Annotated in this window: 54 protein-coding genes and 1 pseudogene (2 of these 55 only partly in view); 34 read left to right on the top strand and 21 right to left on the bottom strand. The window is 72.8% G+C overall.

Annotation, left to right across the window (positions count from 1 at the left end):
* A protein-coding gene (locus ABFJ78_RS43550) for a DUF7617 domain-containing protein (protein ID WP_436393316.1) crosses the window boundary here: on the top strand, nt 1–3 show its 3' end. 2388 nt of this gene lie to the left of the window's left edge; only the last 3 of its 2391 coding nucleotides appear in the window; its start codon lies off the left edge, out of view; the stop codon is at nt 1–3.
* Between the two features lie 67 nt (nt 4–70).
* Nucleotides 71–457, top strand: a complete 387-nt coding sequence (locus ABFJ78_RS43555) for an ester cyclase (RefSeq protein WP_436393317.1) — start codon at nt 71–73, stop codon at nt 455–457.
* Here ABFJ78_RS43555 and ABFJ78_RS43560 read toward each other — a convergent pair.
* From ABFJ78_RS43560 to ABFJ78_RS43575, 4 genes are read right to left on the bottom strand one after another with little or no spacing between them, the layout of a single operon-like run.
* Nucleotides 447–1202 carry an MHYT domain-containing protein gene (locus ABFJ78_RS43560; RefSeq protein ID WP_436393318.1) on the bottom strand — a complete coding sequence of 252 codons (756 nt, stop codon included), beginning with the start codon at nt 1200–1202 and terminating at the stop codon, nt 447–449. The genes ABFJ78_RS43555 and ABFJ78_RS43560 overlap by 11 nt on opposite strands.
* A 17-nt stretch (nt 1203–1219) precedes the next feature.
* Complete coding sequence (locus tag ABFJ78_RS43565) at nt 1220–1612, bottom strand: DUF742 domain-containing protein (RefSeq protein WP_372661808.1); 393 nt, start codon at nt 1610–1612, stop codon at nt 1220–1222.
* On the bottom strand, nt 1609–2109 hold the full coding sequence (locus ABFJ78_RS43570; RefSeq protein WP_436393319.1) for a roadblock/LC7 domain-containing protein: 501 nt from the start codon (nt 2107–2109) through the stop codon (nt 1609–1611). Before ABFJ78_RS43570 ends, ABFJ78_RS43565 begins: the two co-directional genes overlap by 4 nt.
* Nucleotides 2106–5009 (bottom strand): ATP-binding protein, encoded by a 2904-nt coding sequence (locus ABFJ78_RS43575; RefSeq protein ID WP_436393320.1) that lies wholly within the window; start codon nt 5007–5009, stop codon nt 2106–2108. The genes ABFJ78_RS43570 and ABFJ78_RS43575 overlap by 4 nt, the downstream gene beginning before the upstream one ends.
* A 463-nt stretch (nt 5010–5472) precedes the next feature.
* Between ABFJ78_RS43575 and ABFJ78_RS43580 the strand changes: the two genes are divergently transcribed.
* Entirely contained in the window at nt 5473–6720 is a 1248-nt protein-coding gene (locus tag ABFJ78_RS43580; RefSeq protein ID WP_436393321.1) for a low temperature requirement protein A, read from the top strand.
* A 323-nt stretch (nt 6721–7043) separates the two neighbouring features.
* Here the strand turns inward: ABFJ78_RS43580 and ABFJ78_RS43585 are convergent, their stop codons facing one another.
* From ABFJ78_RS43585 to ABFJ78_RS43600, 4 genes and pseudogenes are all read right to left on the bottom strand, one after another.
* Entirely contained in the window at nt 7044–7496 is a 453-nt protein-coding gene (locus tag ABFJ78_RS43585) for a DUF6098 family protein (protein ID WP_436393322.1), read from the bottom strand.
* A gap of 27 nt (nt 7497–7523) precedes the next feature.
* Nucleotides 7524–8003 (bottom strand): hypothetical protein, encoded by a 480-nt coding sequence (locus ABFJ78_RS43590; protein ID WP_436393323.1) that lies wholly within the window; start codon nt 8001–8003, stop codon nt 7524–7526.
* Nucleotides 8000–10383, bottom strand: a pseudogene (locus ABFJ78_RS43595) (molybdopterin oxidoreductase family protein). Before ABFJ78_RS43595 ends, ABFJ78_RS43590 begins: the two are co-directional and overlap by 4 nt.
* A 75-nt stretch (nt 10384–10458) precedes the next feature.
* Complete coding sequence (locus ABFJ78_RS43600) at nt 10459–10926, bottom strand: MarR family winged helix-turn-helix transcriptional regulator (protein ID WP_436393371.1); 468 nt, start codon at nt 10924–10926, stop codon at nt 10459–10461.
* 103 nt (nt 10927–11029) lie between these two features.
* On the opposite strand from ABFJ78_RS43600, the gene ABFJ78_RS43605 reads away from it, so the two are divergent.
* Genes ABFJ78_RS43605 through ABFJ78_RS43635 form a run of 7 tightly spaced genes read left to right on the top strand, consistent with a single transcriptional unit; the run spans nt 11030 to nt 21021 of the window.
* Entirely contained in the window at nt 11030–12823 is a 1794-nt protein-coding gene (locus ABFJ78_RS43605; protein ID WP_436393324.1) for a thiamine pyrophosphate-requiring protein, read from the top strand.
* Nucleotides 12820–14133, top strand: a complete 1314-nt coding sequence (locus tag ABFJ78_RS43610) for an enolase C-terminal domain-like protein (RefSeq protein ID WP_436393325.1) — start codon at nt 12820–12822, stop codon at nt 14131–14133. The genes ABFJ78_RS43605 and ABFJ78_RS43610 overlap by 4 nt, the downstream gene beginning before the upstream one ends.
* Nucleotides 14028–16988: an FAD-binding and (Fe-S)-binding domain-containing protein gene (locus tag ABFJ78_RS43615; RefSeq protein ID WP_436393372.1), complete on the top strand. Its 2961-nt coding sequence runs from the start codon at nt 14028–14030 to the stop codon at nt 16986–16988. The genes ABFJ78_RS43610 and ABFJ78_RS43615 overlap by 106 nt, the downstream gene beginning before the upstream one ends.
* The gene (locus ABFJ78_RS43620) at nt 16985–17296 is read left to right on the top strand and encodes a hypothetical protein (RefSeq protein WP_436393326.1); all 312 of its coding nucleotides are present in this window, start codon (nt 16985–16987) and stop codon (nt 17294–17296) included. The genes ABFJ78_RS43615 and ABFJ78_RS43620 overlap by 4 nt, the downstream gene beginning before the upstream one ends.
* 2 nt (nt 17297–17298) lie before the next feature.
* On the top strand, nt 17299–18306 hold the full coding sequence (locus tag ABFJ78_RS43625; protein ID WP_436393327.1) for an SDR family oxidoreductase: 1008 nt from the start codon (nt 17299–17301) through the stop codon (nt 18304–18306).
* The gene (locus tag ABFJ78_RS43630) at nt 18303–20024 is read left to right on the top strand and encodes a glycoside hydrolase family 15 protein (protein WP_436393328.1); all 1722 of its coding nucleotides are present in this window, start codon (nt 18303–18305) and stop codon (nt 20022–20024) included. Before ABFJ78_RS43625 ends, ABFJ78_RS43630 begins: the two co-directional genes overlap by 4 nt.
* 55 nt (nt 20025–20079) lie before the next feature.
* A complete protein-coding gene (locus ABFJ78_RS43635) occupies nt 20080–21021 on the top strand; it encodes an anti-sigma factor RsbA family regulatory protein (RefSeq protein ID WP_436393329.1) in 942 nt (313 codons plus the stop codon).
* Nucleotides 21022–21023: 2 nt separating this feature from the next.
* On the opposite strand, the gene ABFJ78_RS43640 is transcribed toward ABFJ78_RS43635, so the two are convergent.
* Nucleotides 21024–21698 carry a TetR/AcrR family transcriptional regulator gene (locus ABFJ78_RS43640; protein WP_436393330.1) on the bottom strand — a complete coding sequence of 225 codons (675 nt, stop codon included), beginning with the start codon at nt 21696–21698 and terminating at the stop codon, nt 21024–21026.
* 104 nt (nt 21699–21802) lie between these two features.
* Between ABFJ78_RS43640 and ABFJ78_RS43645 the strand changes: the two genes are divergently transcribed.
* Complete coding sequence (locus tag ABFJ78_RS43645) at nt 21803–22759, top strand: NAD-dependent epimerase/dehydratase family protein (RefSeq protein WP_436393331.1); 957 nt, start codon at nt 21803–21805, stop codon at nt 22757–22759.
* Here the strand turns inward: ABFJ78_RS43645 and ABFJ78_RS43650 are convergent.
* Complete coding sequence (locus tag ABFJ78_RS43650) at nt 22713–22940, bottom strand: hypothetical protein (RefSeq protein WP_436393332.1); 228 nt, start codon at nt 22938–22940, stop codon at nt 22713–22715. The two genes, ABFJ78_RS43645 and ABFJ78_RS43650, sit on opposite strands and share 47 nt — an antisense overlap.
* A 150-nt stretch (nt 22941–23090) precedes the next feature.
* Here ABFJ78_RS43650 and ABFJ78_RS43655 point away from each other — a divergent pair, with 150 nt between their 5' ends.
* Entirely contained in the window at nt 23091–23894 is an 804-nt protein-coding gene (locus ABFJ78_RS43655) for a siderophore-interacting protein (RefSeq protein ID WP_436393333.1), read from the top strand.
* On the opposite strand, the gene ABFJ78_RS43660 is transcribed toward ABFJ78_RS43655, so the two are convergent.
* The gene (locus tag ABFJ78_RS43660) at nt 23891–24256 is read right to left on the bottom strand and encodes an STAS domain-containing protein (protein WP_400891873.1); all 366 of its coding nucleotides are present in this window, start codon (nt 24254–24256) and stop codon (nt 23891–23893) included. The two genes, ABFJ78_RS43655 and ABFJ78_RS43660, sit on opposite strands and share 4 nt — an antisense overlap.
* A 353-nt stretch (nt 24257–24609) precedes the next feature.
* On the opposite strand from ABFJ78_RS43660, the gene ABFJ78_RS43665 reads away from it, so the two are divergent.
* From ABFJ78_RS43665 to ABFJ78_RS43690, 6 genes are all read left to right on the top strand, one after another.
* Entirely contained in the window at nt 24610–26175 is a 1566-nt protein-coding gene (locus ABFJ78_RS43665; protein ID WP_436393334.1) for an acyl-CoA synthetase, read from the top strand.
* A complete protein-coding gene (locus tag ABFJ78_RS43670) occupies nt 26172–26948 on the top strand; it encodes a crotonase/enoyl-CoA hydratase family protein (protein ID WP_436393335.1) in 777 nt (258 codons plus the stop codon). The genes ABFJ78_RS43665 and ABFJ78_RS43670 overlap by 4 nt, the downstream gene beginning before the upstream one ends.
* On the top strand, nt 26945–28861 hold the full coding sequence (locus tag ABFJ78_RS43675; protein WP_436393336.1) for an acetoacetate--CoA ligase: 1917 nt from the start codon (nt 26945–26947) through the stop codon (nt 28859–28861). Before ABFJ78_RS43670 ends, ABFJ78_RS43675 begins: the two co-directional genes overlap by 4 nt.
* Nucleotides 28858–29745, top strand: coding sequence for a 3-hydroxyacyl-CoA dehydrogenase NAD-binding domain-containing protein (locus ABFJ78_RS43680; RefSeq protein ID WP_436393337.1), 888 nt, complete (start codon nt 28858–28860; stop codon nt 29743–29745). Before ABFJ78_RS43675 ends, ABFJ78_RS43680 begins: the two co-directional genes overlap by 4 nt.
* A gap of 15 nt (nt 29746–29760) precedes the next feature.
* Entirely contained in the window at nt 29761–30627 is an 867-nt protein-coding gene (couO, locus tag ABFJ78_RS43685) for a 4-hydroxyphenyl-beta-ketoacyl-CoA hydrolase (protein WP_436393338.1), read from the top strand.
* 167 nt (nt 30628–30794) lie between these two features.
* Complete coding sequence (locus ABFJ78_RS43690) at nt 30795–31016, top strand: DUF2188 domain-containing protein (RefSeq protein ID WP_400891859.1); 222 nt, start codon at nt 30795–30797, stop codon at nt 31014–31016.
* A gap of 114 nt (nt 31017–31130) precedes the next feature.
* On the opposite strand, the gene ABFJ78_RS43695 is transcribed toward ABFJ78_RS43690, so the two are convergent.
* Complete coding sequence (locus ABFJ78_RS43695) at nt 31131–31856, bottom strand: ATP-binding protein (RefSeq protein WP_436393339.1); 726 nt, start codon at nt 31854–31856, stop codon at nt 31131–31133.
* Nucleotides 31857–31978: 122 nt separating this feature from the next.
* Between ABFJ78_RS43695 and ABFJ78_RS43700 the strand changes: the two genes are divergently transcribed.
* On the top strand, nt 31979–32995 hold the full coding sequence (locus ABFJ78_RS43700) for a manganese catalase family protein (RefSeq protein ID WP_436393340.1): 1017 nt from the start codon (nt 31979–31981) through the stop codon (nt 32993–32995).
* A gap of 239 nt (nt 32996–33234) precedes the next feature.
* Here the strand turns inward: ABFJ78_RS43700 and ABFJ78_RS43705 are convergent, their stop codons facing one another.
* Entirely contained in the window at nt 33235–33393 is a 159-nt protein-coding gene (locus ABFJ78_RS43705) for a hypothetical protein (protein WP_436393341.1), read from the bottom strand.
* Nucleotides 33394–33534: 141 nt separating this feature from the next.
* Between ABFJ78_RS43705 and ABFJ78_RS43710 the strand changes: the two genes are divergently transcribed.
* Nucleotides 33535–33990, top strand: a complete 456-nt coding sequence (locus tag ABFJ78_RS43710; protein WP_436393342.1) for a DUF4383 domain-containing protein — start codon at nt 33535–33537, stop codon at nt 33988–33990.
* Nucleotides 33991–34120: 130 nt separating this feature from the next.
* Here ABFJ78_RS43710 and ABFJ78_RS43715 read toward each other — a convergent pair whose 3' ends face one another.
* The gene (locus tag ABFJ78_RS43715; protein WP_436393343.1) at nt 34121–34762 is read right to left on the bottom strand and encodes a hypothetical protein; all 642 of its coding nucleotides are present in this window, start codon (nt 34760–34762) and stop codon (nt 34121–34123) included.
* Complete coding sequence (locus ABFJ78_RS43720) at nt 34759–34881, bottom strand: hypothetical protein (protein ID WP_372662976.1); 123 nt, start codon at nt 34879–34881, stop codon at nt 34759–34761. The genes ABFJ78_RS43715 and ABFJ78_RS43720 overlap by 4 nt, the downstream gene beginning before the upstream one ends.
* Here ABFJ78_RS43720 and ABFJ78_RS43725 point away from each other — a divergent pair.
* A complete protein-coding gene (locus tag ABFJ78_RS43725; protein ID WP_436393344.1) occupies nt 34872–35621 on the top strand; it encodes an HAD family hydrolase in 750 nt (249 codons plus the stop codon). The genes ABFJ78_RS43720 and ABFJ78_RS43725 overlap by 10 nt on opposite strands.
* On the opposite strand, the gene ABFJ78_RS43730 is transcribed toward ABFJ78_RS43725, so the two are convergent.
* Both ABFJ78_RS43730 and ABFJ78_RS43735 read right to left on the bottom strand, forming a co-directional pair.
* Nucleotides 35614–36231, bottom strand: a complete 618-nt coding sequence (locus tag ABFJ78_RS43730; RefSeq protein WP_436393345.1) for a class I SAM-dependent methyltransferase — start codon at nt 36229–36231, stop codon at nt 35614–35616. The genes ABFJ78_RS43725 and ABFJ78_RS43730 overlap by 8 nt on opposite strands.
* A 57-nt stretch (nt 36232–36288) precedes the next feature.
* Nucleotides 36289–36762 carry a carboxymuconolactone decarboxylase family protein gene (locus ABFJ78_RS43735; protein ID WP_436393346.1) on the bottom strand — a complete coding sequence of 158 codons (474 nt, stop codon included), beginning with the start codon at nt 36760–36762 and terminating at the stop codon, nt 36289–36291.
* Between the two features lie 152 nt (nt 36763–36914).
* On the opposite strand from ABFJ78_RS43735, the gene ABFJ78_RS43740 reads away from it, so the two are divergent.
* Nucleotides 36915–37793, top strand: coding sequence for an RNA polymerase sigma-70 factor (locus ABFJ78_RS43740; RefSeq protein ID WP_436393347.1), 879 nt, complete (start codon nt 36915–36917; stop codon nt 37791–37793).
* A 328-nt stretch (nt 37794–38121) separates the two neighbouring features.
* Nucleotides 38122–38958: a hypothetical protein gene (locus tag ABFJ78_RS43745; RefSeq protein WP_436393348.1), complete on the top strand. Its 837-nt coding sequence runs from the start codon at nt 38122–38124 to the stop codon at nt 38956–38958.
* Here ABFJ78_RS43745 and ABFJ78_RS43750 read toward each other — a convergent pair.
* Nucleotides 38955–40289 carry an MFS transporter gene (locus ABFJ78_RS43750; RefSeq protein ID WP_436393349.1) on the bottom strand — a complete coding sequence of 445 codons (1335 nt, stop codon included), beginning with the start codon at nt 40287–40289 and terminating at the stop codon, nt 38955–38957. The two genes, ABFJ78_RS43745 and ABFJ78_RS43750, sit on opposite strands and share 4 nt — an antisense overlap.
* A 100-nt stretch (nt 40290–40389) precedes the next feature.
* Between ABFJ78_RS43750 and ABFJ78_RS43755 the strand changes: the two genes are divergently transcribed.
* Genes ABFJ78_RS43755 through ABFJ78_RS43785 form a run of 7 tightly spaced genes read left to right on the top strand, consistent with a single transcriptional unit; the run spans nt 40390 to nt 47045 of the window.
* Entirely contained in the window at nt 40390–40881 is a 492-nt protein-coding gene (locus tag ABFJ78_RS43755; protein ID WP_436393350.1) for a MarR family winged helix-turn-helix transcriptional regulator, read from the top strand.
* 52 nt (nt 40882–40933) lie between these two features.
* On the top strand, nt 40934–41863 hold the full coding sequence (locus tag ABFJ78_RS43760; RefSeq protein WP_436393351.1) for a hydroxymethylglutaryl-CoA lyase: 930 nt from the start codon (nt 40934–40936) through the stop codon (nt 41861–41863).
* On the top strand, nt 41860–42579 hold the full coding sequence (locus ABFJ78_RS43765) for an enoyl-CoA hydratase/isomerase family protein (protein ID WP_436393352.1): 720 nt from the start codon (nt 41860–41862) through the stop codon (nt 42577–42579). Before ABFJ78_RS43760 ends, ABFJ78_RS43765 begins: the two co-directional genes overlap by 4 nt.
* Entirely contained in the window at nt 42576–43766 is a 1191-nt protein-coding gene (locus ABFJ78_RS43770) for a CaiB/BaiF CoA transferase family protein (RefSeq protein ID WP_436393353.1), read from the top strand. Before ABFJ78_RS43765 ends, ABFJ78_RS43770 begins: the two co-directional genes overlap by 4 nt.
* Nucleotides 43763–44515, top strand: coding sequence for an enoyl-CoA hydratase/isomerase family protein (locus tag ABFJ78_RS43775; protein ID WP_436393354.1), 753 nt, complete (start codon nt 43763–43765; stop codon nt 44513–44515). Before ABFJ78_RS43770 ends, ABFJ78_RS43775 begins: the two co-directional genes overlap by 4 nt.
* On the top strand, nt 44512–46092 hold the full coding sequence (locus tag ABFJ78_RS43780) for an AMP-binding protein (protein WP_436393355.1): 1581 nt from the start codon (nt 44512–44514) through the stop codon (nt 46090–46092). Before ABFJ78_RS43775 ends, ABFJ78_RS43780 begins: the two co-directional genes overlap by 4 nt.
* Complete coding sequence (locus tag ABFJ78_RS43785; protein WP_436393356.1) at nt 46089–47045, top strand: NAD(P)H-dependent flavin oxidoreductase; 957 nt, start codon at nt 46089–46091, stop codon at nt 47043–47045. Before ABFJ78_RS43780 ends, ABFJ78_RS43785 begins: the two co-directional genes overlap by 4 nt.
* A 3-nt stretch (nt 47046–47048) precedes the next feature.
* Here the strand turns inward: ABFJ78_RS43785 and ABFJ78_RS43790 are convergent, their stop codons facing one another.
* Nucleotides 47049–47747 carry an alpha/beta fold hydrolase gene (locus tag ABFJ78_RS43790; RefSeq protein WP_372661720.1) on the bottom strand — a complete coding sequence of 233 codons (699 nt, stop codon included), beginning with the start codon at nt 47745–47747 and terminating at the stop codon, nt 47049–47051.
* 122 nt (nt 47748–47869) lie between these two features.
* Here ABFJ78_RS43790 and ABFJ78_RS43795 point away from each other — a divergent pair, with 122 nt between their 5' ends.
* The 3 genes from ABFJ78_RS43795 (at nt 47870) to ligD (ending at nt 52479) form a co-directional block, all read left to right on the top strand.
* Nucleotides 47870–48427 (top strand): TetR/AcrR family transcriptional regulator, encoded by a 558-nt coding sequence (locus ABFJ78_RS43795; RefSeq protein WP_436393357.1) that lies wholly within the window; start codon nt 47870–47872, stop codon nt 48425–48427.
* A 464-nt stretch (nt 48428–48891) separates the two neighbouring features.
* Nucleotides 48892–50427, top strand: a complete 1536-nt coding sequence (locus ABFJ78_RS43800) for an FUSC family protein (RefSeq protein WP_436393358.1) — start codon at nt 48892–48894, stop codon at nt 50425–50427.
* A gap of 72 nt (nt 50428–50499) precedes the next feature.
* Nucleotides 50500–52479, top strand: a complete 1980-nt coding sequence (gene ligD, locus ABFJ78_RS43805; protein WP_436393359.1) for a DNA ligase D — start codon at nt 50500–50502, stop codon at nt 52477–52479.
* On the opposite strand, the gene ABFJ78_RS43810 is transcribed toward ligD, so the two are convergent.
* Both ABFJ78_RS43810 and ABFJ78_RS43815 read right to left on the bottom strand, forming a co-directional pair.
* A complete protein-coding gene (locus ABFJ78_RS43810; protein WP_436393360.1) occupies nt 52476–53570 on the bottom strand; it encodes a hypothetical protein in 1095 nt (364 codons plus the stop codon). The genes ligD and ABFJ78_RS43810 overlap by 4 nt on opposite strands.
* 83 nt (nt 53571–53653) lie before the next feature.
* The gene (locus ABFJ78_RS43815; RefSeq protein WP_436393361.1) at nt 53654–54595 is read right to left on the bottom strand and encodes a glycoside hydrolase family 43 protein; all 942 of its coding nucleotides are present in this window, start codon (nt 54593–54595) and stop codon (nt 53654–53656) included.
* A gap of 128 nt (nt 54596–54723) precedes the next feature.
* On the opposite strand from ABFJ78_RS43815, the gene ABFJ78_RS43820 reads away from it, so the two are divergent.
* A protein-coding gene (locus tag ABFJ78_RS43820) for an AI-2E family transporter (protein WP_436393362.1) crosses the window boundary here: on the top strand, nt 54724–55056 show its beginning. Its footprint extends 765 nt past the window's final position; 333 of the gene's 1098 nt are visible here — the first part of the coding sequence; its start codon is at nt 54724–54726; the stop codon falls past the right edge of the window.

Below are 55056 nucleotides of genomic sequence, written 5' to 3' on the forward strand. Positions count from 1 at the left end.
TAGGGGGTTGAGGTGACGGCCCGCGGGGGAAGTCCCCCCTCGCGGGCCGTCCACACCACCGAGGAGCACCATGGCGGACATCGAAGAGCGCTACCGCGCCTACCTCACCTGCCTGAACGAGCGGCGCTTCGCCGACCTCGGCGCGTTCGCGCACGACCCGGTCGTCCACAACGACCGCACCCTCGGCGTCGCCGAGTTCCAGGACCTCCTGAAGCGCGACGCCACCGAGATCCCCGATCTCCACTACGCCGTCGAACGCCTCGTCGTCCAAGGCGACCAGGTCGCGTGCCGCATCCGGTTCGACTGCACCCCGGCCGGGACCTTCCGCGGCATTCCGCCGACCGGGAAGCGCGTCTCCTTCGTCGAGCACGTCTTCTACCGCTACGAAGACGGCAAGATCGCCGAAATCTGGTCCCTCGTCGACACCGACGCCATCCGCGAGCAGCTCACACCGTGACCGGCTCCGGCTCCGCGGCCTTCGGGGACACCGCCGGCGCCATCAGCACCGCGCACAGCGGCACCGCCATCGCGATCGCCGCCAGGACGAACACCGGGAACAGGAAGGAGAACACCTCGACCCCGGCCGGGTCCGGGGCGTTCATGTCCATCCTCATCCGGACCGCCGCCATGCCCGTGTAGTGCATGCCCGTGACCGCCGCGCCCATCACGAACCCCGCCAGCAACCGCAGCGACAGCCGGTCCAGGAACACCGCGAACCACAGCGCCGCCGTCGCCGCCACCACCGCGATCACCACCGACAGCGCCACCAGACCGCCGTCGTAGCCGAAGTCGCCCTTCACCCGCAGGGCCGACATTCCCGTGTAGTGCATGACGTTCACCGCCAGGCCCGTGATCACGCCGCCGAGCGCGAGGCGCCACCAGCCGAACTTCGCGCGGCCGCCCACCACCAGCAGGCCGGCGAACACCGCCGCCACCGACAGGATCGCCGACAGCACCGTGCGGAAGATGTCGTAGCGGACCGGCATCCCCGGGGTGCTGAAGCCGAGCATCGCCACGAAGTGCATCAGCCAGATGCCGACGCCGCCGATCGAGACCGCCGCCAGCACCAGCCACCGCATGCGGTGCCGGGGGTTCGCCGCGTGGCGGGCCTGCACCGCGCACGCCAGCCCGAGCGCGCAGCCCACCACCGACGTCAGGTACGCGAGCACGAGCAGCCAGTGCCCGAGCGCGAAGTGCTCCATGATCAGTCCTTCCGGTGCTAGAGGTCGCGCAGCCCGTACAGCACGCGTTCCATCAGGTCGTGGCGCTCGTCCCAGGTGGAGGTGTCCGACAGCGTGTCGCGGACGATCACCAGGTTGTCCTGCATCAGGTCCGACACGAGCACGCGGACCACGCCGAGCGGCAGCGACAGCAGCGCGGCGATCTCCATCAGCGACCGCGGCCGCAGGCACAGCTCGGTGACCTCCGCCAGCGCGCTCGACCCGAGGTAGCCGGCTTCGGCGCGGCCCGCCGCGGTGGTCTCGACCAGCGCTTCGACGGCGATCTCGACCGCCGGCGCCGTCCGGCCTTCCGTCCAGGCGTACGGGCGGGCCAGCGACGCGCTGCGGCGCGGCTCCTCCCCGTACGGCCCGGGCGGCGGGTCGTCGATCACCGGTGGTCCTGGGCCACCGGTATCTCGCGCGCGGGCACGTCGACCTTCTGCCCCACCCGCTCGACCAGCATCGTCATCTCGTAGCCGACCAGGCCGATGTCGCAGCCGGTCGAGGCGAGCACGACGAGGTTCGAGCCGTCGCCGACGCTCATCAGCAGCAGGAACCCCTGCTCCATCTCGATGACCGACTGCACCACCCGCCCGGCGGTGAACAGCTCGGCGGTGCCCAGCGACAGGCTGGACAGGCCGGCCGCGATCGCCGCCAGCTGGTCGGCGCGCTCGCGGGGCAACGACTCGTCGGCGGCCACGAGCAGGCCGTCGGCCGAGACCAGCACAGCGTGCGCGACCCCCGACACGTCCTGCACGAACCCGTTGACCAGCCAGTTCAGCGTCGCCGTCCGTTCGGGCGGCGCGGCGGAACCGGGGAAGGCCAGTGTCCCGCTGAGGGACCGGGCTTCGGTGCCGGCGCGGCGCGGCACGTCGGGAAGTTCCGTCATCGCGGATCCACTTCGTCCTTTCCGGATTCTTCGGCGCGCGCCGCGGTCTCCCGCCGGGCCGCGCGCATCCCCTGGTAGTGGCGGGAGAGGCTGGTGCGGACGGCGGCGGCGTCGCGGAACGACCCGCCGCTCTGCTCGCGCACGCGCGGGACGGCCGCGCCGGGCGCGAGCTGGGCCCCGGGCCGCCGCGTGGGCAGGCCGGCATCGGTGAGCCGTTGCGCGGCGACGGGCTTGAGAGCGCTTTCGGCGGCTTGCCGCGCACGGTCGGCCGGGGTGTCCCACTCGCCGACGACGGGCTTTTCGGGCCGCGCGACGGGCTTTTCGACCGAGGTGGGCCAGTCCGCGCCCGGGATGGCCGGAGCCGGTTCGACCCGGCTCACCGCTTCGCCGCGGCCCGCCGAGTCCGCCGGTTCGGCGGCGGAATTCCCTTGCACCGCGGGGCTTCCGGCCACGCCGGGCCACTCCGCCGCTTGGCCGCGGTCGGCCGGTCCGGTGGCGGAGGTCCCCTGCGCCGCAGGGCTTTCAGCCTGGCCGGGCCAGTCCGCCGCGTCGCCGCGACCGGCCGAACCGGCCGCAGAGGTCCCCTGCGCCGCAGGGCTTTCAGCCTGGCCGGGCCAGTCCGCCGCGTCGCCGCGACCGGCCGAGCCAGCCACAGAGGTCCCCTGCGCCGCAGCGCTTCCAGCCTGCCCGGACCACTCCGCCGCTTCGCCCCGGCCGACCGAGCCGGCCGAGCCGGCCACTGCGGTCCGGCCGGGCTCGTCGGCCGGCGCGATCCGATCGGCCGCGAAATCGGCGCGGCCCGCGGAGTCCGCGGGCTTCTTCCCCACCGCGGGCCACTCCCCCGGCCCGGCCGACCCGTTGCGCCGCACCACCGGCTTGGCCACCGGCTCGGTGAACCAGCTCGTCACGACCTGCTCGAAGATCGGCGTCGACGCCTGCGCCGGCACCTCCGGGGGCCGGGTGTGGCCGTTGCGGTTCGCTCCGGCGGACACCAGCCTCCCCGCGCCGATCGGGCGGGCCAGGTCCGCGATCACCAGCGCGCCCGGGACGTGGACGCTCGCCGTCACCCCCGCGTGCCGGGCTCCCGTGCCCGTCGCGCGCAGCCGGACCGTCACCCCGTGCAGGGACGCCAGCCGGCCGACCACGAACAGCCCCATCCGGCGGGTCGTCTCCGGGCCGACCGTCCCGGCCGCCGCCAGCCGCTCGTTCACCGCCGCGAGCTCCGCCGGCGTCATGCCCAGCCCCTGGTCGACGACCTCGATGAGCAGCCCGCCGTCGGCGCCGCGGTCGGCCGTCAGCGCCACCTTGTGCTCCGGCGGGGAAAACCGCGTCGCGTTCTCCAGCAGCTCCGCGAGGATGTGCACCACGTCCGCGGCCGCTTCGGGCTGCACCGAGCTGCGCGGCGCGTTGCCCATCGCCACCCGCCGGTAGTCCTTGACCTCCGACGTCGCCGCGCGCAGCAGGTCGCGCGTCGGGACCGGTTCGCGGCCGTGGCGGACCGGTCGGCCGCCCGCCAGGACGTGCAGGTTCTCGCCGTTGCGGCGCAGGCGCGTCGCGATGTGGTCGATCCGGAACAGCTCGTCGAGCCGCTTCGGGTTCTGCTCGCCCGCCTCGAGGTCCTCGATGATCGACAGCTGCTGCTCGACCAGCGACTGGCTCCGCCGCGACAGCGTCATGAACATCTCGCTGACCTGCTTGCGCAGCTCGGCCTGCTCGACGGCGAGCCGGACCGCCTGCCGGTGCATGTCGTCGAACGCCCGGGCCAGCTGCCCGATCTCCTCCTCGGTCTTGACGCCGGAATCGGGCACCGCGCGCCAGTCGACGTCGTGGCCCTCGCGGACCTGCCGGACGGTCTCCGGGAGCTGTTCGTTCGCCGCGCGCAGGGCGGCCGCGCGCAGCCGGCGCACCGGCGTCACCAGCGAGCGCACCACCAGCAACGCGATCGCGAGCGCGCCGAGCAGCGAGCCGAGGACCAATGCGGCGTCGCGCAGGGAGTCGGACCGGGCCCGGTCCGCCGCGGCCGAGACGTCGCTCGCCAGCTTCGCCGAGACGTCGTTCAGCACGGCCGTCACGCCGGTGGTCTCGGCGGCGATCGAAGGGGCGAAGGAGGCAAGCGTCGCGGTGCCGCCCTTGCCGGGGTCCTGCAGCGTGTCGAGGCGGTCTTCGGCGGAGCTCGTCGCGGCCTTGAACCGGTTCAGCCGGTCGCTGGCGAGCTCGTGTTCGACCTGCTCGCCGAGCACTTCCTGCTCGGCGGCGGTCTGCACGACGGCCGGCCGCAGTGAGGCGTCGCCGGGGCTGTTCTGCGCCGCCCGCGCGTAGGTCTCCTCGGTGGCCAGCTCGGCGCGCAGGTGCACGAGCAGCCGGGTGGTCTCCGCGCCGGCCGCGGTTTCGGTGCCGGCGTCGGCCGGGACGAACGCGGGCACGAGGTCGCCGAGGGTGGCGATGATGTCGTTGTAGCCGGCGGCCTTGGTGCGGACGTCGCCGCCGCCGGCGCCCGCGGCGCGGATCCCGGCGAGCTTGCCCAGCGCGGTGTTCAGCGCGCGGCCGGTGTCGGCGGGCAGCGGCGCGAAGCCGGTGTCGCGCTGGACGGCGGCCACCTTCGCGTCGACGGCCGCGGTCAGCGTGTTCGGCGCGCCGGCCGGGACCGCCACCGCGGCGACCATCTCCTCGCCCAGCGACGCGGTCAGGTCGATCGTGTCGCGCAGCACCGGCAGCCGGTCGCGGGCCGCGCTGAGCGCGGTCGCGCGGTCGAGCTCGCCCTGGATCCGGATTTCCGCGAGCGCCACCGCGACCAGGACCGGCAGCAGGAGGACGACGCTGATCTTGGTGCGGACGCTCCAGTGCGCCGGCCACCACGCGGCGTCCACCGGCAGGCGGGGCGTGGATCTGCTTTCGTGCATGGCGGAATCGCTCGATTCCCAGCCGCGCGCACGGCTGACGTCGAACTCGGACAGGACGAGGGGGCCCCAGGGCCGATCACGGACGTCCCGGCGGACTTTCCGAACCCGGCTCCCGGACCGGGGCAGACGTGGCGTTGATCGAGCCGACCAGCAGAGAACCCCACGCCCGGCATCCTTGTCAACCCTGGGCAACGGCGTTTCGGAACGCCGGGATCGAATTGCTCGCGATTCCGTCCGGCAGTTCACGCATCGTGTCCCGATGATCGCTGCTTGTACACCGTACAAGGGTGTTCGCGCAGCTCCGGGGCCTACCGATCGGTAAACGATCACCGCGTCGCATTGGCGGCAGAATTACCCACAGGGGTTGCCGGGACGAATTCAGCCCATTGTTCGAATGGTGTGTTATTAATTCCCGCGGCGCCCGCCTGCGGGGCCCCGGCGCGGAGGCGGCAGAATCGCCGTCGTGACCGATGTGGACGAAACCGGCGGCGGCAAGCGGGTCGGCTGGGTCGAGCTGTACTTCGACCTGGTCTTCGTGTTCGCGGTGGGCCAGGTGGCGCACGGCGTCGTCGCGGACCCGCACTGGGCGCGCGTGGCCGCCGCGCTCGGCCTGTTCGCGACGCTGTGGTGGACGTGGATCGGCTTCGCCGTGCTGTACAACCGCCGCGGCGACGACAACCGCGTCGCCGACCGGCTGTTCGTCCTCGCCGGCACGATCCCCTGCGGGATCGCCGCCACGCAGGCGCACCACGTCTTCGAAGGGCACCCGGCGATCTTCGCGGCGGCCATGGCCGGGGTCCGTCTCATCCTGGCGGCCGCGCACCGCTGGCCGGCCCGCGACGGGCTCGACCAGCGGCGGATCAGCTGGGGCTACACGATCTCGGCGGTCCTGTTCGGCGTGTCGGCGGTCATCCCGTACGCGTGGGCGCTGTGGGTGTTCGCGCTGCTGCAGGAGGCGGGGTTCCTGCTGCTCGGCGACCGGCACCGCGGTGACCGCCGGGAGCGCCCGACACGCGAGGCGAGGTGGCGGAGCATGTGGGCGCCGCCGCGCGACCCGAACCTGGCGGTCGACTCGGCGCACCTGGCGGAGCGGTTCGGGCTGTTCATGATCCTGCTGCTCGGCGAGCTGGTGATCACGGTCGGCACGGCGGCGCTCGAGCGCCCGGCCGACGACCTCGCGTACTGGGCCTCACTGGCGGCCGGCCTGGTGATGGCGGCCGCGCTGTGGTGGCTGTACTTCGCGTCGGCGGCGCGGATGTACGAGCGCATGCTCGACCTCTCGGGCGGCAACCCGGCGCTGGCGTATTCGCTCTACGCCGGCGGCCACCTGTTCCCGGCGTTCGCGCTGCTGCTCATCGCGGCGGGGGTGAACCTGTCGCTGCACGAGTCCCCGCCCCAGGCGGCGGGCTGGTTCACGACGGTGGGCCTGACGCTCTACCTCTCCGGCACACGGGTGTTTTCGGCGGGCCCGGCCGACCGCTGGTACGGCGGCGTGGCCCGCATCGCGGCCCTGGCCGCGACGGTGTGCCTGGCGTTCCTGGGCCGGGTGCTGCCGGCGCCCGCGGTGGTCGTGGTGGTGGCGGTGTGGGCGGTCGGCGCGACGGTGGTGGCGGCGGGGATCCGCCACCGCGTGCTCGACCGGTTCGGGGCCGACCCGGTGGCGTTCGTACGCGGTCTCGAGACGGCCCGGCGCAAGGCTGCCGACCACTGACCGACGGGCGCGGTGGCCGGGATCCACCACCGCTGCCCGTTCGGTCACCGTCCTGCGCAACACCGGACCCGCGCCGGGGAACATCCCTGACCAGCCGCGACAGACCGCCTCCGCGAGCCGGTTCAGCCGGTGGCGGCTCACCTCCGGACCACACCTCGACGGCACCCCGGTTGACCGGGCAGGAGCGAACCGGCGGGCGCGGTGTATATGCCAGGCGAGCCGGCGGCCCGGGTGAGCCGAGGGCTGGGCGCCCGCGGCCGACTCGGCCAGCCGGGCGGGTTGGGCTGTGGGCGCCGGAGCCCAGGGGCCAAGCGGAAAGGGCGTCAGCGGTGGGCTCGGCGGTCCATCGGTCCCCACTCGGGCGAGCCCTGCTCGTCCACCAGCCGGCGGGCCTCCCGCAGCACCTCGTCCGCCACCCACGCCAGCGGCTCCACCGCCGCCACCAGCGGCTCGTTGTCCGGTCCGCGCGCGATCTCCCGGGCCCGCAGCACCCACGGCCGGACGCCCGGGCCGCGCAGGTCCCGCAGGTGCTCGTAGTCGTACAACCGCCGGGCGAGCCACAGCCGGACCGACCGGTCGCCCCACCACGGCTCGCGGCGCAACGAGTTCGCCGACAGCCCCGGCAGCGGGATACCCGTCAGCCCGTCGCGGCTCGACGCCGAGTCCGCCAGGTCGACCTCCGGACCGCGTGACCAGCGGACGTACAGGTCGCCGCCCTCGGTTTCGAAGAGGTGGACCAGGTCCGGCAGGTCCTTCACCGTCGGCAGCACGAGCACGCGATACCCCCCACCGCGAAAGCTAACCTAGCTCGTCAGGATCTGCGGCGAGGGCACCTTCAGCATGGCGTTCGTCCACTTCAGCTGCCGCAACGTCTGCGGGTGGGACCGGCTCGCCAGCTCCAGCAAGTCACCGTGACGAGCCGCCTGCGCGCCTTGCGCCAGCAGCTCCCAGTCGAGCGAGACGCCCGCGGCCCGGCGGTGCAAGCGGCGCAGGTCGGCCAGCAGCAGCACGCCCGGCTCGGGACGGCGGCCGGTCAGGTCGGCCAGCGCCGTCCGCAGCGGTTCCAGCGGCCCCGGCCCCGGGACGTGCTCGTCCAGGTCCAGGTCGAACGCCTGCCCGGCGCGGGCGATCTCGCGGACGTGCTCCGCCGACCACGCCGCCAGGTCGCGCGCGACGTGGTGGACCTCGTGCTCCGCGTGGTGGCGGTCCGACGTCTTGAGCAGGTCCCTGGCCAGCGCCTTCTCCGCGCGGTGCAGCTCGCGCACCACGAGGTCGAGTTTCATCGGACGTCCTCCTCCACCGCCGCGGGAACCGGCTCGACGGCCGGGGCCGGCACCGGGCCGACCCGGCGCAGCGCGGCCGCGGCCGTCTTGAACAGCGGCTGCTTCGACACCGGATCCCAGTCGGTGAACGTCAGCTCGTTGGCCGCGCGGTCGCCGTCCTTGCCCGCCGGGTGGTCGACGTCCCAGTAGCCGTAGTGGAACGGCAGGAACAGCACGCCGTCGCGGATGCCGCCGATCCGGACGCGGGCGCGGACGGGCCGCGCGGCGTCGAAACCTCCGCGAGGTCGCCCTCGGCGAGCCCGGCGGCGGCCGCGTCCCGTTCGGACACCTCGAGCCACACCTCCGGCGCGGCCGCGCGCAGCTCCGGCGCCCGGCCGGTCTTCGTCCGGGTGTGGAAGTGATAGATGGTGCGCCCGTTGATGAGGAAGAACGGGTGGTCCTCGTCCGGCGTCTCGTGCGGCGGGACGTACCCCGCCGCCTTGAGCATGGCCTTCCCGTCCGGGTTCATCGCCCGGTACTCGGCAGGTTCCATCGGCGCACCGGTGACGAGGTCGCGGCCGTAGCTCTCGCAATAATCCGGCTGGGCGAAGAACTTCCCGTCGGCGTACAGCCGTTCAGTCCCGTCAGGACTGTCCGAAGTGCACGGCCATTGGACGCCACTCACCTCGCGCAGCTTCGCGTAGCTCAGCCCGCTGTAGTCGCACGGTCGCCCCGCGGACGCGCGTTTCCACGCTTCGAAAGCGGTTTCCGCGTCGTGCCACTGCGGGAACGGCTCGCCGTCGCGGCCCCGGAAGTCCATCCGCCGCGCGTAGTCGAGGAAGATGTCGAGGTCCGGCCGCGCCCGCCCGGGCGGATCGACCGCCTTCTCCGACAAGTGCACCGTGCGGTCGGCGTTGGTGAACGTGCCCGTCTTCTCGCCCCACAGCGCCGCGGGCAGCACGACGTCGGCGAACTCCGCCGTCTCGGTGCGGAACGCGTCCTGCACCACCAGGAACAGCCGCGGCGAGTCCAGAATGGACCGGATGCGCCGCAGCTCGGGCAGCGAAACGGCCGGGTTGGTGGCCGAAACCCAGAGGAACCGCAGGGTGCCGGTCTCCGCGTAGCGCAGCATCTGCATCAGGTGCGTCGGCGGCCCGTAGTGCGGGATCTTGCCGACGTCGACGTTCCACAGCGAAGCCAGCTCCTCGACGTGCGAGTCGTTGGCCCAGTTGCGGAAGCCGGTCAGGTCGCCGTCGGCGCCGCATTCGCGCGTGTTCTCCGCGGTGGGCTGGCCGTTCATCTGCAGGACGTCGGCGCCCGGCTTGCCGAGCATGCCGCGCAGCAGGACGAGGTTGTTGACCGCCACGGCGGCCGCGGACGCCTGGTGCGACTGGTAGAAGCCCTGCAGGACCGTGCAGAGCAGCCGGGACGCCGTCCCGACCAGCCGGGCGGCTTCGCGGATCTCCCGTGCTTCGAGGCCGCAGATCTCCGCGACGCGCTCGGGCGGGTAGTCCGCGACCGTCCCGACGAGGTCGTCGTAGCCGACAGTGCTGCGCTCGACGAACTCGCGGTCGACCCAGCCGTTCTCGACGACCTCGTGCAGCAGGCCGTTCATCAGCGCCAGGTTGGTCCCGGGCAGCGGCGCGAGGTGCAGCGTCGCCGCCCGGGCGACCGGGGTCTCGCGCGGGTCGACGCACAGCAGCGCCGGCGGGTTCGGCCCGGCGAGCCGGTCGAGCACCCGCGACCACAGCACGGCCTGCGTTTCGGCCACGTTGTGCCCGAAGAGCGCGATGACGTCGGCGTGGTCGACGTCCGCGTAGGACGCCGGCTGGCCGTCGCAGCCGAAGGACTCCTTGAGTGCCGCGGCCGCCGTCGCCGTGCAGAGCCGCGTGTTGCCGTCGAGGTGGTTGGTGCCGAGGCCGCCGCGCGCGATCGCGGCGAGCGTGTAGTACTCCTCGGCGAACAGCTGGCCGCTGGTGTAGAACCCGAGCGCGCCCGGGCCCTGCTCGTCGAGCAGTTCATCGCTGTGCCGGACGATCAGGTCCATCGCCTCGTCCCAGCTCGCCTCGGTGAGCTCGCCGTGCTTGCGCACCAGCGGTGTCGTCAGCCGGTCGGGCGCGTTGTTGGCCTGCCAGCCGAACAGGTCCTTCGGGTCGAGGCGGCCGCGGTTGACGCGGTCGTCGGCGCGGCCGCGGACCCCGGCGATCCGGCCGCCGGCGACCGCGATGTCGAGGCCGTCGCCGTTGGAGTGCAGCACGGCGGCGCTGCGGACCCAGCGGTCGACGTCCTCGGGGCGGACACCGTCGGCCAGCCGGGTGTCGACGCGGACCGGCCACGGGTCCCCCGGCCCGTACGGCGTCCTGGTCCCCCACGGTTCGGTGATTCCGTCACGCTGTGCCACCGCGAAAGACCTCCCAAAAGATCGAGCTGCCCCGCGGATACCCGGGCCCGGGAAGCTCAAACGAGCACCGCCGCCCTAATTTGCGTCACGCAACAGTGACCGGAAATCCGTTTCGTACGCTTTGACGGCTTCGGCGAACCGTTCGAAAGCGACGGCCGCCGCGGCGCGGTCGTCGGCGTCGAGCTGCCCGAGCACGGCCGCGAGCACCTGCCGCCGGTCGCGGTCGACGCGGTCCACCAGCCGGCGACCCGGGGCCGTCGGCGCGAGCAGGGTCTCCCGGCGGTTCAGCGGGTTGGGGGCCTTTTCCAGCAGGTTCAGCGCCACCAGCCGATCACACGCCCGGGTGACCGACGACGGGTTCAACGCCAGTTCGCGCGCGACCTTGCCCACCGTGACCGGCGTCCGGTCGGCCACCACGCGCAGCGCGCGGAACTGGGTGAGCGTCAGCTGCTCGGTGGTCCGCCCGACCGTCGCGTCGGCGATGGTCACCATGGCCCGGAGCACGGCCAGCGCCGCATCGGGCCCATCGGACTCGGAGGACATTTGCGTCACGCAAGAATAGTACGACGCGAAAGCGGGTACTGCGATTCCACGGGCGCCGCACGGGTAACCGTCCATCGGAAGCCCAGACGCACAGGGAGTACTCATGGCTCAGACAGTCGGCGACTACCTGCTCCAGCGCTTGCGCGAGTGGGGTGTCGAGCAGGTCTTCGCCTACCCCGGCGACGGGATCAACGGCCTCGTCGCCTCGTTCGGCAAAGCGGACAACCAGCCGCGCTTCGTGCAAGCGCGGCACGAGGAGATGGCCGCCTTCTCGGCGGTCGGCTACGCGAAGTTCAGCGGCAAGGTCGGCGTCTGCATGGCGACGTCCGGCCCCGGCGCGATCCACCTGCTCAACGGGCTCTACGACGCCAAGCTCGACCACGTCCCGGTCGTGGCGATCGTCGGGCAGACCGCGCGCAGCGCGATGGGCGGCAGCTACCAGCAGGAGATCGACCTGCAGGCGCTCTACAAGGACGTCGCGAGCGAATACCTCGTCGAGGTCAACGTCGCCGAGCAGCTGCCGAACGCGCTCGACCGGGCGATCCGCACGGCCGAGGCAGGCCGCTGCCCGACCGCCCTGATCATCCCGGCCGACCTGCAGGAAGAACCGTACGAAGCGCCGAAGCACGCGTTCAAGCAGGTGCCGTCCAGCCCGCCGAGCACGGCGTGGCCCGTGCCGGTCCCGCCCGAACGCGACCTCGACGCGGCGGCCGAGGTGCTCAACTCGGGTGAGAAGGTCGCCGTCCTGGTCGGGCAGGGCGCGCGCGGCGCCGCCGAAGAGGTCCGGCAGCTCGCGGAGGTCACCGGCGCCGGTGTCGCGAAAGCGTTGCTGGGCAAGGACGTCCTGTCCGACGAGCTGCCGTACGTCACCGGCTCGATCGGGCTGCTCGGCACCCGGCCGAGCTACGAGCTCATGCGCGACTGCGACACGCTGCTCATCGTCGGCTCGAACTTCCCGTACAGCCAGTTCCTGCCGGACTTCGGCCAGGCGCGGGCGGTGCAGATCGACCTGGACGGCCGGTTCATCGGGATGCGCTACCCGACCGAGGTCAACCTCGTCGGCGACAGCGCGGCCACGCTGCGCGCGCTGCTGCCCCGGCTGACGGGCAAACCGGACCGGTCGTGGCGCGAGACGATCGAGAAGAACGTCGCTTCCTGGTGGGAGACCGTCGAAAAGGAAGCCGCGGTCGACGCCGATCCGGTCAACCCGATGGCCATCGTGTCCGAGCTGTCCAAGCGGATCCCGGAGAACGCCATCGTCACCGCGGACTCCGGCTCGTCCACCAACTGGTACGCCCGCAACCTGCGCATCCGCGGCGAGATCCGCGGGTCGCTGTCGGGGACGCTGGCCACGATGGGCCCGGGCGTGCCGTACGCCATCGGCGCGAAGTTCGCCCACCCCGACCGGCCGGTGATCGCCCTCGTCGGCGACGGCGCCATGCAGATGAACGGCCTCGCCGAGCTCATCACCATCGCCCGCTACCAGCACCTGTGGAGCGACCCGCGCTGCGTGATCTGCGTGTTCCACAACAACGACCTGAACCAGGTCACCTGGGAGCTGCGCGCGATGGGCGGCGCGCCGAAGTTCGAGGAGTCCCAGAGCCTGCCGGACGTCGACTACGCCGGCTTCGCGCTTTCGCTGGGCCTCACGGCGGTCACCGTCGACAAGCCGGACCAGCTCGCGTCGGCGTGGGACACCGCGCTGTCCGCGGGGAAGCCGGCGGTGCTGGACGTCCGCTGCGACCCCGAGGTGCCGCCGATCCCGCCGCACGCGACGTTCGAGCAGGTGAAGTCGGCCGCGCAGGCGGTGCTGAAGGGCGACCCCGACGCGTTCCACCTCGTGGCCCAGGGGGTCAAGACGAAGCTGCAGGAGTTCCTGCCCGGGAAGAACCGGTGACGACGGTCGAGCGGGTCGGCGCCCGGGCCTACCGGGTGCCGGCGCCCGCGCCCGAGGCCGACGGCACCCTGGCCTGGGACGCCACCACGATCGTCGTCGTGCACGCCGAGGCCGGCGGAATCCGCGGGCTCGGCTGGACGTACGCGGACGCGGCCTGCGTGCCGCTGATCGAAGGCGTGCTCGCGGACGCCGTCCTCGGCCGCCCGCTGCTCGACGTCCCCGCCTGCTGGGCGGCCATGCAGCACGCCATCCGCAACCTCGGGCGGCCCGGCCTGGTCTCGTGCGCGATGTCCGCCGTCGACATCGCCTTGTGGGACGCCGCCGCCCGCTCGCTCGGCCTGCCCGTGAGCCGGCTGCTCGGCCGGGTGCACGACGAGGTCGCCGTGTACGGCAGCGGCGGGTTCACCACGCTCACCGACGGCGAGCTGGTCGCGCAGCTGGACCACTGGGTCCGCCGGCAGCGCATCCCCCGCGTGAAGATCAAGATCGGCGAGTCGGCGGGCACCCGCGTGGCCCGCGACCTGGACCGGGTGGCCGTGACGCGGGACAAGGTCGGCGACGACGCCGAGGTCTACGTCGACGCCAACGGCGCCTACTCCCCCGGCCAGGCCCGCCGGGTCGCGGAGCGGCTGCTGGAGTGGGGCGTCACGTGGTTCGAGGAGCCCGTCTCGAGCGACGACCTGCCCGGGCTCGCGGCGACCCGCTTCCCCGGCGGCCCGGACATCGCCGCCGGGGAGTACGGCTACGACCTGCCCTACTTCGCGCGCCTGCTGCCGTCGGTCGACTGCCTCCAGGTCGACGTCACCCGCTGCGGCGGCTACACCGAGTGGCGGCGCGCCGCGGCGCTGGCCGCGGCGGTCAACCGCGACGTCTCGGCCCACTGCGCCCCGAACCTCTCCGCGCACGCCGCCGTGGCCACGCAGAACTTCCGGCACATCGAGTGGTTCGCCGACCACGACCGGATCGAACGGCTGCTCTTCGACGGCTGCCTCGACCCGGCCGGCGGCACCGTCACCCCCCCTGCTCACCGCGCCCGGCCACGGACTCGCCTTCCGGCCCGGGGCCGCCGCCGAATACGCACTCTGAAGGAGGATCCGCGATGGGAACCGTCCAGCTCCCCGACCCCGTGGTGCGCCACCCCGACCACGAGGACCTGGACACCGGCGCGCTCGCCGCGGCCCTGCGTGAGCGCGTCGCCGGTGAAGTGCGCTTCGACCGCGGGACGCGCGCGGCGTACTCGACCGACGCGTCCAACTTCCGCCAGGTGCCGATCGGCGTCGTCGTGCCGAAGACGCCGGAGGACGCCGTGACGGCGATCGCGGTGGCGCGGGAGTTCGGGGCGCCGGTGCTCTCGCGCGGCGGCGGCACCAGCCTCGCCGGCCAGTGCACGAACACCGCCGTCGTGCTCGACTTCTCCAAGTACTGCACGGAACTCGAGACGGTCGACGCCGACGCGCGCACGTGCGTCGTGCAGCCGGGGATCGTGCTCGACGAGCTGAACCGGCAGCTGGCCGACACGGGTCTGCGGTTCGGGCCGGAACCGGCGACGCACATGAACTGCACGCTCGGCGGCATGATCGGCAACAACTCCTGCGGCGCGACGGCCCAGCGGACCGGCAAGGTCGTCGACAACATCCGGCGGCTCGAGGTGCTCACCTACGACGGAACCCGGTTCTGGTGCGGGGAAACGACCGACGAGGAGTACGCCGGGATCGAACACCACGGCGACCCGCGCGCGGCGATCTACCGGCAGCTGCGGCGGTTGCGCGACGAGTACGCCGACGAGATCCGCCGCCGGTTCCCGGACATCCCGCGTCGCGTGTCGGGCTACAACCTCGACTCCCTGTTGCCGGAGCACGGGTTCGACGTCGCCGGGCTGCTGGTCGGCAGTGAGTCCACTTTGGTCACCGTACTGCGGGCCGAGCTGGAACTGGTGTCGGTGCTGCCCGAGCGGACGCTGGTGGTGCTCGGCTACCCGGACATCGCGAAGGCGGCCGACGCCGTGCCGTCGATCCTGCCGCACGAGCCGGTCGCGCTGGAAGGCGTCGACCACAAGCTGATCCGCGACCAGCAGATCAAGGACATGAACCCGCAGGCCCTCCGGGAAATGCCGGAGGGCCGGGCGTTCCTGATGGTCCAGTTCGCCGCGTCGACGCACGACGAAGCCGACCGCCAAGCGCACAAGATGCTCGACGCCCTGCACGACACCGAGCACGAAGCCGACGTCGAATTCCTGGACGACCCCGAGCGCGAGAACGAGCTCTGGCAGGTCCGCGAAGCCGGGCTCGGCGCCACCGCGCACGTGCCCGGCAAGGCCGACACGTTCGAAGGCTGGGAGGACTCCGCCGTCGCGCCCGAGCGGCTCGGCGAGTACCTGCGGAAGCTTTCCGCGCTATACGAGGAGTTCGGGTACGCCGGCGACACCGGGCCGAGCCTGTACGGCCACTTCGGCCAGGGCTGCGTGCACACGCGGATCCCGTTCGACCTCTACAGCGCCGACGGCGTCGCCACCTACCGCCGGTTCATGGAGCGCGCCGCCGACCTCGTCGCCTCGCTGGGCGGCTCGTTCTCCGGCGAGCACGGCGACGGGCAGTCGCGCGGCGAGCTGCTGCCGAAGATGTTCGGCACCGGGCTGGTGACGGCGTTCGGGCAGCTCAAGGCCGTCTTCGACCCCGGGAACCGGATGAACCCGGGCAAGGTGGTCGCGCCGGCGCGGCTCGACGAGCACCTGCGTCTCGGCGCCGGCTGGAGCCCGGCGGATCCGCAGGACCTGCATTTCCGGTTCCCCCACGACGGTGGTTCGTTCGCCCAGGCGGCCAACCGCTGCGTCGGGGTCGGCCGGTGCCGGCAGCACACGACGAGCGGCGGCCAGGTGATGTGCCCGTCGTACCAGGTGACGGGCGAGGAGGAGCACTCGACGCGCGGCCGCGCGCGGTTGCTGTTCGAGATGCTGGACGGGCACGGCGACAGCCCCGTCGCCGACGGCTGGCGCTCCACGGAGGTTCGCGACGCGCTCGATCTGTGCTTGGCGTGCAAGGGGTGCAAGACCGACTGTCCGGCCAATGTGGACATGGCGACGTACAAGGCGGAGTTCCTGGCGCACCACTACGAGGGCCGCCCGTGGCGGCGGCCGCGGTCGGACTTCACGATGGGGTGGCTGCCGGCGTTCGCCCGGGTCGTGGGCCGCCTGCGGGCCGGCCGGGTGGTGAACGCGCTGACGCACGCGCCGGGGCTGTCCCGGCTGGCGACGCTCGCGGCGGGCGTCGAGGATCGTGAAGTGCCGTTGTTCGCGGGGGAAACGCTGCGGCAGTGGTTCGCGCGGCGCGGGCCGTCCGGCCCCGGCGCGCGCGGGACGGTGGTGCTGTGGCCGGACACGTTCACCGATTCGTTCCACCCGCACGTCGGGCAGGCGGCGGTCCGGCTGATGGAGGACGCGGGGTGGCGGGTGACCATGCCGCAGGCGGCGCTGTGCTGCGGGTTGACGTGGATTTCGACGGGCCAGCTGGGCGTGGCGAAGCACATCCTGGCGCGCACGGTCCGTTCGCTGGCTCCGCACCTGCGTTCCGGTGGGCTGGTGGTGGGGCTGGAACCCAGCTGCACGGCGGTGTTCCGGTCCGACGCGGCGGAGTTGTTCCCGGGTGACCAGGACGTCCGGCGGCTTCGTGCGCAGACGGTCACGCTGGCGGAGTTGCTGACCGGCCATTCTCCGGGGTATCGGCCGCCGCGCGTGTCCGCCAAGGCCATTGCCCAGGTGCATTGCCACCAGCACGCGGTGCTCGGTTGGGACGCTGACGCGCGGTTGCTTTCCGCCGCCGGGGTCGACGCCGAGCGGCTGGATTCCGGGTGTTGCGGGCTGGCGGGGAACTTCGGGTTCGAGAAGGGGCACTTGGGGGTGTCGGAGGCTTGCGCGGAGCGGGTGTTGCTGCCGCGGGTGCGTTCGGCCGCGCCGGAGACCGCGGTGCTCGCCGATGGGTTCAGCTGCCGGACTCAGCTGCACCAGCTGGACAGCGGGGGCCGGGAAGGGATGCACTTGGCGGAGCTGCTGGCGAGCGGGCTGGCGGAGCCGGCCGAGGTCCCGCGACGCCGGAAACACACAGCGGCGTGGTCGGCACTCGGAGTGGCCGCGGCGGCGGGGATCGCCTTGGCACGGCGAGGTTCCCGATGACGCGCGAGATCGCGGCGGCGCGAATGGTCTGGGCCGGCGGGGTGCTGATCGCCTCGCGTCACCTGCCGGTCCCGCGGAAATTCGCGGTGGTGCTCGCCGTGCGCCACCTCGCGCAGGGCGCGGCCACCCTGCGGCGCCCGGACGGGGTGGTCGCGCGGTGGGGCTGGACCGCCGATGCCGCCCACAGCGTGAGCATGCTCGGCCTGGCCGCGGTGTCCCCCCGATGGCGGGCCGCGGCATTGACGAACGCGGTCGTCGCGGCCGCCTGGGCTCGTGCGGCCCGCGACCGCACCGGAGTACGGAGGTAGTCATGTCCGGCAACACCCAAGTCGTCGTCGTGACCGGGGCCAGCGGAGGTATCGGCCGGGCCGTCGCGCGGGCCTTCGGGGCCCGGCAAGCCCGCGTCGCCCTCCTGGCCCGCGGGGAAAAAGGCCTGCACGAGGCCGCCGCCGACGTCACCCGCAATGGTGGCACCGCTCTCGAAATCGCCACCGACGTCGCCGACTTCGCTCAAGTCGAAGCCGCCGCCGAACGGGCCGAAAAGGAGCTCGGTCCGATCGATGTCTGGGTCAACGTCGCCTTCACCTCGGTCTTCGCGCCCTTCGACCAGATCGAGCCCGACGAGTTCCGCCGCGTCACCGAAGTCAGCTACCTCGGCTACGTCCACGGCACCATGGCCGCCCTCAAGCGCATGAAACCGCGCGACCGCGGCACCATCGTGCAGGTCGGCTCGGCCCTCGCCTACCGCGGAATCCCCCTGCAGAGCGCCTATTGCGGCGCGAAGCACGCCATCCAGGGCTTCAACGAATCCCTCCGCTGCGAGCTCCTGCACGAAGGCAGCCACGTCCGGACGACCATGGTGCAGATGCCGGCCGTCAACACGCCGCAGTTCTCGTGGGTCCTCTCGAAACTCCCCGATCACGCGCAGCCCGTGCCGCCGATCTACCAGCCCGAGGTCGCCGCGCGGGCCGTCGTGCACGCCGCCGACCACCCGCGCCGGCGCGAGTACTGGGTCGGCGGCAGCACCGTCGGGACGCTCGTCGCCAACGCCGTCGCCCCCGGGATCCTCGACCGCTACCTCGCGAAGACCGGCTTCAAGTCCCAGCAGACCGGCGACCCGAAACCCGCGAACCAGCCCGCCAACCTGTGGGCCCCCGCCGACCGGACGCGGGACTTCGGCGCGCACGGCGAGTTCGACGCCAAGGCCACCCCGCGCAGCTTCCAGCTGTGGGCGAGCCGGCACCACGGTCTGCTCGCCGCCGGCGGGAGCGCGCTCGCCGCGACGGCGCTGGCGGTCTGGCGCCGAGCGCGGTCGTGACCGGCTTCGCCCCGCACGTCCTGCGGGAGTACGCCCTGCTGGCCGACGGCGAGCGCGGTGCCCTCTGCGGCCCGCGCGGCGACATCGCGTGGCTCTGCGCGCCCGGCTGGTCCGACGGCGCCGTGCTGTCCTCGCTGATCGGCGGAACCGGCAGCTACACCGTGAGCCCGGCGGAAACCTGTGTCTGGGGCGGCTTCTACGAGCCGGGCACGCTGATCTGGCGCAACCGCTGGGTGACGACGTCGACCGCCGTCGAGTGCCGGGACGCCCTCGCCTTCCCCGGCGATCCGCACCACGTCGTGCTGCTGCGCCGGGTCGAGGCGGTCGAGCGGGACGTCCGGGTGCGCGTCCGGCTCGACCTGGCCGACGGCTTCGGCCGCCGGTCGCTGCGCGAGCTGCGGCGCGCCGGCGACGGCACGTGGACCGGCCGCACCGGCGACCTGCGGGTGCGGTGGACCGGCGCCGGGGACGCGGTGCCCGGCGACGGCGGCCTGGGCTTCGAGCTGACCGTGCCCGCCGGCGGCCACCACGACCTCGTCCTCGAGCTCGGTGACCAAGTCCTGCCGGATCCGGTCGACGCGGACTCGCGGTGGCTCGCGACCGAAACCGCGTGGCACCGGGCGGTTCCCGAGCTGCGCGACACCGTCGCGCCCCGCGACGCGCGGCACGCGTACACGGTCCTGCGCGGCCTGACCACCGCTGCCGGCGGCATGGTCGCGGCGGCCACGCTGGGCCTGCCGGAACGCTCGGAAGCCGGCCGCAACTACGACTACCGGTACGTCTGGCTGCGCGACCAGTGCTACGCCGGGCTCGCCGCGGCCGTCGACGAGCCGCACCCGCTGCTCGACGACGCGCTGCGGTTCAGCACGGCCCGCGTCCTCGACCACGGCGACCGGCTGCTGCCCGCCTACCGCACCGACGGCACCCCGCCACCCGACGAGAAGACGTTGAAGCTGCCCGGCTACCCCGGTGGTTCCGACGTCGTCGGCAACCACGTCGCCCACCAGTTCCAGCTGGACGCGCTCGGCGAGCTGCTGCAGCTCCACGCCGCCGCGGCCCGCCACGACCGCTTCGACGGCGACGTCCAGCGCGCCTCCGACGTCGTCGTCCGGCTGATCACCGAGCGCTGGGACCAGCCGGAAGCCGGCGTCTGGGAGCTGGAAGACGACTGGTGGACGCACTCGCGGCTCGCCTGCGTCGCCGGCCTGAACGCGCTGGCGCGGGAGGTGCCCGCCCACCACGGGGCGCGGCTGTCCGGCCTCGCCGAGAAGCTGCTGGCGGAGACGACGTCCCGGTGCCTCGACGCGCGGGGGTTCTGGCGGCGCGCCCCGGCGCACCCGGGCACCGACGCGGCGCTGCTGCTGCCACCCGTGCGCGGCGCCCTGCCCGCCGACGACCCGCGGACGCGCGCGACCCTGGCCGCGGTCCGCGAAAACCTCGCCGAAGACGGTTACGTCTACCGCTTCGCCCCCGACGACCGGCCGCTCGGCGAGGCCGAAGGCGCGTTCCTGCTGTGCGGGCTCACGATGGCGCTGGCGTGCGCGCACCAGGGCGACCGGACCGAGGCGTTCCGCTGGTTCGAACGCAACCGGGCGGCGTGCGGGCCGCCGGGGCTGTTCGCCGAGGAGTACGACGTGCGGCAGCGGCAGCTGCGGGGGAACCTGCCGCAGGCGTTCGTCCACGCCATGCTGCTCGAGGCGGCCCAGCGGCTCTTCTGACGGGGTTCCCCCGAACCGGTGACGGCGGTCGCGCATACTGGGAGGCGTCCTCGGAATGGGAGGAGGCCAGTTGAGCGCGTCCGCCGATCCCTTCGTGCACCCCGCGTTGTTCTACCGCGACGACGCCGAGTACGTGGCCGGGACGGTTCCGTTCGTGTGGGGCGGCCTCGCCGCCGGCGAACCGGTCGCCGTCGCCGTGCCGGGCCCCAACCTCGAGCTGCTGCGCCGCGAGCTGGGCGCGGACGCGGACCAGGTCCTGCTGCTGGACATGACCGAGGCCGGGCGCAATCCCGGGCGGATCATCCCGCGCGTCCTGCGCGCCTTCGCCGACAAGCACCCGGCCGGGCCGGTGCGGATCATCGGCGAGCCGATCTGGGCCGGGCGCTCGGACGTCGAGTACCCGGCATGCGTGCAGCACGAAGCGCTGATCAACCACGCGTTCGCCGGCCGGGACGTGACAATCCTCTGCCCGTACGACGTTTCGCGGCTCGACCCGGCCGCGCTGGCCGACGCCGAGGCCACGCACCCGGTCCTGATCGACGGCGCCGGCCGCCGCGCCAGCACGGCGTACGCCCCCGACGACGTCCTCACCCGCTACAACCGGCCCCTGCCGGGGCCCGCGGCCGAGCGGGTGGTGGAGCTGGCGGACACGACGGACCTCGCGGCGGCCCGGGCACTGGCCCACGCGCACGCGGCGGCCGGCGGCCTGAGCGCCGACCAGATCGCCGACGTCGAGGTGGTCGTGACGGAGCTGCTGTCCAACTGCGTCGAACACGGCGGCGGCACGGGCACGGTCCGGCTGTGGAGCGAAGCCGGCGAGTTCGTCTGCGAAGTCCAGGACAGCGGCACCCTGGCCGACCCGCTGGCCGGCCGCCACCCGGCGACGCCCGAGCAGCCCCGGGGCCGCGGGCTGCTGCTGGTCAACTACCTGGCCGACCTGGTCCGCCTGCACACCGGCGACCACGGCACGACGTTCCGCGCGTACTTCCGCGCCTGAGGTCAGGGCAGGCCGGCGAGATCGGCCAGCAGCGTCATGTGGTGCTCGAAGTACTCCGCGCGCGCCTGGACCATGTCGTCGAGGCGGTGGAAGACCTCGAAGTTGACCTGGCCGAACAGGTGCGTCCAGGCGAGCAGCGCCCGGTCCAGGCGCTCTTCCGAGAGGTCGCCCGCCTGCTCGTCGACCAGGCGGCGCAGGTCGGCGCGAACCGGGGCGGGCACCGGCGGCCCGGCCGGGACCTCCGGCGCCTCGGCGACGATGGCCGCCAGCAGGAGGATCACCTTGGACGCCGGGGCCACGGTGTCCGGCGGCGCCGCGTAGCCGGGGACGGGGTTGCCGTAGAGCAGGCCGTACTCGGCCGGGTGCGCGAGCGCCCACGACCGGACCGCGTGGCAGGTCGCCAGCCACCGGCCGCGCAGGTCCTCGCGCGGGAGCGCCGCTTCGGCGTCGGCCGCCGCGTCGCCCAGGCCGTCGTAGGCGTCGATGATCAACGCCGTCAGCAGCGCGTCGCGGCTCGGGAAGTACCGGTACAGCGCCGAAGCGACGATGCCCATGTCGCGGGCCACGGCGCGCAGCGAAAGGTTCGCGCCCTCTTCGGCGAGGCGCCGGCGGGCGACTTCCTTGATCTCCTGGTGCATCTCCGAGCGGACCCGGGCACGCAGCGACGAGGCGGACACGGCCCCAGTGTCGCACAGGCGAGAACACTGTTCTTGACTCGACGGCGCCGGATCTCATACGGTGTTCTCGTCCGAGAACAGTGTTCTCCCCCTGGGGGGTTTCCATGGCTCTGCACGTCATCGTCGGCGCCGGTCCGGTCGGCGCGGCCACCGCGCGGCTGCTCGCCGCCCGGGGCGACGAAGTCCGCCTGCTCAGCCGGCGCGGCGGCGGCCCGGCCGTCGACGGCGTCCGGCTCGTGGCCGCGGACGCGACCGACGCCGCCACGCTCGCGCGGCACACGGCCGGCGCGGCCGCGCTGTACAGCTGCGCCGGGCCGGCGTACCACCGCTGGCCCACCGACTGGCCGCCGTTGGGCGCGGCGTTGCTGCACGCGGCCGAGACGAGCGGCGCGGTGCTCGTCACGACCGGGAACCTGTACGCGTACGGCGCGGTCGACGGCCCGATGACCGAGCAGCTGCCCGCGCGCCCGAACTCGGTCAAGGGCGCAGTACGGGCGAAGCTCTGGGCCGACGCGCTGGCGGCGCACGAAGCGGGCCGGATCCGCACGGCCGAGGTCCGCGGGTCGGACTACCTCGGCGCGGGCGCGCTGTCGGCGTTCACCGCGCTGGTGCTGCCGAAGGCCCTGGCGGGCAAGCGCGCGGCGGCGCCGGCCGACCTCGACGCGCCGCACAGCTGGACGTACGTCGGCGACGTCGCCCGCACACTGGTGGCGGTCGCGGCGGACGAAGGAGCATGGGGCCGGCCGTGGCACGCGCCGACGGCACCGCCGATGTCCGTGCGCGGCTTGGCGACGCGCGCGGCGGAGCTGGCCGGAGCCCCGGCGGCCCGCGTGACCACGATGCCGCGGATCGCGCTGCGGCTGGCGGGGGTCTTCAACCCGACGGCGCGGGAGATGCCGGAAGTCGAGTACCAGCTGCGCGGGCCGTTCGTGCTGGACTCGGCGGCGGCGACGGCGGCGTTCGGCATCGAGCCGACATCGACCGATGACGCGTTGCGGGAGACGATCGACGGGCTCACCGGTCGGAAGCACGCCGGAAGGCCCGGCGCAGCAACACGGTGACGGTCGGCCCGACCAGCCGGCCGGCGGCGAACCCGGCGACCACCGGCCACGGCGGGGACGCGAGCCACCACTGGTACCCACCCGAAACCCCGGCCGCGGCGACGGCGAGCAGCCCGACGCCTTCGAACGCGGGCCCGGCGATCGCCCCGCCGAGGCCGACTGCAGCGCGAAGACGTTCCACTGCACCGTCGCGCGCCACTCGACTTCGGTGCGCAGGGCCGCGTACTCGGCCGGCAAGACCGGCATCGGGTCGTCCGGATCCCCCATGACCCCAGGACAGCGTTTGCTACCCTCCAGTCATTAGGCAAGCCTTACCTAAACTGGAGGATCGATGGCCCGGCAGAACCTGACCGCCACGCGGATCAAGCCCGACACCGCCGAGCTGCTCACCCTCCGCGTCCTGCGCCGGGACCGGATCTCGCCGCACTTCTCGCGCGTCACCCTCGGCCAGGACGACGTCGGCGGCTTCACCCCCATGGGGTTCGACCAGTGGTTCCGCCTCTTCATCCCGGTCGCCGAGAACTCGCTGTCCCGGCTCCCCAAGCGGCTCAACGCCCTCTCCTACGCCAAGTACCTGACCATCGCGAAGACCACCCGGCCGGTCCTGCGCAACTACACCGTCCGCGCCTACCGCCCGCTCGGGCCCGACGGTCCCGAGCTCGACGTCGACTTCGTCCTGCACGGCGACGGGCCGGCCGGTATCTGGGCCCAGCGGTGCGAGCGCGGGGACGCCGTCGCCATCCTCGACGAAGGGATCGGCTTCAACCCCGCGCCCGGCACGGACCACTTCCTGCTCGTGGCCGACGAAACCGGGCTGCCGGCGATCGCGGGCGTCCTGAACTCGCTGCCGGACACCGCCACCGGGCACGCCCTGATCGAAATCCCGGACACCGAAGACCGGCAGGACCTGCAGGCCCCGCCCGGCGTCGAGGTCGGGTGGCTGCCCCGCGGCCGCGGGACCGCGCCCGGACGGACGGCCTTGGCCGCCGCCCAGGGTCTGCGCACGCCGGAAGAACCGGTGCACGCCTGGGTCGTCGGCGAGTCCGGCCTGGCCGTGAACCTGCGCCGACACTGGGTGCGTGCCGGGATCCCGAAGAACGACATCATGTTCTGCGGGTACTGGAAGGCCCGCTAGTTCGGGATCTCCGTCGCCCGCTCCCAGCCCGACGGCAGCGGACTCAGGTTCAGCGCGTGGTCGAGGCCGCTGCCGGCCAGGGCCCGGCGCACGACGCGGTTGTCGCCGGTGACGATCCGGAGGGTGGTGTTCTCGCGGACCGTCCGGACGTGGATGTCCGCGAGGACGGAAAGCCCGGCCGAGTCCAGGAAGTCGACCTCGGAGAGGTCGAGCACCAGCGTCGGGAAGCGCCGGTGCGCCCAGGTGGCGAGGACCGAGCCGAGCTCGGCGGCGCTGTCCTCGTCGAGGGCGCCGCTGATCCGGACCATCACCGCGCCGAAGTACGGGCGGATGACCTTGATGGCGGAGGAACTTCGTTCCACGCGGGGGGACGGCACGGGGATCGCCGTCGCGGAGTGCTGCACGACCAACATCTTCTGTACGCCTTCAGTCGCGGATGGCGTGCCGAGCGGTGTCCACTGCCCGCTCGAACGCCGGCAAGTCTGGGGGAGGGCGGCTGCTCCTGAACCGCCCCTCGCAGCCTAGTCCTTGATCCAAACGGCGCAACCCCGCCAACGGCCGAACCGGCGGTGAATCACTGTCGGCCGAAAGCACGTCTTCCCGGCGTAGGCACCAAAACCCGCCGCCGGACGGCCCGCCCTTGACAGCCCGCGCGGGTGACAGTCAGACTCGACCACGTCTCAGGGTTCCTGATATAGCAGACGGAGGTGCCGGCGTGACCCGATCGCCGCACGGCCCGGCCGACTTCGGCCTCGGCAGCTGGCCCGCGCGCCGGGCCCGGATCTCCCCCGGGCGCACCGCGCTCGTCCAGCCCGGCCGCACGCGCACCTACGCCGGGCTCGCCGAGCGCGTCGAACGGCTGGCCGGCGCGCTCGCCCGGCTCGGCGTCCGGCCGGGCGACCGCGTCGCGTACCTCGGGGTCAACGACGTCACCGTCTTCGAGACGCTCTTCGCCACCGCCCGCCTCGGCGCGCTCTTCGTGCCGCTCAACTACCGGCTCTCCCCCACCGAGATCCGCTACATGCTCGAAGACAGCGGCGCTTCGGTGCTCGTGCACAGCCCTGATACCGACAACCTCGTGGCCGGCCCCCTGCCGGAAACGCTTCGCCACGTCGTCGCGACGGACCCGGCGTCCTGCCCGGCGGGCGGGCTGGACTACGAAGCCGAACTCGCCGCCGCCGACGATCCGCCGGCCACCGGCGTGCGGCTCGAGGACCCCTGCCTGCTGCTCTACACCTCCGGCACCACCGGCCGGCCGAAGGCCGCGGTCCTCACTCACGGGAACCTCACCTGGAACACCGTCAACCAGCTCGCCCACCTCGACGTCCTGGGCACAGACAAGGCGCTGTGCATCGCGCCGCTGTTCCACTGCGTCGGGCTGGGCCAGATCACGCTCCCGACGCTGTTCAAGGGCGGCAGCGTGGAACCGGTGGCGAAGTTCGACCCCGGCACGATCCTCGGCCGGATCGGCGAGGCCGGCATCACGAGCTTCTCCGCCGTCCCCACCATGCTGGAAATGCTGTGCCGCCACGAAGACTGGGACCGCACGGACCTGAGCTCGCTGACGTGCGTGCTCTACGGCGGCTCGCCGGTCGCCGAACGCGTCGCCCGCGCGTGGCTCGACCGCGGGGTGAAACTCCTTCAGGGCTACGGGATGACCGAGGCCTCCCCCGGCGTCTCGATGGCCACCCACGAAGGGACCCTCGACCACCCCGTCGCCGCGGGCGTGCCGCACTTCTTCACCGACGTGGCCGGTCTCGGCCCCGACCTGACCCCCGCGCCGCTTTCCGGGACGCCCGCGGAGCTGCTGGTGCGCGGCCCGCACGTCTTCGGCGGCTACTGGAACCGGCCCGAGGAGTCGAAGGCGAGCTTCGTCGACGACGACTGGTTCCGCACCGGCGACGTCGTCAAGGTCGACGACGACGGCTGGGCCCACATCGTCGACCGCGTCAAGGACATGATCATCTCCGGTGGCGAGAACGTCTACCCGGCCGAGATCGAAGCCGTCGCGGTCCGGCTCGACGCGGTCGGCGACTGCGCGGTCGTGGGCGTGGCCGACGAGCGCTGGGGCGAGGTCGGCGCCGCCTTCGTCGTCCGCCGGGCCGGCGCCGAGCTCGACGAAGCCGCCTTCCGCGCCCACCTCGAACAGCACCTCGCCCGCTACAAGATCCCGAAGCACATCGAGTTCACCGAAGCCCTGCCCCGCAACGCCACCGGCAAGATCCGCCGCGTCGAACTCCGCGCGCGGGCCGCCGAAGCCTTCCCGAACGGACCCGCATGACCACCGCTCTCCTGCCCCCGTCCCTGCGCCTCGAGCTGCACGACGACGTCGCCGTGCTGCGGCTCGCGCGGCCCGAGAAGCGCAACGCCCTCGACGACGCCACCGTGCTCGGCCTCGAAGCGTTCTTCGGCGCGCCACCGCGCGGGGTCAAGGCCGTCGTGCTCGACGCCGTGGGCGAGCACTTCTCCGCCGGGCTCGACCTGTCCGAGCTGACCGAGCGCGACACGTTCGAAGGCCTGGAGCACTCGATGATGTGGCACCGCGCCTTCGAGCGGCTCGAACGCGGGCGCGTCCCGGTCGTCGCCGTGCTCCGCGGCGCGGTCGTCGGGGGCGGCCTGGAACTCGCGGCGGCCGCGCACATCCGCGTCGCCGAGCCCTCGGCGTTCTACGCGCTGCCCGAAGGCCAGCGCGGCCTGTTCGTCGGCGGCGGCGCGTCGGTGCGGGTGCCGCGCCTGATCGGCGCCCACCGGATGGCCGACATGATGCTCACCGGCCGCGTCCTCGACGCCGACGAAGGCCACGCCGCCGGGCTGTCGCACTACCGCGTCGACGACGGCTCCGCGCACGCGCTCGAGCTGGCCCGCAAGATCGCTGCCAACTCCCCGATCACGAACTTCGCCGTTTTGCAGGCACTGCCCCGCATCGCCGAGGCCAACCCCGCCGAGGGGTACCTCCTGGAAGCGCTGATGGCCGCCGTCGCCGGCGGCAGCGCCGAGGCCAAGGAGCGGATGCGGGCGTTCCTGGACAAGCGCGCCGGGAAGGTCGGCCGATGATCCTGCGCCCGGTCGCGCCCGACGTCCGCGAAACCACCGAGATCGGCCGGTACCTGACCTGGCTGGCCGAGCGCGGCCGCCGGTTCGACGACTACGCCGCGCTGCACCACTGGTCGGTGACCGACCTCGACGGCTTCTGGTCGTCGATCAAGGACTTCTTCGGCGTGCGCTTCCACTCCCCGGCGAGCGCGGTCGTGCCGGACCGGCGGATGCCGGGCACCGAGTGGTTCCCCGGCGCGACCCTCAACTACGCCGAGCACGCCCTCGGCGGCCCCGCCGGCGAAGTCGCCGTCATCGCGTACTCGCAGACGCGCGAACGCACCGAACTGACGTGGGACGAGCTGCGCGACCAGGTCGCCCGCGCCCGTGCGGGCCTGCGCCGGCTCGGCGTCGGACGCGGCGACCGCGTCGCGGCGTACCTGCCGAACATCCCCGAAACCGTCGTCGCCTACCTGGCGGCCGCGAGCCTCGGTGCGGTCTGGGCGTCCTGCGCGCCCGAGTTCGGCGCCCGCTCGGTCGTCGACCGGTTCGGCCAGATCGAGCCGCGCGTGCTGCTGACCGTGTCCGGCTACCGCTACGGCGCCAAGGACGTCGACCGCCGCGCCGAGGTGGCCGAGATCCGCGCCGGCCTGCCGACCGTCGAGCACGTCGTCCACGTCCCCTACGGCGAGCACGACCTCCCGGACACCCTCGCCTGGAACGACCTGCTGACCGAGAGCGCGCCCGGGTTCGAGCCAGTCGGCTTCGCGCACCCGCTGTGCGTGCTGTTCTCCTCCGGCACCACCGGCAAGCCGAAGGCGATCGTGCACGGCCACGGCGGGATCCTGCTGGAGCACCTCAAGAACCACGGCCTCAGCTGGGACCTGCGCCCCGGCGACCGGATCCTGTGGTTCTCCACCACCGCCTGGATGATGTGGAACGCGCTGGTCTCGGGGCTGCTCACCGGCGCGTCGATCGTGCTGGTCGACGGCAACCCGCTGCACCCGGACCTCGCGTGGCAGTGGCGGCTCGCCGCCGAGACCCGCGCGACGCTGATGGGCGCGAGCCCGGGTTTCCTGATGGCCTGCCGGAAGGCGGGGCTCGATCCGGCCGCGGAGTTCGACCTGTCGGCGCTGCGGCAGATCGGCGCGGCGGGCAGCCCGCTGCCCGCCGACGGCTACCACTGGGTGCGGGCCGTCTTCGGGCCGGACGTGCTGCTCAACGTCGGCAGCGGCGGCACCGACGTCTGCAGCGGGATCGTCCAGGGCGGCCCGCTGCAGCCCGTGCTGGCCGGCGAGATCTCCGGGCCCTGCCTGGGAGTCGACGCGAAGGCGTTCGACGAGCACGGCACCGAGGTCGTCGGCGAGCTGGGCGAGCTCGTGATCACCGCGCCGATGCCGTCGATGCCGGTCGGGTTCTGGGGCGACGACACCGGTGCGCGCTACCGCGACACGTACTTCGACGTCTATCCGGGCGTCTGGCGCCACGGCGACTGGATCCGGTTTTCCCCCGGCGGCGGCTGCGTCATCGCGGGCCGCTCGGACGCCACCCTCAACCGCGGCGGCGTCCGGCTCGGCACCGCCGAGTTCTACGCCGTGGTCGAGGAGCTGCCGGAGGTCGACGACTCGCTCGTCGTGCACCTGGAAGACCCGGCGGGCGGCAACGGCGACCTTCGCCTCTACGTCGTGCTCCGCGACGCCGTCTTGGACGCGCCACTGCGCGAGAAGATCGCGACGGCGTTGAAGAGCGCGCTGTCGCCGCGGCACGTGCCGGACACGATCACCGCCGTCCCGGTGATCCCCCGCAACCGCACCGGGAAGAAACTGGAGCTGCCCGTGAAGAGACTCCTGCTCGGCGCCCGGGCCGACGACGTCGTCGGCCGGGACGTCCTCGCCGATCCCACCGCGCTCGACCACTTCGGGACGTCCGCATGACCACCGTCGCGGTCGTCGGCACCGGCGTGATCGGCGCGAGCTGGGCCAGGCTCTTCCTCGCGAACGGCCTCGACGTCGTGGCCACCGATCCGGCGCCGGACGCCGAGGAGCGGTTGCGAGGTGCGCTGGAAGACACGGATCGGCTGCGGTTCGTCGCCGACCCCGGCGAAGCGGCTTCGGTCGCGGACTTCGTCCAGGAGAACGGTCCGGAGCGCGAGGACGTCAAGCACGCGCTGTTCGCCGTCCTCGACGAGGCCACGCGGCCGGACGTGGTCCTGGCGAGCAGCTCCTCCGGGCTGCTGCCGAGTGCCATCGCGCGCGGCTGCCCGCGCCACCCCGAGCGGGTCGTCGTCGGGCACCCGTTCAACCCGCCGCACCTGATCCCGCTCGTCGAGGTCGTGCCCGGCCGCGACACCGCGCCCGAGGTCGTCGACCGGGCCGTGGCGTTCTACACCTCCGTCGGGAAGCGGCCGATCCGGCTGGCGCGCGAGGTGCCCGGCCACGTCGCGAACCGGCTGCAGGCCGCGCTGTGGCAGGAGGCGTATTCGCTGGTGGAGCGCGGTATCGCGACGGTCGCCGACATCGACACGGCGATCGCGAACGGGCCCGGGCTGCGCTGGGCCGTGCTCGGCCCGTTCCTCAACCAGCACCTCTCCGGCGGCGCGGGCGGGCTCGCGCACGTCCTCGCGCACCTCGGCCCGCCGACCGAAGAGTGGTGGCGCGACCTCGGCCGCGTCCACCTGACCCCCGAGCTGGCCGAAACGCTCGTCGCCGGGGTCGACGCCGAACTGGCCGGCACCGACGACCATTCCCTCGTCGCCGCGCGCGACGCCGTCCTGCACCAGCTGCTGGCCGCCAAGGCCGCGCAGCCCGACCTGCCCTGAGCTCCGGAGATTCCCGTGGACCTTTCCGCACTGACCGCCATCGACGTCCACACCCACGTCGAACAGGACGGGCACGGCTGCTTCGCCCTCGACCAGGAACTGCTGGACGCCTCGGCGAAGTACTTCCGCGCCGACCAGGACCGGACGCCGACGGTGACCTCGATCGCCGAGCACTACCGGGCGCGGAACATGGCCGCCGTGGTCTTCACGGTCGAGGCGCCGGCCGCGACCGGGCACCCCGCGCTCTCGAGCGAGGAGATCGCCGACGCGGCCGCCGAGCACGCCGACGTGCTCATCCCGTTCGGCTCGGTCGACCCGCACGCCGGCAAGGCCGCCGTGCGCCGCGCGCGGCGCCTGGTCACCGAGCACGGCGTCCGGGGCTTCAAGTTCCACCCGAGCCTGCAGGCGTTCGAGCCGAACGACGTCCGGTACTACCCGCTGTACGAGGCGATCCAGGAGCTGGGCGTCCCGGCGCTGTTCCACACCGGGCAGACCGGGATCGGCGCGGGCCTGCCGGGCGGGCACGGCATCAAGCTGCGCTACTCGAACCCGATGCTGCTCGACGACGTCGCCGCGGACTTCCCGGGCCTGACGATCATCCTGGCCCACCCGTCGGTGCCGTGGCAGGACGAGGCGATCTCCGTCGCGACGCACAAGGCGAACGTGTACATCGACCTGTCCGGCTGGTCGCCGAAGTACTTCCCGCCGCAGCTGGTCCGCGCGGCGAACTCGCTGCTGAAGCGCAAGGTGCTGTTCGGCTCGGACTTCCCGGTCATCACGCCGGACCGCTGGCTCGCCGACTTCGCGGCCCTCGACCTGAAGGACGAGGTGCGCCCGCTGATCCTCAAGGACAACGCCGTCCGGGTACTCGGCCTGGGCTGAACGTTTGTCCGGTCCGTCCCCGGGCACCCGGCGGGTCTGGCGCAGTTACTGAGCCGACCAAAAGTAGGCCGACCCCCGAGTGGCGCGCGACGTGGCTACGAAGTCGTTCGGCCGTGACTGTGGTCGGCTCAGTAACCATAGGCACAGTGCGGACGGAGGCGGACGTCGTGGCCGAGGGTGACGTGCACACCTACTTCGAAGACGGGCTGTGGAAGAACCGCGTCGAAGGCGGCAGCCGGGCGTCCAACACCTCGCCCCGCCGGACCGACGCCGTGCTGTCCGGCCGGCTGATCGCGAAGAAGCGGCGCGTCGGGCACGTGGTCCACACACCCGAGGGCGACGTCGAGACCGAGCGCGACTACCGGCCGCGGGTCAAGCGTCCACAGTAGACGAAGACCCGCTTCCGCCCGGCGAAGGCTGGGGGTTACCTGCGAGCGGAAGCGGGAGCCTGTACCCGTTACAACGCAGGCAAAGCAGCGGTGTTCCCCGACGTGACGCGGGCCTCAGCGCCGGGCCAGCACGGCCCACACGGTCTTGCCGCCGGACCGGCACCGGCTGCTCCCCCACGTCTTCGCGACCTTGGCGACCATCCGCAGGCCGAGTCCCGTCTCGGTGAGGTCCAGCCCTTCGCGGACGACGGCCGGGCGCGAACTCTCGTCGGTCACCTCGACGGACAACCGCCCGCGGCGCAGCTCCAGCCGCAGCCGGGGCGTCGAATCCGTGTGCCGCAGCGTGTTTTCGACGAGTTCGGTGGCGATCAGCTCGGCGTCCTCGATCAGTTCGGGCACCCGCCACTCGGCGCACGTCCCCCGGACGAACTCCCGGGCGCGCGCGGAGGTGCGCGAAGACCGGACCAGCAGCCGCCGGGCCCGTTTGCCCGCGGGGCGCCTCAGCGCGGCTTCGGCCGCGGCGACGTCGGCGTACACGGGCACCCGCCGGCCGGCCAGCACGGCCCGCTGCTCGGCGCGTCCGGTGATGAGGGCGAAGGGCACCGCGGGCCAGTCGCCCACCCGCAGCGCGACCAGCGCGAACACCCGCAGCAGCTCCGGGTCGCGCAGGGCGAGGCGTTCGATGTCGACGAACACGGCGCCTTCGGATTCGGCGGCGAGCTCGAGCAGGCCGTCGCGCAGCCGCGGATAGGTCGTCCGGTCCAGCACGCCGACGACGGAAGCGGTGACGGCCGAGGCCGCCGGGGAAACCAGCCACACGGAATTGTGCCGGGCGAGCACCGGGACCACCTCCTGGTGAAAAGGACTTCGATCGGATATCCGGTCAGGGACCACTCAAACGGCCGGTTTCCGGTTGATCGCTCCCGGCGGGGGAACCCGGGCGGCTCGGAAGGGAGACGACCTTGTTCCGTCACACGAAACTGCTGCAGTTCGAAGCCAAACCCGAGAAGCCGGACCCCGTGTACGCCCACAAGCTGCAGGAACTGATCGGCGGCGCGTTCGGCGAAATGAGCGTGACGATGCAGTACCTGTTCCAGGGCTGGAACTGCCGCGTCGAGGGCAAGTACAAGGACCTGATCATGGACACCGCGACCGAGGAGATCGGGCATGTCGAGATGCTCGCCACCATGGTCGCGCGGCTGCTCGAGGGCGCACCGGCGACGGCCACTGCCGAGGCCGTCAAGGACCCGGTGATGGCCGCCGTCATCGGCGGGATGGACCCGCAGCAGGCCATCGTCGCCGGCGGCGGCGCACTCCCGGCCGACAGCAACGGCTACCCGTGGAACGGCAGGTACATCGTCGCCTCCGGCAACCTGCTCGCCGACTTCCGCGCCAACGCGGCCGCGGAAGCCCAAGGACGCCTCCAGACCGCCCGGCTCTACAACATGACCGACGACCCCGGCGTCAAGGCGATGCTGAAGTTCAACCTCGCCCGCGACACCGTCCACCAGAAGCAATGGCTGGCCGCGATCGAGGAGCTGGAAGCCGACGGGCTCGAAGGCCCGATCGCGCCGACCGCGCTGTTCGACGAAGAGGACCAGACGCACAACCGCACGATCTGGCACCTGTCCGACGGTCCGGACGGCCCGGCGGTGACCACGGACCTCGAGTACCTGATGGACCCGGAGCCGTTGGGCGGCCCGGGAACCGCGCCGAAGCCGGACCCGGCGCTCTACAGCACGTACCCGGCGGAGTCGTCGCCGCTCGAACCGGCGGAGGGCGACGTCGAGACGTTCCACGACGGGGAAGTCTGGAAGAACAAGGTGGTCGGCAACTCGCGGGCGTCGGGCAGCGCGGAGAAGAAGTCGGACGCGGTGGCGGCGGGCCGGAAGCTGGCGATCAAGCGCGGCACGGCCCACTTCATCCACACGAAGGACGGCCGGGTCGGCGAGCGCCGGACGTACCCGCGAGCCCGCTGACCCGCCGGCTGCCCACGTCATGAACGACTCGTTCAGCGCGCCGGACGCCAGGGCTCCGGCAAAGTCGTTGGCCGCGCGGTCTGCCCGGCGTCGCGGCGATGTCATGAAAGGGTCGTTCATGTCGTCTGACGAGGTGAACGACCCGTTCATGACCTGCGGGCGACCGGATCGGCCGCGCAGACCTGACTTTGCCGGGACCCTGGCGCCGGACGTCCTGAACGAGTCGTTCACGACGTCCCTCAGCCGGTGGGCATGCCGCCGTGGTCGGCGTCTTGCTCGTCGGTCGGCGCCGGGCCCGGCTCCTGGTCGCGGAACGTCGGCTCGGTGTGCTCGCCGCCGATGTCCGCGTCCTCTTCCATGCTTTCGGCGGTCACCGGGTCGATTTCGGGAGTGCTCATCGCTTCCTCCATTCGGGCGAAACCGGCGCATACCCGGCGGCCGGTGCGGCGAAACGCGTTTGCCCGGCCCCGCGCCGGGCATGCCGCCCCGGCACGGGCCCCCGGCCGAGGGCCCGTCCCATCCGAATCGGAGGAACCACCATGGCATCGACGGAGACCGCCGTCCGGCGGACCCCGCGCCAGCTGCTCGCGGCGATCGTGGGAGTGGTTTTCCTGCTGGTCGGCGTGCTGGGGTTCATCCCCGGCGTGACGACGAACTACGACATGCTCACCGGCGCCGGGCACCACTCCGGGGCGTTGCTGCTCGGGATCTTCAACGTCTCGATCCTGCACAACATCGTCCACCTGGCGTTCGGCGTCGCCGGGCTCGTGCTGGCCCGGACCCCGGGCGGCGCCAAGGCGTTCCTCGTCGGCGGCGGCGTGATCTACCTGGTGCTGTGGCTGTACGGCCTGGTGATCGACCAGGACAGCGCGGCCAACTTCGTCCCGGTCAACACGGCCGACAACTGGCTGCACTTCGGCCTGGGCGTCGGCATGGTCGCGCTCGGCCTGATCCCGCTGGGCGCGACCCGCAGCCCCATCGCCGACTCGCGCTGAGCCCGCGGGGCCGGGCGGCCCACACGGCCGCCCGGCCCCGCGGGCTCCGCGCGAGTCGGCGATGGGGCGGCGGGGCGCGCCCCGCCGCCCCATCGCCGACTCGCGCGGAGCCCGCGGGGCCGGGCGGCCCTCACGGCCGCCCGGCCCGGCTCCCCGCGTAAGCCCGTTCCCGCACCGCCGCGAGCCATTCCGGCGCTACTTCGAGGCCGTCCGGACGGTGCCGCATCGGATCGAACGCCGGCGCGTCGCCCCCGACCTCCGACAGGGTCAGCTCCGCGCTGTCGCACCAGCGCCCGTCCTCACGGCCGGTCCGCAGCACGAACCCCAGGCCGCCCGCCGCCACCACCGCTTCGAGGGACGCGTCCAGCCGCGGCGACTCCGCGGCTGCCCACGCCCCCAGCCAGATCAGCCGATCCGCGCGGCGGTAGGGCACCAGGCTGCTGTACGCGCCGCCGGTCCACGTCGCCGCCGGCCGGGGCAGCATCCGGCCGAGGTGGCCGCGGCCGGACGTCGTCAAGGTGAGATCCCACGGCCCGCCGTCGCGGCCCGCGCCGGGGATGCGCACCGCCAGCCCGAGCGCGTCCGGCAGCCGGCCCGGCGTGCCCGCGCCCTTGGACAGCCGGGCGACGACCGCCGTCGGCCCGGCCGGCCACGGCAGGTCGTCGTCGACCGGACGCAGCTCGCCGCGCAACACGAGCCCGGCCGGGTGGAAAGCGCGGGCGCGGCGCACGGCGGCCAGCCCGCGGAAGCCGGCCGCCACCAAGCCGGTCAACGGTCTTCGGTCGCTTCGCGCTCGGCCGCCTCGCGCTGCTCCCCCGGCTCGAGCTCGTCCGTGCCGCCGAGCTCGCGGTCCAGCTCGGTCGCGGCGTCGCGGTCGTCCGGTGTCGTCATGTGTAGGTCCTCTCCCGTCGGGTACCCCGGCGATACCCGTCCGGAGCCCGCCGAAACCCGAGGAGACCACCATCGCCACCGCGGTCCTGTTCGACGTCGACGGCACGCTCGTCGACTCCAACTACCTCCACGTCCACGCCTGGCGGCGGGCCTTCCACGAGCTGGACCGGGAGGTCGACTCCTGGCGCGTGCACCGCGCGATCGGCAAGGGGTCCGGCAAGCTGCTGAGCACCCTGCTGGGCGACGAAGACGCCGAGCGCGTCGGCGACGAGGTCAAGGAACTGCACACCCGTTACTACCTCGAGGACGCCGAGCTGCTGCGGCCGTTCGCCCAGGCCCCGGAGCTGGTCAAGGCGCTGGCCGCGAAGGGCGTGCGGGTGGTCCTGGCGACGTCGGCGGGTCCCGACGAGCTGGACGTGCTGCGCAAGACCCTCGGCGTCGACGACGTGGTCAAGGACATCGTCGCCGGTTCGGACGTCGAGGCGACGAAACCCGACCCGGAACCGGTGCGGGTGGCTCTCGAGAAGGCGGGCACGGCGCCGGAGGACACGATCTTCGTCGGCGACGCGGTCTGGGACGTCCGGGCCGCGACGAAGGCCGGCGTGCGCACGATCGGCGTGCTGTCGGGCGGGGTCGGCGCGGCCGAACTCGAAGAGGCGGGCGCGATCGCGACCTACGACGACGTCGCCGCGCTGCTGGCCGACCTCGAGCAGAGCCCCCTGGCGGAGCTGTTCAGCTGACCTTGCGGGCCACCAGCCGTTCGACCAGCCCCAGCTTGAACCGCTCCCGCCGTTCGATCGGCATCCCGAGCGCCTCCACCAGCTTCAGCGGGCGGCGCCGGAAGTGCTCGCCCGCCAGCGGGACGCTCGCCAGCTCCACCAGCCACTGCGCCGCCCGGACCAGGACCGGCGAGCCCGCCACGTGGTCGACCAGGATCAGCCGCCCGCCCGGGCGCAGGACGCGGTGCATCTGCGCCACCGCCGCCGCGGGGTCCGGGATCGCGCAGAGGCCGAACGTGCACACCGCCGTGTCGAACGACGCCTCGGCGAACGGCAGCTCGTGCGCGCTGCCCTGCCGGAGCGTCACCTCGCGGCCCAGGTCACGAGCGCGTGTGCGGGCGATCTCCAGCATCCCGGTGCTGAGGTCCAGGCCGGTGAGCGTCACCCCCGCGGGGTACCAGGGCAGGTTGAGCCCGGTGCCGACGGCGACCTCCAGCACCTCGCCGGTCGCCTGCCCGCAGGCCCACTCCCGGGAGTCGCCGAAGAGGCGGCGGTCCCAGACGCCCATCTCCGCGTCGTAGGTCGCCGACTTGCGGTCCCAGTACCGGTTCCACCGCTGCGCCTTCGTCATGTCCCCAGCGAAGCACGAACCGGCCCGGGATCGGGTGATCCCGGGCCGGGAAACCGCTCAGCCGAACATGCCGGGCTCGTAGGCCCCGCCCCGCTGGTGCAGGATCACCGCGAGCCGGTTGGCCGAGTTCATCTGGGCCACCAGCGCGACCAGCGCCGCGGTCTGATCGTCGTCGAAGTGCTTGCGCACGCTCTCCCAGGTGTCGTCGGACACGCCCGGGGCGGCGTCGGCGAGCCGGGTGCCCTCCTCGGCCAGCGCCAGCGCGGCCCGCTCGGGCTCGGTGTAGACCGTGGCTTCGCGCCACGCCGCGACGAGGTTGATCCGCACCGCGGACTCCCCGGCGGCGGCCAGCTCCTTCGTGTGGATGTCGACGCACCAGCCGCAGCCGTTGATCTGGCTGACGCGCAGCGACACCAGCTCCTGGGTGATCTTCGGCAGCGGCGACTGGATGATCGCCAGGCTCGCGGTGCCGAACCGCTTGGCGAACTTCGCGCCGATTTCGTTGTCGGTCAAGGTGAACCGGGGTTCCATGGTTCCTCACTTCGGGATCGCGGAACGGTCGGCCAGGAGATGCCGGGCCACCCGGTGGCCGTGACACCACCGGCGCGTGACGACGGTCACTGTCACACGTCGGCGTCGGGCGGCATCTGGTGGGAAACTCGACGCCGACTGAGGAGCCACCCATGGCCGACCCCGTGACCGAGGCGTTCGTCGCGCACCGGAACCTGCTGTTCACCGTCGCCTACCAGATGCTCGGCTCGGCGGCCGACGCCGAAGACGTCCTGCAGGAGACGTGGCTGCGCTGGGCGGACGTCGACCGCGCCGTCGTGCGCGACGACCGCGCGTACCTGGTCCGGATCACCACGCGCTTGGCGCTGATGCGGCTGCGGACCTTGGGTCGGCGCAAGGAGTCCTACGTCGGCCCGTGGTTGCCCGAGCCGTTGCTGACCGCGCCGGACGTCGCCGAGGACATCGAGCTGGCCGAGAGCGTGTCGATGGCGATGCTGCTGGTGCTGGAGACGCTGACGCCGGCCGAGCGCGCGGTGTTCGTGCTGCGCGAGGTGTTCGCCCTGGACTACGCCGAGATCGCCGAAGCCGTCGGCAAGCCCGCGGCGACGGTCCGCCAGATCGCCCACCGCGCCCGTTCCCACGTCGCCGCGCGCCGGCCCCGCGGCGACGTGTCCCCCGCGACGTCCCGTGACGCGCTGGTGGCGTTCCGGCGCGCGGTGGAGACGGGCGACCTGCGGGAGCTGCTGGACATCCTCGCCCCGGACGTGGTGTTCCTCGGCGACGGCGGCGGAGTGGTCCAGGCCGTGCTCGAACCGGTGGTCGGCTCTTCGGCGGTGGCCCGCCTGCTCACGGCCGGCGTCGGGAACTTCGCGACCGGCTCCCTGACGGCGGCCCAGGTCAACGGCCACCCGGCGCTGGTCCTCCGCCGCGACGGCGAGGTCGACACGGTTCTGGCGCTGCGCATCGACGACGGGCTCGTCACGGGCCTGTACGCGGTGCGCAACCCGGCGAAACTGTCGCGTTTGGACGAAGAGACGCCCTTGCGGCGGTGAGCCGGAGCGCCGGCGACCGCACCGCCTCAGCGGGAAGTGAACGACCACGACGAGGAGGACTACCACCCACGGGGCAAGGGCGGTGTTGCTCGCACCCACCAGGACGGAGACGATCTCGACAACGGCCCCCAAGCTGGGGCGGCCGGAAGTACCTCCATACATGCTCACCATGCACGACCTTCCCTCTGCGCAGGCCCCGGCCGGGGCTCGAGTTCGAGGTATAGCCGCGCATCCGGCCGCCGAGGAGAGATCCGGGCAATGCCGTGGAGTGACCGGACTACAACGATTTTCCGCGGGCATGCCCGGGCTTCCGGGGACCTCGCGGACAATGACGGGCAAAGGCGGATCCGCCGTTTTCGGAGGCCACACCATGCCGGCACAGCCACGTCGCCTGGACCCGGATCTCCCCGTCGAGCGGTTCGCTCTCGCGCTCCGCGATCTCCACCGGCAGGCAGGGCGGCCGAAGCAACGCGTCCTGGCCACCTCGCTGCACACCAGCCACGCCACGGTTTCAGCCATTCTCAACGGCCACCGGTTTCCTTCGTGGGAGCAGACCGAGGCGCTCGTTCTCGCCTGTGACGGCGACCTGGCCTCTTGGAAACGGCGTTGGCTGCAGGTGAGCAGGGAGATCGACTCCGACACGACGGCTTCGAATGCAGCGTCAGCCCAGCCGGGCCTTTCCTCTCCGCGGCCGTTGTCCGGCGGCGAGTTCTATCGCACCATGCTGGACGAGGTGGACCGTGCCCGGCACCGGATCATGACGACCTTCCTCCGGCGTCGGCCGCCGGCGTACTTTCTCGGGTTCACGGACGAGGAGACCAGCCGCGCCGCGGCGGCCTACTTCGAGGGCATTCTGGCTTGGTCGGACCGACCCGGTCCCCGATCGGTCCGGCGCCTCATCTGCACGCCCAACGCCGAGATGCAGGACTGGGCCGAGCAGTTCCGCCGCGAAACGGCCAGGCACATGCGTCACGAAATCCGCGTCGTCGACTGGCCGTTCGCCACCGATGCCGTGAACATGGCGATCTTCGACGACTCCGTGGCCCTCCTCGCCTTCACGGCCGGCTCCGCTCAGCAGCTCGTTGCCTTCCGGATGGACCAACCCGACTTCGTCCGCTGCTGCGTCGGGCAATTCGAGTGCCTCTGGCTCGAATCCCGCGCCTAGTCCCGCGTCTCCTTGAGGTCCTTCGCCTTCACCCCGACCAGCAGCACCACGACGGCGAGCAGCACGATCCCCGAGCTGATCACCAGCCCCAGCGACAGACTCCCGGTCGCCGACTGGATGAACCCCAGCAACGACGGCGAAGCCGCGGCCGCGAACGAGCCCATCGACGTCACCACCGCGATGCCCGTCGCCGCCGCGCTTTCGCTCAGGTAGATCGACGGGATCGAATAGAACACCGTCAACCCCGAGTAGTGCGCCGCCGCCATCACCGCGAGGAGGACGACCACCACCAGCACGCTCCCGCCGGAGAACGCCAGGGCCAGCATCGCCACCGCCGCCACGAGCCAGCTGATCGCCGCGTGCCGGCGACGCTCCAGTGTCCGGTCGGAGTGGCGGCCGACCAGCAGCATCACGGCGATGCCGAGCAGCGGCGGAATGGCCGAGAAGAACCCGAGGTTCAGCACGTCGCCGACCCCGGCTTCGGCGATGATCCGCGGCGTCCAGTACGACACGGCGTTGGCCAGCGTGTAGGCGCCGCACGCGCACAGGCCGAGGATCCAGACCTTCGGGTCCCGCAACGCCGCGAGCATGCCGCCGTGCCGCTTCCCGGGAGCTTCCTTCGACGACCGCTCGGCCTCCAGGTCGGCCCGGACCAGCGCCTTCTGCGCCGGCGTCAGCCACTTCGCCTGCTCCGGTTCGTCCACGAGGAAGAACGCCACCAGCACCGCCAGCAGGATCGGCGGGATGCCCTCGATGAGGAACAGCCACTGCCAGTCGGCCAGGCCGGCGACGCCGCCGAGCGCATGCATGATCCAGCCCGACACCAGCGAGCCGAGCACCCCGGACACCGGGACGCCGATGAAGAACACCGCCGTCATCCGCGTCCGGCGCGCGGACGGGAACCACCGCGACAGCAGGTAGAGCGCACCCGGGAAGAAGCCCGCTTCGGCCACGCCGAGCAGGAACCGGGCGACGTAGAACGTGAACTCGTCCCGCACGAACAGCGTCGCGATCGTGACGACGCCCCAGGTCGCCATGATCCGGACGAGCGTCTTGCGGGCGCCGATCCGGGCCAGCAGCGCGTTGCTGGGGACCTCGAAGAGGATGAACCCGACGAAGAACAGCGTGACGCCGAGCCCGTAGACCGCCGAGCCGAAGCCGAGGTCGCGCTTGAGGCCCTGCTGCGCGATGCCGATGTTCGTCCGGTCGATGAAGCTGACGACGTAGCAGACCACCAGCAGCGGCATGACCCGCAGCGCGATGGTCCGGTAGGTGGACGCGCGGCCGGCGACCGCGGGGGGCCGTCCGGTGACGGCGGGGTGTTCGGCCACGGCTACTCGACTCCTTCGTCAGGCGGGGCGTGCGGCGTCAGTCTCGACATCCGGTGTTGAGTTTGTCAACACCGGATCGGCAACGGCTACGATGACCGTCATGGCGGAACGCGTGGACGGCCGAGACCTGGTGCCCATCTCCGGACTCCTCTCCTACCGGCTCTCCCGCACGTCGTCGGCGATGTCGCGCAGCGCCGCGCTGCGCTACCGGCGGGAATTCGACGTCAGCCTCGGCGAATGGCGGGCGATCTCGCTCATCGCCGCCGACCCCACCCTGACCCTCAACCGGCTCGCCCGCCGCGCGGGACTGGACAAAGCGCAGATGAGCCGGGTCGTCACCCGGCTGACCGAGCGCGGCCTGGTCGACCGGACGGCCGGCTCGGGCCGCACCTCGCAGCTGGCCCTGACCGCCGAGGGCACCCGCATCTACCGGGGCCTGATCGCCGCGGCGAACGAGCGCGACGCCGAGTTCCTGGCCGCGCTCACCCCCGAAGAGGCGACCACCTTGAGCGGCGCCCTGGACAAGCTCGCCGACCTGGCGCTCGCCGTCGAGGAACGTGAGCGCGCCCACCCGGCTGCCGACGACTGTTGACTTTATCAACAGAGCCGCGTAGTTCTGGAGCCACCGAACAGGAGGTGGCCCGATGCCCGACGCCGTCACGATCTGCGAGTGCTTCGCCCGCGACGGGCTGCAGCACGAGCCGGAGTTCGTGCCGACCGCGACGAAGGTCGCGCTGCTGGACGCCTTCGCGGACGCGGGGTTCCGGCGGCTCGAGGCGACCAGCTACAGCCACCCGGAGCGGGTGCCCGGCTTCTCGGACGCGTCGGAAGTCCTGACACGGGTCGGCCGCCGCCCCGGCGTCGCGTTCAAGGCGACCTGCCCGAACCCGCGCGCGGTGCGGCGGGCCCTGGCCGACCTCGACGCCGGCCACGGCGCCGACGAGCTGAGCCTGCTGGTCTCGGCCACCGAGTCCCACACCGAACGCAACCTGCGGACGTCCAGAGCCGGGCAGTGGGAGCGCGTCGAGGAGATGGTCGCGCTGGCCGGCGGCCGGTTCAAGCTGGTCGGGGTCGTCTCGGTGGCGTTCGGCTGCCCGTTCGAGGGCGCGGTCGACCCCGGCCGCGTCGCCGAGGACGTCGCGCGGTTCGCCGACCTGGGGGCTGACCTCGTCACGCTGGGCGACACGACCGGCGTCGCGACCCCGCGCTCGGTCCGGGCGCTGTTCGAGCGGCTGGGCACCGAGGTTCCGGTGGTCGCGCACTTCCACAACACCCGCGGCACCGGCATCGCCAACGCCGTCGCGGCCCTCGACGCCGGCTGCCGCAACTTCGACACCGCGATGGGCGGCGTCGGCGGCCATCCTTCGGCGATCCGGTACGGCGCCGGGCTCACCGGCAACGTCTGCACCGAGGACCTGGTGTCGCTCTTCGCCGCGATGGGCGTCGACACCGGCCTCGACCTGGACCTGCTCGCCAAGGCCTCGGCCGCCTGCGAGGACGCGCTCGGCCGTCCCCTGCACAGCATGGTGGCCCGCGCCGGCTTCACCCCGACCCCGAACCAGGAGACCCCGTGACCGTCATCGCCGAGGACCACGGCCCCGTCCGCGTCCTGACGCTGAACCGGCCCGACAAGCTCAACGCCCTCGACACCGCACTGACCCGCGCGCTCAGCGAAGCCTTCACCGCGGCCGACACCGACCGCGACGTCCGCGCGCTGGTGCTCACCGGCGCGGGACGCGGCTTCTGCGCCGGCGCCGACCTCGGCGAGTTCTCCTCGCTGACGCCCGGCCACGCCGACGCCGTCCTCGAACGGGCCGCGCTGACCGCGAAACTGCAGGTCCAGGCCCGTCAGCTGCGCATCCCCGTGGTCAGCGCCGTGCGCGGCGCGGCCGTGGGCGGCGGCGCCGGGCTGGCGATCGGCGCGGACATGGTCGTCGCCGGGACGGACCTGAAGTTCGGCTACCCCGAGCTGAAGCACTCGATCGTCCCGGCGCTGGTGATGACCGGGCTCGTCCAGCACCTCGGCCGCAAGCTCGCGTTCGAGCTGGTCAGCACCGGACGGCTGCTCACCGCCGCCGAAGCCTTCGAACACGGCCTGGTCAACCGGGTCGTCGAGCCGTCCGAAATCCTTCCCGCGGCCCTGGAGATCGCCGACCGGTGGGCCGAGGTCGAGCCGCGCGCGATCGCCGCCGCGAAGGACCTCCTCTACCGCGTCGCCGACCTGCCGACCGAAGCCGCGATGCGCGCCGGCCAGGACGTCAACGCGCTGATGCGGGGGTTCCGCGCATGACCGGCCCGCTCACCGGCGTCACCGTGCTGGACTTCTCGCGCGTCCTCGCCGCTCCCCTGGCCACCCAGATCCTCGCCGAACTGGGCGCCACCGTCGTCAAGGTCGAGCGGCCGGGCTCCGGCGACGAGACCCGCGGCTTCGAACCCCGCCTGCCCCACGGCGAAAGCGCGTACTTCTTCGCCTTCAACCGGGGCAAGAAGTCCGTGACCCTGGATCTCAAAGATTCGCGCGGCCAAGAGGTGGCGCGACGGCTGGCGTCCCGGGCGGACGTCCTCGTCGAGAACTTCCTGCCCGGCGCGATGGACCGGATGGGCCTCGGTTACGCGGACCTGTCCGCGCACCATCCGGGTCTGGTCTACGTGTCCGCGACCGGGTTCGGGCAGACCGGCCCGGACCGCGACCGCAAGGGCTACGACACCGTCTTCCAGGCGCTGTCCGGCGTGATGGCGATGACCGGCGAGCCGGACGGGCCGCCGTCGAAGACCGGGATTCCCGTCGCGGACCTGACGTCCGGGCTCTGGGTGGTCATCGCGGTGCTGTCCGGGCTGGCCGGACGCGCGGCATCGGGGCGGGGCCGGCACCTCGACGTGTCCATGATGGACGTCCAATTGAGCCTGCACGCGCTCAACGCGGCCCGGCTGTTCGCGCTCGGCGAGGACCCGGTGCGGACCGGCACCGAGCACCCCGGGAGGGTGCCGTCGGCGGCGTTCCAGGCCGGCGACGGCGAATGGCTCCACATCAGCGGCAGCGACCAGCACTGGGGTCCCTTGTGCACGGTCCTCGGGCTCGACGACCTGGCCGCGGATCCTTTGCTGCAGGGCAATTCCGGTCGCGTCGAACACCGTTCCCGCGTCATGAAGGCGCTGCGCGGTGCCATCGCCCAGCGCGACCGCGACCCGCTCGTGAAGGAACTGCGCGCCGCCGACGTCCCGGCCGGGGCCGTCCGCTCGGTGCGGGAAGCGCTGGCCGATCCGCACGCCGTCGCGCGCGGGGTCGTCGGCGAGTTCACCCACCCCGTCGAGGGGACGTTCCCGGCGCTGCGGACGCCGTTGCGCGAGACTGCGGGAGAGCCACCGGGCCTCGGCGTACCGCCACTGCTCGGCGCCGACACCGGCGACGTCCTGGCGGAGCTGGGGCTCGCCCCGGCCGAAATCGAGGCCCTGCGCGCCGAAGGGGTGATCGGATGACCGAGCGCGTGTGCGTCTCCGTCGAAGCCGGCATCGCCCGGGTCGAGCTGGCCCGGCCCGAGGCCCGCAACGCCCTCGACCTGCCGATGTGCCACCAGCTGCGGGAGGCGTTCGAGTCGCTGCCCGACGACGTCCGCGTCGTGCTCCTGAGCGGGCGGGGGCCGGTGTTCTGCGCGGGCGCCGACCTCAAGGAGCGCACCGGCAAGGACGCCGCGTGGGTGCGGCGCCGGCGTCTCGCCTCCTTCGCCGCGTACGCCGCCATCGAGGCGTGCCCGGTGCCGGTCGTCGCCCTGGTGCAGGGCGCGGCCGTCGGCTCGGGCGGCGAGATCACCCTGGCCGCCGACTTCGCTTTGGCCGCTTCGGGGACTGTCTTCCGGTTCCCCGAGCCACACTGGGGTACCGTCGGCGCGACCCAGCGCCTGCAGCGCGCCATCGGCAAGCGCCGGGCCAAGGAGCTGCTGTTCACCAACCGCGCGCTCGACGCCGCCGAGGCCGCCGACCTGGGCGTCGTCACGCGCGTCGTCCCGGCTGAGAAGTTGCTCGCGGCCGGCGACGAGACGGCCGCGAGCATCGCGAAGGCGCCGCCGCTGGCCATCGCGCTCACCAAGCGCGCGGTCGACCTCGGCGCGGAAACCGACCTGGACCGCGGGATCCGGATCGAGCTGGCCGCGATCGAACAGTGCCTCGCCGACGGCGGCTGGCGCGACGGCGTCGCCCGCTTCACCGCCGGGAACGGAGAACCGCGATGACGGACTTGCGCACGGCCTGCCCGCTGACCACGCACGAGGCCTTGGCGCGGGCGGCTCTGCTTGCGCCGGACGTCGAAGCCGTCGTCACCGCCTCGGAGCGGATCACCTACGGCGAGCTCGCGACGCACGTCGCGCGCATCCGCGCCGGGCTCGCCGACGCCGGGATCGGCCGCGGCGACCGCGTCGGGATCTGCCTGGGCAACGGGCCGGACTGGGTGGCGCTGTTCCTGGCGATCGGGGCGGCGGGCGCGGTCGCCGTGCCGGTCAACACCCGGTTCACCGCCGACGAAGTGCGCTACACCCTCGACCACGCCCGCGTGCGGACGCTGTTCCTCGCGTCCCGTGTGCTCAATGTGGACTTCTCGGCCATGCTGCGGGAACTCGACGTCTCGTCGGTTCCCTCGCTCGAAAAGGTCGTCGTGCTCGGCGACGACGTCCCTTCGTTCGCCGTGGCGTGGAACGACTTCTTGTCCGGTTCTTCCGAGGCGCCACCCGCTGCCGCTTCGCCGGACGACATCCTGCTGGTGCAGTACACGTCCGGGACGACGTCGCGGCCGAAGGGCGTCCTGCTCACCCACCGCGGCATGTGCGCGGACGCCTTCTTCTCCGGCGCGCGGATGGGCCTGCGGCCCGGCGACCGGTTCCAGTCGGCGCGGCCGTTCTTCCACGTCGCCGGCAGCACGCTGTCGGTGCTTGCCTCGATCCAGCACGCGACGACGCTCGTGACGATGCCGAAGTTCGAGCCCGAAGAAGCGTTGCGGCTGCTGGAAACCGAGCGGTGCACGCACTTCTCCGGCAACGACACGATCGCTTTGCTGCTGCTCAACCATCCTTCCCTGGCACAACGCCGGTTGTCACTGCGCGGCGCGTGGGTGGCGGCGTCGCCGACCGTGATCCGGCGGGTGATCGACGAACTGGGCGCTTCCGAATGCGTTGCCGGGTATGGGCTTTCCGAGGCGTCGCCGAACGTCGCGCAGTCGGCGTGGTGGGAGCCTCCGGAAGTCCGCGCGTCCGGGGCGATGGCCGTCCAGCCGGGGGTCGAGGTGCGGATCCGCGCGTTCGACGGCGACCGCGACTGCGGCCCCGGCGAGCCGGGCGCGGTGCTGGTGCGCGGCTGGAACGTCATGGTGGGCTACCTCGACGACCCGGTGAAGACGGCCGAGACCATCGACGCCGACGGCTGGCTGTCCACCGGCGACGTCGGCCTCCTGGATTCCTCCGGGCGGTTGCACTTCACCGGCCGCACCAAGGACATCATCCGCGTCGGCGGCGAGAACGTGGCCCCGGCGGACATCGAGGACACCCTGCACCGGCACCCGCTGGTCCGGCAGGCGGCCGTCGTCGGCGTCCCGGACGCGCGGCTGGTGGAGGTGCCGTTCGCCTTCGTCGTGCTGACTTCGCCCGAGGTCACCGAGGCCGAGCTGCTGGCGTGGGCGCGTGAGCGGATGGCCGGGTTCAAGGTGCCGCGGCACCTGCGGATCGTCGACGGCTTCGAGGGCATCGGGATGACGGCGAGCTCGAAGGTGCAGAAGAACCGGCTGGCGTCCCATGCGCGTTCCCTGCTGGAGCAGGCATGACGCGCATTTCGACGTCGGTGACCGGGTTGCTGGGGATCGACCTGCCGATCGTGCAGGCGGGCATGTCGTGGGCCTCGTCGAGTTCGGCGCTTCCGCTGGCCGTGTCGAACGCGGGCGGGCTCGGCGTCGTGGCCGCGGGCCCGATGCGACTGTCCGATTTGGACTCCGTGTTGACGGAGATGGCCGCGGGCACTTCGCGGCCGTGGGCGGTCAACTTGCCGCTGTACCGCGCCGGCGTCGACGAAGTGATGGACCTGGTGCTGCGCCACCGGCCGCCGGTGTTGATCGCGTCCCAGGGCGGGCCGCGGCGCTACCTGGCCCGGTTCCACGACGTCGGGACGCGCTGCCTGCACGTGGTGGCCGGGGTTACGCACGCTCTCAAGGCCGCTTCGGCCGGCGCCGACGGTCTGGTCGTCGTCGGCGCCGAGGCCGGCGGGCACCCGCCACCCGCGATGGTGACGACGTCGGTGCTGGTCCGGGCGGTCGCGCGCGCGGTTTCGCTGCCGGTGATCGCGTCCGGCGGGATCGCGGACGGTGCCGGCCTGGCGGCGATGCTCGCACTCGGCGCGGGCGCGGCCCAGTTCGGCACGCGGTTCCTGGCCAGCGTCGAGGCTTCCGTGCATCCGGCGTACAAGGAGGCCGTGGTCTCGGCCGGGGTGGACGGCACCCGCACGGTCGGCCACGGCCTGGGCGTGATCCGGGCGCTGGCCAACGACTTCACCTCGCGCATGGCCGCGCTGGAGTCGTCGGGCGCGGAGGAATCCTTGCGACGCAAGACGTTCGAGGCATCGTCACTGAAGGACGCGGCGCTGCACGGCGAGGTCGTGGACGGCAAGGTCGAGGCGGGCCAGTCGGCCGGACTGGTCGACTCCGTGCTGCCCGCGGCCGAGATCGTGACCCGGATCGTGCGGGAGTACCGGACGGCGCGCGCCGGCCTCCCGCCGATCACCTGAGGGTCACGCGCCGGCGGCCGCCACGATCACCTCGGCGACGACGCCGGGCTGCGACACCGCGACGGCGTGCGAAGCGTCGATCCGCCGGACGGTCGAGGACGCGCGCTCGGCCATGAACTCCTGGGCCGCGGCCGGGATGGCGTTGTCCTGGTTGGCGATGAGCGTCCACGACGGGAGCTTCGACCAGGCCGGGGTGCCCTCGAACGGCGCGGCCAGGGCCTGCTGCGCCACCGGGCGCTGGGTGACCGCCAGGATCGCGGCCGTCTCGGCGGGGACGTCGGCCGCGAAGACCTCGGCGAAGTCCTCCGGCTTGATCGACAGCTCGGGCGTTCCTTCGTGGACCAGGACGTTCGTGGTCTCCGGGCCGAGCTTGGCGCCCGGGTAGCGGCCGGACAGCTCGAAGACGCTTTCCCCCGCGTCGGGCTGGAACGCGGCGATGTAGACCAGGGCGCGGACGTTCGGCGTCTCGGTTGCCGCGCGGGAGATCAGGGCGCCGCCGTAGGAGTGACCGGCGAGGACGACGGGACCTTCGATGCCCTTGACCACGTCCGCGACGTAGGCCGCGTCGGACTCGACGCCGCGCAGCGGGTTCGCCACCGCGACGACGGGGAAGCCTTGCTCCTGCAGCTTCGCGACGACGCCCGTCCAGCTCGACGAGTCGGCGAAAGCGCCGTGGACCAGGACGATGGTGGGCTTGCTCATGGCTGGCTCCTTTGGGAGAACGATCAGTCTTTCTGTCTCCCTACTTTGGCCGCTCGGGGGCGGCGTCGCAACGTGACGTAGGCGATCTTGCAGAACGACTGTTCTTTCTCTACGCTGAGTGGATGGCGACTGCCGACGTGCACCCGAAGGACCGGCTGCTGGCGACCGCGTCCCGGCTGTTCTACGCGGAGGGCATCCACGCGGTCGGGGTGGAGCGCCTGGTCTCCGAGGCGTCGGTGACGCGGGCGACGTTCTACCGGCACTACCCCACAAAAGACGACCTGGTGGCGGCCTACCTGGCGGAGACGAGCCGCCAGATCCGCGAAGCGGTCGACGCCGCGCGGTCGGGAAAGCCCCCGCGCGAGGCGCTGGCGGCGGCGCTGTCGGTGGTGGGTGAGGCAACGTGCGGCGAGGATTTCCGCGGCTGCCAGTTCCTCAACGCGGCGGCCGAGTACCCCGACCCGGACCACCAGGTTCGCAAGGTGATCGAGGATCACCGCAAGTGGTTCTTCGAGGTATTGAGGTCCGAGGCGGCGGCCGCGGGCCACCCGGAGCCCAGCCACGCGGCGAGGGTGCTGGTGCTCTTGCGCGACGGCGCTTTGCACGGCGGCGAGTTGGACGACGCGGAGACGGTGCGGGCGACGCTGCGGCGGGCGGTCGAGGACTTCCTCCCGGCCTGAGCGAGTCCGCTCCCGGCGGTCGGCTCCACGCCGCCGACACGTCCCGCCGCACCCACACGCCGGAACCCGCGCGCCCGCCACCTTGCGCCGCCGGAACCCCGCGCCACCGCTCGCCGCATCCACACGGCAGAGCCCGCGCCCTGCCGACCCTGCACCGCCCGAGCCCCACGCCACTGTCCCACCGCATCCACACGGCAGAGCCCGCACGCCCGCCAACCCTGCACCGCCGGAACCCCGCCACCCGTCCGCCGCATCCACACGGCAGAGCCCGCGCCCCGCCGACCCTGCACCGCCCGAACCCCACGCCACTGTCCCACCGCATCCACACGGCAGAGCCCGCACGCCCGCCAACCCTGCACTGCCCCAACCCCGCGCCACCCGTCCGCACCACGCCCACCCGGGTAGCGACCCACCTCACCCCGGCGCTCGGTCCACCCGATCCCGCCCCACCCGGCGTGCTTGGAATGACAGCCGTGCCGCCCGAAGACCCCCTTCCCCGCATCGCCCACCCCCGGGCCCTGCTCTTCGCGCTCCCCGCCGCCGGGCGGCGGTGGAGCGCCGGCTTGCGGGCCGCGGCCGCCGTCCTCCTCTCCGGCTCCATCGTCGTCTTCACCGGCCACCCCACCGAAGCTCTCTTCGTCACCTTCGGCGCCTTCGCCGTCCTCTACGGCGAAGGCCGCCCCTACCGCGTTCGCGCCCGCGTGGTCCTCACCGCCGCCGCCCTGCTTCTCCTCGCCGCCGGGCTCGGCACCGCCGTCGGCACGACCGGCACCAAAGCCGGCGTCGTCATCGTCGTCACGGCCGTCGCCGTCCTCGCCGTCTACGCCGTCGATGCCCTGCGGCTCGGGCCGCCCGGAGCCCTCTTCTTCGCCCTCGTCTGCGGCGGTGCCCTCATCGCCACCGAAGCCGGCGCCGATCCGCTGTCTCTTCTTCTCTGCACCGCGCTCGGCGGCGCGTCCTCCGCCGTCGTGTCCATCGCCGGCGCCCTCGCCGACCGCCACCAGCCCGAACGCGCGGCCGTCGGCAAGGCCGTCAAGACCGTCGACGCCTTCCTCGACACCGAAACGACCACCCGCCACGCCGCCGGCTCGGCCATCTCGGCCGCCTGGAACGCCGTCCACGACGCCGGGCACGGCCCCGGCTCCGAACTGGCCACGACCCTCATCGCCGCCCACCGCCGTTTCACCGCCGCGACCGACGAGGAAGCCGGGCCCCTGCCCCTCCCCCGTCCCAGCGTCGACTACCGGCTGCGACGGTCGGCGTCCCTCCGCTCCCACGCCACGGTGACAGCCCTGCGCGTCGGCGGCACCTGCGTGCTCGCCGGGACCCTCGGCGCGTCGCTCGGCCTCGCGCGCCCGCACTGGGCGATCCTCAGCGCGCTCGTCGTCCTGCAGCAGGGCACCGACCGCCTCCACGCCAACGTGCGGGGCCTGCAGCGCTTCGCCGGAACCGCCGTCGGCCTGGCGCTCTTCGCCGCGCTCTCCCTGCTCGCGCCCACCGGGATCGCACTGGTCGCCGCGGTCGCGGTGCTGCAGTTCTGCATCGAGCTGTTCGTCCCGCGCAACTACGCGGTGGCCGTCGTCTTCATCACGCCGGTAGCGCTGCTGGCCGGCGGCGCCGCGGCGTCCGGCGCGATCGGCCCGGTCGTCCGCGACCGCCTGGTCGAGACGCTGATCGGCGTCGCGCTCGCGGTCCTCGCCCAGTACCTGCTCGCCCCGCACGCCCACCGCGCGACGTTCCACTGGACCGAATCCCGCGTCCGCGCCGCCGCGCTGGCCCTGCTCGCGGCCGGCCCCGCGGCCATGAACCTCCGCCGTGACCTGCAGTTCGAGCTCGAAGGCACGAGACGAGCCGCCACCGACTCGGCCCACAACGACCTCGCCTGGACGCGCCGGCACTGGCCCGCGCACGCCGAGCTCGTCCACCGCGGCTACGACCTGCTCGCCGCGTGCTGGACGCCGGCGCCGCTCGCCGACGAGTGGGAACAAGCGTTCCGGTAGCTTTCACCTGCACAAACCCAGCGAGGCTAGGCCGAACGGGTTACCTTCGGAAGGCACACACGGAGGTTCGGCATGGCTGGTCACGACGCACCCGGAGTCCCCGCGTGGGTCGAGCCGATGCTGGCCAAGGCCGACGGGGGCCGGCTGCGCAGCGGCGCCGAGTGGGTGTACGAGTACAAACTGGACGGCTACCGCGCCGCCATGCGGATCGCCCCGGACGGCACCACCGTCCTGACCAGCCGCAACAACATCGACTTCACCGCCGAGTTCGCCGAGCTCGCCGGGGTGCTCGCCCCCGCGCTCGACGGCCGAGCCGCCTACCTCGACGGCGAGGTCGTCGTCTACGGCGAAGACGGCCGGATCGACTTCGAGCTCATGCAGGAACGCCGCGGCCGCTGGGTCCGGCACCAGAGCGGGCCGAAAGGACGGCCGTTCGACGACGTCCCGGTCCGGTTCCTCGCCTTCGACCTGCTGCGGCTCGGCGACCGCGACCTGCTGAAGGAGCCGTACGACGAGCGGCGCCGCCTGCTGGCCGGCCTGCCGATGCCCGATCCGTACCGCGTGTCGGTGGTCCGCGCCGTCACCTTCGACGAGCTCGCCGCCGACCGCCGCACGCCGGCGGACTTCCTGGACCACGCGGCGTCCGCCGGCTACGAGGGTGTCGTCGCGAAGCTGCGCGGCTCCGCCTATGTGCCCGGGCAGCGGCCGGACTCGTGGCTGAAGCACCCGCTGATCCGGACGCAGGAAGTGATCGTCTGCGGCTGGCGCCCGGGCCAGCGCAGCTTCACCGGCACTCTCGGCGGGCTCCTGCTCGGCGCGCACGACCCCGGCACCGGCGACCTGGTCTACATCGGCGACGTCGGCACCGGCTTCAGCCAGGCCACCCGCGCCGACCTGATGGCGCAGCTGCAGCCGCTCGAGCGCCGCACCCACCCGTTCGCGACGACGCCGCCGCGCGAGGACACCGTCCGCGCGCGCTGGGTCGAGCCGCGGCTCGTCGGGGAGATCGTCTACCGCCAGTTCACGCGCGGCGGCCGCGTCCGCCACACCGCCTGGCGCGGCCTGCGGGCCGACAAGAAGCCGGCGGACGTCCTCGCCCCGCGCGCGGCGGAACCCGCCGTCACCCCTCCCCCACCTGAACCGGTGGGTCAGCGGATCACCGTGCAGGCCGGGAACCGCCGGCTCACGCTGTCCAATTTGGACAAGGTGCTGTACCCGGCGGACGGGTTCACCAAGGGCGAGGTGATCAACTACTACTCGCGGATCGCGCCGGTCCTGCTGCCGCACCTCGCCGGCCGGCCGGTGACGTTCATCCGCTACCCGAACGGCGTCGGCGGCGAGAAGTGGTTCGAGAAGAACGTCCCGAACGGCGCGCCGCCGTGGTTGCGCACGGTCCGGCTGCCCAGCACGGGTTCGCGCGGCAGTGGCGACACGATCGACTTCCCGCTCCTCGACGACCTCCCGGCGCTGGTCTGGTCGGCGAACATGGCGGCGCTCGAACTGCACGTTCCCCAGTGGACGGTCACGTCGGACGCACGCCGGGAGCCACCCGACCGCCTGGTGTTCGACCTCGACCCCGGCCCGGGTACGACGGTCGTCGACTGCGCCCGCGTCGCCGAACGCCTCCACGACGTCCTGGTGGCCGACGGCCTGACCCCGTTCGCGAAGACGTCGGGGTCGAAGGGAATGCAGCTGTACTGCGGAATCCGGACCGGCGACCCGGCGGCGCCGTCGGGGTACGCCAAGCAGCTCGCGCAACAGCTCGCGCGGGAGACGCCCGACGCGGTGACGGCGGTGATGGCCAAGGCGCAGCGCGGCGGCCGGGTGTTCATCGACTGGAGTCAGAACAACCCGGCGAAGACGACGGTCGCGCCGTATTCGTTGCGCGGCCGCGACCACCCGACAGTCTCGACACCGGTCACGTGGGACGAAGTCCGCGCGTGCCGGCACGTGAACCACTTGACGTTCACGGCGGAGGAAGTCCTCGACCGCGTCGACGAGCAGGGTGATCTGCTCGCCGGCTTGGCCGAGAGCCGGGCGCCGCTTCCTTAGTGCCGGTTGAGGACGCGCTTGGCCTGGTTCAGAAGGCCCTGCACGGCTTTGCGGCCGAGAGGAGTCTTCGGCGCAGGCTCGGCGGGCGTTTCTTCGGCGGACTGGGCACGTGGCGCGGGGATCTCGCCGGCGATGGTTCCCGACTCGAGCGCTGAGGGCTCCGGCCGCGGTTCACCAGGCTGCGGCTGGGCGGCGCGGGCCGGGGTGGCCGCTGATCGCGCGGGGCCGGCGGCGTGTGCCGGAGCGCGACGGGGCTGGCGCGGGAGTTCGGGCTCCGGCTGGACTTGAACCTGCGGCTGAGGCTGGGGCTGCGGCTCAGCGTGAATCTGGCCCTGCGGAGGGAATTCACGATCGTGCGTGGGCTGAGGCTGAGACGGCGGCTCGGCGCGGAACTGCGGCTGCGCCCGAAACTGGCCCTGCGGCGAAGGTTCGGGCTGCGGCTCAGCCTGAACCCGCGACTGTGGCTCGGTGCGAGGCTGAGGCTCGGCCACAGGCCGCGGCTGCGCCCGAACCTCGCCCTGCGGCGAAAGTTCCGGCTGCGGCTCAGCCTGAACCCGCGACTGCGACACGATGCCAGGCCGAACCTCGGCCACAGGCTCCGGCTGCGCCCGAACCTCGCCCTGCGGCGAAAGCTCCGGCTGCGGCACAGCTTGAACCCGCGACTGCGACACGATGCCAGGCCGAATCTCGACCACAGGCCGCGGCTGCACCCGAACCTCGCCCCGCGACGAAAGTTCCGGCTGCGGCTCAGCTTGAACCTCCGGCTGCGACTCGATGCCAGGCCGAACCTCGGCCACCGGCTGAACCTCCGGCTGCACGTGGGACTGAGCCTGCACTTGCGGCTGGGACTCGACCGGCCGCGGAGCCTGCGCCCGGACCTGGTTCAGCGGCTGCTCCGACCCGAGCATCTCCGGCGTCACCACCGGCGTCATGAGCGGCGTGTGCGCGGCATCGGCGTTCGGCCGCGCCGGCTCCTGCGCCTCCGGGTAGCGGGCCAGCGGGTCGGCCTCCGCCGGCACCGCGCGGCTCCGCAGCAACCCCACGCACCCCAGCAGCCCGATCAGGCCGACGAGACCCCAAAACACCGTCATGACCGTCCTCCCTTTCCACGCTCCCACCTCGGATAGCCCGCCGCGCGGACCCCAACCGGACCACTACCCGTGTGAGTGACGGCTCAGCCCAGCTGCGGCACATCACCCGGGAACGAAATCGGCAGCTCGTACATCCCCCGCGCCGTCCGGCCACCACCCAGCCAGCCGTGGAAGTAGATGTGCCCGTCCACGACGTCGGCGCCGCCCGGGGCGTCCACCTTGGCGCCGAGCAGCTCCGTCGACAGGAACTGCGCGTCCGCCTTCACGAACGGCCCGGTGATCGTCGGCGCCGACGCGTAGCACGTGTGGTAGCCCGAACTCTGGAACGTGTCCGCCGAGTAGAACAGCAGGAAGCGGCTCGCGGTCTTCACCACCGACGGTGCTTCGACGACCGCCTTCTCCGCGTTCAGGTCGGCGCGCAGCAGCTCCGTTCGCGGGCCGGTGAGCGTGCGCCCGTCGGCCTCGACCTTCTGCAGCCAGATCGCCGCCGGCGCCCCCGTCGCGGCGCCGTCGCTCTTGTAGAGCAGGTAACGGGATCCGTCCGCGTCGAGGAACGTCTGTGGGTCGATGTCGCCGTGGTCCTCGGGCACGCAGACCAGCGGCTGGTCGCCGGCCGGGGTGTACGGCCCGGCCGCCGTGGCCGCGGTCGCGGCGCCGAGGCACATCTCGCCGCCCGCCGTCTTCGCCGCCGAGAAGTACAGGACGAAGGTGCCGTTCGGCAGCTGGGTGACGTCCGGCGCCCAGAACCCGCCGTCCGGCTTGGCCCACGCGGGAACGGCCCCGAGCGCGTCACCGGTGATGCGCCAAGGTCCTTCCGGCGCCGGCGCCGTCGCCACCGGGACCCGGCCCGAGCCAGTGCTCGTCGAGAACGCGAAATAGCCGCCCGGGGTCTTCACGACGTCCGGGTCGGGGAAGTCCTGGTTGATCAGCAGCCGTGGCTCGCCGACGGCCGAAGCCGCCGGGCAGACCGCGAACGCGGCCAGCAGCGCGATCACGGGAGCGAGCAGGAGGTGCTTGGTGCTCATAGGCGATTCTCTTGGCGGGAGGAGGAATCCGGCAGTGTCAAGGGGACGTGGTCACCGGGAAGCGTGCACTTGCCCGCGTGCCCGGATCGGGTGGATTCGGCCGCCCACCCGGGGGTAGCCGCCGTCGCATGCACGCAACGAAGGGCCGCGGCGCCTACCGCGCCGGCCACGCCGTCGGGGAAGCCGAAGGTGCGGCCACGCGCCAGGAGAAACCCCTGGGCACGCCGGGGAAGCCGCTCGATCGCCGGTCGCCGTTCTTCGCCGGGCTGACCGCCGCGGCCGGGGTGGTCGTCACGGTCGCGGTCGTCGAAGTCGTCCTCGCGGCGTCCGACGCGCTGCTGCTGATCGGCATCGCCTTCTTCATCGCGGTCGGGCTGGAACCGGTGACCGCCCGGCTCACCCGCCGGCTGCCCCGCGCGCTCGCCGCCGGCCTGGTCGTCGTGACCGGGGTGGCCGTCTTC

This window comes from Amycolatopsis sp. MEPSY49, assembly GCF_051337345.1.
Taxonomy (GTDB): Bacteria; Actinomycetota; Actinomycetes; order Mycobacteriales; family Pseudonocardiaceae; genus Amycolatopsis.

What these genes read in the sequence shown, in the direction of transcription:
- ABFJ78_RS43795 (WP_436393357.1), top strand. Translation starts at nt 47,870, where the DNA reads ATGGCGACTGCCGACGTGCACCCGAAGGACCGGCTGCTGGCGACCGCG.
- ABFJ78_RS43735 (WP_436393346.1), bottom strand. Translation starts at nt 36,762, where the DNA reads ATGGAACCCCGGTTCACCTTGACCGACAACGAAATCGGCGCGAAGTTC.
- ABFJ78_RS43570 (WP_436393319.1), bottom strand. Translation starts at nt 2,109, where the DNA reads ATGACGGAACTTCCCGACGTGCCGCGCCGCGCCGGCACCGAAGCCCGG.
- ABFJ78_RS43655 (WP_436393333.1), top strand. Translation starts at nt 23,091, where the DNA reads ATGGCCCGGCAGAACCTGACCGCCACGCGGATCAAGCCCGACACCGCC.
- ABFJ78_RS43755 (WP_436393350.1), top strand. Translation starts at nt 40,390, where the DNA reads ATGGCGGAACGCGTGGACGGCCGAGACCTGGTGCCCATCTCCGGACTC.
- ABFJ78_RS43575 (WP_436393320.1), bottom strand. Translation starts at nt 5,009, where the DNA reads ATGCACGAAAGCAGATCCACGCCCCGCCTGCCGGTGGACGCCGCGTGG.
- ABFJ78_RS43605 (WP_436393324.1), top strand. Translation starts at nt 11,030, where the DNA reads ATGGCTCAGACAGTCGGCGACTACCTGCTCCAGCGCTTGCGCGAGTGG.
- ABFJ78_RS43680 (WP_436393337.1), top strand. Translation starts at nt 28,858, where the DNA reads ATGACCACCGTCGCGGTCGTCGGCACCGGCGTGATCGGCGCGAGCTGG.
- ABFJ78_RS43740 (WP_436393347.1), top strand. Translation starts at nt 36,915, where the DNA reads ATGGCCGACCCCGTGACCGAGGCGTTCGTCGCGCACCGGAACCTGCTG.
- ABFJ78_RS43555 (WP_436393317.1), top strand. Translation starts at nt 71, where the DNA reads ATGGCGGACATCGAAGAGCGCTACCGCGCCTACCTCACCTGCCTGAAC.
- ABFJ78_RS43800 (WP_436393358.1), top strand. Translation starts at nt 48,892, where the DNA reads ATGACAGCCGTGCCGCCCGAAGACCCCCTTCCCCGCATCGCCCACCCC.
- ABFJ78_RS43760 (WP_436393351.1), top strand. Translation starts at nt 40,934, where the DNA reads ATGCCCGACGCCGTCACGATCTGCGAGTGCTTCGCCCGCGACGGGCTG.
- ABFJ78_RS43790 (WP_372661720.1), bottom strand. Translation starts at nt 47,747, where the DNA reads ATGAGCAAGCCCACCATCGTCCTGGTCCACGGCGCTTTCGCCGACTCG.
- ligD (WP_436393359.1), top strand. Translation starts at nt 50,500, where the DNA reads ATGGCTGGTCACGACGCACCCGGAGTCCCCGCGTGGGTCGAGCCGATG.
- ABFJ78_RS43775 (WP_436393354.1), top strand. Translation starts at nt 43,763, where the DNA reads ATGACCGAGCGCGTGTGCGTCTCCGTCGAAGCCGGCATCGCCCGGGTC.
- ABFJ78_RS43645 (WP_436393331.1), top strand. Translation starts at nt 21,803, where the DNA reads ATGGCTCTGCACGTCATCGTCGGCGCCGGTCCGGTCGGCGCGGCCACC.
- ABFJ78_RS43620 (WP_436393326.1), top strand. Translation starts at nt 16,985, where the DNA reads ATGACGCGCGAGATCGCGGCGGCGCGAATGGTCTGGGCCGGCGGGGTG.
- ABFJ78_RS43635 (WP_436393329.1), top strand. Translation starts at nt 20,080, where the DNA reads ATGGGAGGAGGCCAGTTGAGCGCGTCCGCCGATCCCTTCGTGCACCCC.
- ABFJ78_RS43705 (WP_436393341.1), bottom strand. Translation starts at nt 33,393, where the DNA reads ATGAGCACTCCCGAAATCGACCCGGTGACCGCCGAAAGCATGGAAGAG.
- ABFJ78_RS43670 (WP_436393335.1), top strand. Translation starts at nt 26,172, where the DNA reads ATGACCACCGCTCTCCTGCCCCCGTCCCTGCGCCTCGAGCTGCACGAC.
- ABFJ78_RS43785 (WP_436393356.1), top strand. Translation starts at nt 46,089, where the DNA reads ATGACGCGCATTTCGACGTCGGTGACCGGGTTGCTGGGGATCGACCTG.
- ABFJ78_RS43600 (WP_436393371.1), bottom strand. Translation starts at nt 10,926, where the DNA reads ATGTCCTCCGAGTCCGATGGGCCCGATGCGGCGCTGGCCGTGCTCCGG.
- ABFJ78_RS43730 (WP_436393345.1), bottom strand. Translation starts at nt 36,231, where the DNA reads ATGACGAAGGCGCAGCGGTGGAACCGGTACTGGGACCGCAAGTCGGCG.
- ABFJ78_RS43560 (WP_436393318.1), bottom strand. Translation starts at nt 1,202, where the DNA reads ATGGAGCACTTCGCGCTCGGGCACTGGCTGCTCGTGCTCGCGTACCTG.
- ABFJ78_RS43720 (WP_372662976.1), bottom strand. Translation starts at nt 34,881, where the DNA reads ATGACGACACCGGACGACCGCGACGCCGCGACCGAGCTGGACCGCGAG.
- ABFJ78_RS43745 (WP_436393348.1), top strand. Translation starts at nt 38,122, where the DNA reads ATGACGGGCAAAGGCGGATCCGCCGTTTTCGGAGGCCACACCATGCCG.
- ABFJ78_RS43810 (WP_436393360.1), bottom strand. Translation starts at nt 53,570, where the DNA reads ATGACGGTGTTTTGGGGTCTCGTCGGCCTGATCGGGCTGCTGGGGTGC.
- ABFJ78_RS43590 (WP_436393323.1), bottom strand. Translation starts at nt 8,003, where the DNA reads ATGAAACTCGACCTCGTGGTGCGCGAGCTGCACCGCGCGGAGAAGGCG.
- ABFJ78_RS43815 (WP_436393361.1), bottom strand. Translation starts at nt 54,595, where the DNA reads ATGAGCACCAAGCACCTCCTGCTCGCTCCCGTGATCGCGCTGCTGGCC.
- ABFJ78_RS43780 (WP_436393355.1), top strand. Translation starts at nt 44,512, where the DNA reads ATGACGGACTTGCGCACGGCCTGCCCGCTGACCACGCACGAGGCCTTG.
- ABFJ78_RS43770 (WP_436393353.1), top strand. Translation starts at nt 42,576, where the DNA reads ATGACCGGCCCGCTCACCGGCGTCACCGTGCTGGACTTCTCGCGCGTC.
- ABFJ78_RS43675 (WP_436393336.1), top strand. Translation starts at nt 26,945, where the DNA reads ATGATCCTGCGCCCGGTCGCGCCCGACGTCCGCGAAACCACCGAGATC.
- ABFJ78_RS43625 (WP_436393327.1), top strand. Translation starts at nt 17,299, where the DNA reads ATGTCCGGCAACACCCAAGTCGTCGTCGTGACCGGGGCCAGCGGAGGT.
- ABFJ78_RS43710 (WP_436393342.1), top strand. Translation starts at nt 33,535, where the DNA reads ATGGCATCGACGGAGACCGCCGTCCGGCGGACCCCGCGCCAGCTGCTC.